This window comes from Methylobacterium sp. WL7, from assembly GCF_008040085.1.
GTDB lineage: Bacteria > Pseudomonadota > Alphaproteobacteria > Rhizobiales > Beijerinckiaceae > Methylobacterium > Methylobacterium mesophilicum.
Map to the genome: position 1 here is coordinate 1 of NZ_VRVG01000017.1, position 53623 is coordinate 53623.

At 70.3% G+C, this 53623-nt stretch carries 61 protein-coding genes, 1 tRNA gene and 1 pseudogene (1 of these 63 cut by a window edge); 28 read left to right on the forward strand and 35 right to left on the reverse strand.

The features are described from left to right. Positions 1-116 precede the first annotated feature (116 nt). Positions 117-455, reverse strand: a complete 339-nt coding sequence (locus tag FV233_RS07035; protein ID WP_147897040.1) for a DUF1491 family protein — start codon at positions 453-455, stop codon at positions 117-119. A gap of 277 nt (positions 456-732) precedes the next feature. On the opposite strand from FV233_RS07035, the gene FV233_RS07040 reads away from it, so the two are divergent. Beyond that, positions 733-1023: a hypothetical protein gene (locus FV233_RS07040; protein ID WP_147897041.1), complete on the forward strand. Its 291-nt coding sequence runs from the start codon at positions 733-735 to the stop codon at positions 1021-1023. Between the two features lie 75 nt (positions 1024-1098). Here FV233_RS07040 and FV233_RS07045 read toward each other — a convergent pair whose 3' ends face one another. After that, entirely contained in the window at positions 1099-1797 is a 699-nt protein-coding gene (locus tag FV233_RS07045; protein ID WP_147897042.1) for a peptidoglycan-binding domain-containing protein, read from the reverse strand. Positions 1798-1824: 27 nt separating this feature from the next. Then, positions 1825-3702 carry a PAS domain-containing sensor histidine kinase gene (locus tag FV233_RS07050; RefSeq protein ID WP_147897043.1) on the reverse strand — a complete coding sequence of 626 codons (1878 nt, stop codon included), beginning with the start codon at positions 3700-3702 and terminating at the stop codon, positions 1825-1827. 273 nt (positions 3703-3975) lie between these two features. Here FV233_RS07050 and FV233_RS07055 point away from each other — a divergent pair, with 273 nt between their 5' ends. Then, on the forward strand, positions 3976-4296 hold the full coding sequence (locus FV233_RS07055) for a hypothetical protein (protein WP_147897044.1): 321 nt from the start codon (positions 3976-3978) through the stop codon (positions 4294-4296). 121 nt (positions 4297-4417) lie between these two features. Here FV233_RS07055 and FV233_RS07060 read toward each other — a convergent pair whose 3' ends face one another. The 3 genes from FV233_RS07060 to FV233_RS07070 form a co-directional block, all read right to left on the reverse strand. After that, positions 4418-5548, reverse strand: coding sequence for a DUF2336 domain-containing protein (locus FV233_RS07060; RefSeq protein ID WP_147897045.1), 1131 nt, complete (start codon positions 5546-5548; stop codon positions 4418-4420). A gap of 123 nt (positions 5549-5671) precedes the next feature. Next, positions 5672-6028 (reverse strand): hypothetical protein, encoded by a 357-nt coding sequence (locus FV233_RS07065; protein ID WP_147857782.1) that lies wholly within the window; start codon positions 6026-6028, stop codon positions 5672-5674. A 71-nt stretch (positions 6029-6099) separates the two neighbouring features. Next, positions 6100-6561, reverse strand: coding sequence for a GNAT family N-acetyltransferase (locus tag FV233_RS07070; protein ID WP_147897046.1), 462 nt, complete (start codon positions 6559-6561; stop codon positions 6100-6102). Between the two features lie 268 nt (positions 6562-6829). Here FV233_RS07070 and FV233_RS07075 point away from each other — a divergent pair, with 268 nt between their 5' ends. Beyond that, positions 6830-7030: a hypothetical protein gene (locus tag FV233_RS07075; protein ID WP_246689926.1), complete on the forward strand. Its 201-nt coding sequence runs from the start codon at positions 6830-6832 to the stop codon at positions 7028-7030. A gap of 147 nt (positions 7031-7177) precedes the next feature. On the opposite strand, the gene FV233_RS07080 is transcribed toward FV233_RS07075, so the two are convergent. Then, positions 7178-7681 (reverse strand): MucR family transcriptional regulator, encoded by a 504-nt coding sequence (locus FV233_RS07080; protein ID WP_147855615.1) that lies wholly within the window; start codon positions 7679-7681, stop codon positions 7178-7180. A 381-nt stretch (positions 7682-8062) separates the two neighbouring features. Here FV233_RS07080 and FV233_RS07085 point away from each other — a divergent pair, with 381 nt between their 5' ends. The 6 genes from FV233_RS07085 (at position 8063) to FV233_RS07110 (ending at position 12507) form a co-directional block, all read left to right on the forward strand. Further along, a complete protein-coding gene (locus tag FV233_RS07085; RefSeq protein ID WP_147897048.1) occupies positions 8063-8473 on the forward strand; it encodes a PaaI family thioesterase in 411 nt (136 codons plus the stop codon). 77 nt (positions 8474-8550) lie between these two features. Continuing rightward, entirely contained in the window at positions 8551-9477 is a 927-nt protein-coding gene (gene hemF / locus FV233_RS07090) for an oxygen-dependent coproporphyrinogen oxidase (RefSeq protein ID WP_187278066.1), read from the forward strand. 10 nt (positions 9478-9487) lie between these two features. Beyond that, positions 9488-10606, forward strand: a complete 1119-nt coding sequence (locus tag FV233_RS07095) for an AAA family ATPase (protein ID WP_147855612.1) — start codon at positions 9488-9490, stop codon at positions 10604-10606. Positions 10607-10678: 72 nt separating this feature from the next. Further along, positions 10679-10768 (forward strand) — tRNA-Ser (locus tag FV233_RS07100). 194 nt (positions 10769-10962) lie between these two features. Continuing rightward, a complete protein-coding gene (locus FV233_RS07105; RefSeq protein ID WP_147897050.1) occupies positions 10963-12135 on the forward strand; it encodes an alpha/beta hydrolase in 1173 nt (390 codons plus the stop codon). Positions 12136-12324: 189 nt separating this feature from the next. Continuing rightward, positions 12325-12507 (forward strand): DUF3606 domain-containing protein, encoded by a 183-nt coding sequence (locus tag FV233_RS07110; RefSeq protein WP_147854284.1) that lies wholly within the window; start codon positions 12325-12327, stop codon positions 12505-12507. 110 nt (positions 12508-12617) lie between these two features. Here the strand turns inward: FV233_RS07110 and FV233_RS07115 are convergent, their stop codons facing one another. The 7 genes from FV233_RS07115 to FV233_RS30185 all read right to left on the reverse strand — a co-directional run bounded on the left by FV233_RS07115 (position 12618) and on the right by FV233_RS30185 (position 17929). Further along, positions 12618-14024: an amidase gene (locus FV233_RS07115; protein ID WP_147897051.1), complete on the reverse strand. Its 1407-nt coding sequence runs from the start codon at positions 14022-14024 to the stop codon at positions 12618-12620. A 149-nt stretch (positions 14025-14173) separates the two neighbouring features. Beyond that, complete coding sequence (locus FV233_RS07120) at positions 14174-14857, reverse strand: type 1 glutamine amidotransferase domain-containing protein (RefSeq protein WP_147897052.1); 684 nt, start codon at positions 14855-14857, stop codon at positions 14174-14176. 102 nt (positions 14858-14959) lie between these two features. Beyond that, complete coding sequence (locus FV233_RS07125) at positions 14960-15202, reverse strand: hypothetical protein (protein WP_147897053.1); 243 nt, start codon at positions 15200-15202, stop codon at positions 14960-14962. Between the two features lie 136 nt (positions 15203-15338). Further along, a complete protein-coding gene (locus FV233_RS07130) occupies positions 15339-15935 on the reverse strand; it encodes a TetR/AcrR family transcriptional regulator (protein WP_147897054.1) in 597 nt (198 codons plus the stop codon). Positions 15936-16578: 643 nt separating this feature from the next. Continuing rightward, a complete protein-coding gene (locus FV233_RS07135; protein WP_147856492.1) occupies positions 16579-16827 on the reverse strand; it encodes a hypothetical protein in 249 nt (82 codons plus the stop codon). Further along, complete coding sequence (locus tag FV233_RS07140) at positions 16824-17540, reverse strand: Crp/Fnr family transcriptional regulator (RefSeq protein ID WP_246689927.1); 717 nt, start codon at positions 17538-17540, stop codon at positions 16824-16826. Before FV233_RS07140 ends, FV233_RS07135 begins: the two co-directional genes overlap by 4 nt. Positions 17541-17755: 215 nt before the next feature. Then, positions 17756-17929, reverse strand: coding sequence for a hypothetical protein (locus FV233_RS30185; protein WP_187277857.1), 174 nt, complete (start codon positions 17927-17929; stop codon positions 17756-17758). A gap of 112 nt (positions 17930-18041) precedes the next feature. On the opposite strand from FV233_RS30185, the gene FV233_RS07145 reads away from it, so the two are divergent. From FV233_RS07145 to FV233_RS07155, 3 genes are read left to right on the forward strand one after another with little or no spacing between them, the layout of a single operon-like run. Then, entirely contained in the window at positions 18042-18767 is a 726-nt protein-coding gene (locus FV233_RS07145; protein ID WP_147897056.1) for an NUDIX domain-containing protein, read from the forward strand. A gap of 17 nt (positions 18768-18784) precedes the next feature. Further along, positions 18785-19771, forward strand: a complete 987-nt coding sequence (locus FV233_RS07150) for an SPFH domain-containing protein (RefSeq protein ID WP_147897057.1) — start codon at positions 18785-18787, stop codon at positions 19769-19771. A gap of 11 nt (positions 19772-19782) precedes the next feature. Next, entirely contained in the window at positions 19783-20676 is an 894-nt protein-coding gene (locus FV233_RS07155; protein ID WP_147857808.1) for an NAD(+)/NADH kinase, read from the forward strand. Positions 20677-20788: 112 nt separating this feature from the next. Here the strand turns inward: FV233_RS07155 and FV233_RS07160 are convergent, their stop codons facing one another. Next, complete coding sequence (locus tag FV233_RS07160; protein WP_147857258.1) at positions 20789-21166, reverse strand: hypothetical protein; 378 nt, start codon at positions 21164-21166, stop codon at positions 20789-20791. A 134-nt stretch (positions 21167-21300) separates the two neighbouring features. On the opposite strand from FV233_RS07160, the gene FV233_RS07165 reads away from it, so the two are divergent. Further along, positions 21301-21678, forward strand: a complete 378-nt coding sequence (locus FV233_RS07165) for a PH domain-containing protein (RefSeq protein WP_147857259.1) — start codon at positions 21301-21303, stop codon at positions 21676-21678. Positions 21679-21705: 27 nt separating this feature from the next. On the opposite strand, the gene FV233_RS07170 is transcribed toward FV233_RS07165, so the two are convergent. The 3 genes from FV233_RS07170 to serA all read right to left on the reverse strand — a co-directional run bounded on the left by FV233_RS07170 (position 21706) and on the right by serA (position 24780). Further along, positions 21706-22266: a cytochrome b gene (locus FV233_RS07170; protein ID WP_147897058.1), complete on the reverse strand. Its 561-nt coding sequence runs from the start codon at positions 22264-22266 to the stop codon at positions 21706-21708. Continuing rightward, complete coding sequence (locus FV233_RS07175; protein ID WP_147897059.1) at positions 22263-23318, reverse strand: catalase family peroxidase; 1056 nt, start codon at positions 23316-23318, stop codon at positions 22263-22265. Before FV233_RS07175 ends, FV233_RS07170 begins: the two co-directional genes overlap by 4 nt. 229 nt (positions 23319-23547) lie before the next feature. Further along, positions 23548-24780, reverse strand: a complete 1233-nt coding sequence (gene serA / locus FV233_RS07180) for a phosphoglycerate dehydrogenase (protein ID WP_187278067.1) — start codon at positions 24778-24780, stop codon at positions 23548-23550. Positions 24781-25166: 386 nt separating this feature from the next. Between serA and FV233_RS07185 the strand changes: the two genes are divergently transcribed. The 7 genes from FV233_RS07185 to FV233_RS07215 all read left to right on the forward strand — a co-directional run bounded on the left by FV233_RS07185 (position 25167) and on the right by FV233_RS07215 (position 32405). Continuing rightward, positions 25167-25439 (forward strand): aspartate-semialdehyde dehydrogenase, encoded by a 273-nt coding sequence (locus FV233_RS07185; protein WP_147857324.1) that lies wholly within the window; start codon positions 25167-25169, stop codon positions 25437-25439. Between the two features lie 232 nt (positions 25440-25671). Further along, positions 25672-26628: a GlxA family transcriptional regulator gene (locus FV233_RS07190; protein WP_147897060.1), complete on the forward strand. Its 957-nt coding sequence runs from the start codon at positions 25672-25674 to the stop codon at positions 26626-26628. 101 nt (positions 26629-26729) lie between these two features. Continuing rightward, on the forward strand, positions 26730-27176 hold the full coding sequence (locus FV233_RS07195) for a (2Fe-2S)-binding protein (RefSeq protein ID WP_147857322.1): 447 nt from the start codon (positions 26730-26732) through the stop codon (positions 27174-27176). A 10-nt stretch (positions 27177-27186) separates the two neighbouring features. Then, entirely contained in the window at positions 27187-29460 is a 2274-nt protein-coding gene (locus tag FV233_RS07200; protein ID WP_238262557.1) for a xanthine dehydrogenase family protein molybdopterin-binding subunit, read from the forward strand. 72 nt (positions 29461-29532) lie between these two features. Continuing rightward, a complete protein-coding gene (locus FV233_RS07205) occupies positions 29533-30585 on the forward strand; it encodes an SLAC1 anion channel family protein (protein ID WP_246689928.1) in 1053 nt (350 codons plus the stop codon). Between the two features lie 224 nt (positions 30586-30809). Continuing rightward, positions 30810-31859, forward strand: a complete 1050-nt coding sequence (locus FV233_RS07210) for an alpha/beta hydrolase (protein WP_147897061.1) — start codon at positions 30810-30812, stop codon at positions 31857-31859. A 45-nt stretch (positions 31860-31904) separates the two neighbouring features. Further along, complete coding sequence (locus FV233_RS07215; RefSeq protein ID WP_147897062.1) at positions 31905-32405, forward strand: cytochrome P460 family protein; 501 nt, start codon at positions 31905-31907, stop codon at positions 32403-32405. Positions 32406-32444: 39 nt separating this feature from the next. On the opposite strand, the gene FV233_RS07220 is transcribed toward FV233_RS07215, so the two are convergent. The 3 genes and pseudogenes from FV233_RS07220 to FV233_RS07230 form a co-directional block, all read right to left on the reverse strand. Then, positions 32445-33446 carry a 4-hydroxyproline epimerase gene (locus FV233_RS07220; protein WP_147897063.1) on the reverse strand — a complete coding sequence of 334 codons (1002 nt, stop codon included), beginning with the start codon at positions 33444-33446 and terminating at the stop codon, positions 32445-32447. 10 nt (positions 33447-33456) lie between these two features. Then, a pseudogene (locus tag FV233_RS07225) lies at positions 33457-34761 on the reverse strand (FAD-dependent oxidoreductase); the annotation flags it as partial. A gap of 371 nt (positions 34762-35132) precedes the next feature. After that, on the reverse strand, positions 35133-36155 hold the full coding sequence (locus tag FV233_RS07230) for a glycosyltransferase (protein WP_147897065.1): 1023 nt from the start codon (positions 36153-36155) through the stop codon (positions 35133-35135). A 645-nt stretch (positions 36156-36800) separates the two neighbouring features. Here FV233_RS07230 and FV233_RS07235 point away from each other — a divergent pair. After that, positions 36801-37058 carry a hypothetical protein gene (locus FV233_RS07235; protein WP_238262570.1) on the forward strand — a complete coding sequence of 86 codons (258 nt, stop codon included), beginning with the start codon at positions 36801-36803 and terminating at the stop codon, positions 37056-37058. Between the two features lie 18 nt (positions 37059-37076). On the opposite strand, the gene FV233_RS07240 is transcribed toward FV233_RS07235, so the two are convergent. The 3 genes from FV233_RS07240 to FV233_RS07250 all read right to left on the reverse strand — a co-directional run bounded on the left by FV233_RS07240 (position 37077) and on the right by FV233_RS07250 (position 38954). Further along, the gene (locus FV233_RS07240) at positions 37077-37481 is read right to left on the reverse strand and encodes a lysozyme inhibitor LprI family protein (protein WP_147853796.1); all 405 of its coding nucleotides are present in this window, start codon (positions 37479-37481) and stop codon (positions 37077-37079) included. 29 nt (positions 37482-37510) lie between these two features. After that, entirely contained in the window at positions 37511-38611 is a 1101-nt protein-coding gene (locus FV233_RS07245; RefSeq protein ID WP_147897067.1) for a hypothetical protein, read from the reverse strand. 157 nt (positions 38612-38768) lie between these two features. Further along, the gene (locus FV233_RS07250) at positions 38769-38954 is read right to left on the reverse strand and encodes a hypothetical protein (RefSeq protein WP_147853798.1); all 186 of its coding nucleotides are present in this window, start codon (positions 38952-38954) and stop codon (positions 38769-38771) included. 457 nt (positions 38955-39411) lie between these two features. Between FV233_RS07250 and FV233_RS07255 the strand changes: the two genes are divergently transcribed. After that, positions 39412-39636, forward strand: coding sequence for a hypothetical protein (locus FV233_RS07255; protein WP_147853799.1), 225 nt, complete (start codon positions 39412-39414; stop codon positions 39634-39636). 13 nt (positions 39637-39649) lie between these two features. Here the strand turns inward: FV233_RS07255 and FV233_RS07260 are convergent, their stop codons facing one another. Continuing rightward, on the reverse strand, positions 39650-41125 hold the full coding sequence (locus FV233_RS07260) for a protein adenylyltransferase SelO (protein WP_147853800.1): 1476 nt from the start codon (positions 41123-41125) through the stop codon (positions 39650-39652). Between the two features lie 469 nt (positions 41126-41594). On the opposite strand from FV233_RS07260, the gene FV233_RS07265 reads away from it, so the two are divergent. Then, a complete protein-coding gene (locus FV233_RS07265) occupies positions 41595-43736 on the forward strand; it encodes an ATP-binding protein (RefSeq protein ID WP_147853801.1) in 2142 nt (713 codons plus the stop codon). Between the two features lie 10 nt (positions 43737-43746). Here FV233_RS07265 and FV233_RS07270 read toward each other — a convergent pair whose 3' ends face one another. The 5 genes from FV233_RS07270 to FV233_RS07290 all read right to left on the reverse strand — a co-directional run bounded on the left by FV233_RS07270 (position 43747) and on the right by FV233_RS07290 (position 48238). Next, on the reverse strand, positions 43747-44802 hold the full coding sequence (locus tag FV233_RS07270) for a zinc ribbon domain-containing protein (protein WP_147853802.1): 1056 nt from the start codon (positions 44800-44802) through the stop codon (positions 43747-43749). Positions 44803-44963: 161 nt separating this feature from the next. Beyond that, positions 44964-46277, reverse strand: a complete 1314-nt coding sequence (locus tag FV233_RS07275; RefSeq protein WP_147897068.1) for an MFS transporter — start codon at positions 46275-46277, stop codon at positions 44964-44966. A gap of 377 nt (positions 46278-46654) precedes the next feature. Further along, positions 46655-47158, reverse strand: a complete 504-nt coding sequence (locus tag FV233_RS07280; protein ID WP_147853804.1) for a MucR family transcriptional regulator — start codon at positions 47156-47158, stop codon at positions 46655-46657. Between the two features lie 348 nt (positions 47159-47506). Further along, positions 47507-47803, reverse strand: coding sequence for a hypothetical protein (locus tag FV233_RS07285; RefSeq protein WP_147853805.1), 297 nt, complete (start codon positions 47801-47803; stop codon positions 47507-47509). A gap of 60 nt (positions 47804-47863) precedes the next feature. Further along, complete coding sequence (locus tag FV233_RS07290; protein WP_187277652.1) at positions 47864-48238, reverse strand: hypothetical protein; 375 nt, start codon at positions 48236-48238, stop codon at positions 47864-47866. 228 nt (positions 48239-48466) lie between these two features. Here FV233_RS07290 and FV233_RS07295 point away from each other — a divergent pair, with 228 nt between their 5' ends. Continuing rightward, positions 48467-48796, forward strand: a complete 330-nt coding sequence (locus tag FV233_RS07295; RefSeq protein WP_147853806.1) for a hypothetical protein — start codon at positions 48467-48469, stop codon at positions 48794-48796. A 21-nt stretch (positions 48797-48817) separates the two neighbouring features. On the opposite strand, the gene FV233_RS07300 is transcribed toward FV233_RS07295, so the two are convergent. Then, positions 48818-49051, reverse strand: a complete 234-nt coding sequence (locus FV233_RS07300; RefSeq protein ID WP_092037671.1) for a DUF2171 domain-containing protein — start codon at positions 49049-49051, stop codon at positions 48818-48820. Between the two features lie 170 nt (positions 49052-49221). Between FV233_RS07300 and FV233_RS07305 the strand changes: the two genes are divergently transcribed. Continuing rightward, positions 49222-49464, forward strand: a complete 243-nt coding sequence (locus tag FV233_RS07305) for a hypothetical protein (RefSeq protein WP_187277653.1) — start codon at positions 49222-49224, stop codon at positions 49462-49464. A gap of 74 nt (positions 49465-49538) precedes the next feature. Here the strand turns inward: FV233_RS07305 and FV233_RS07310 are convergent, their stop codons facing one another. Beyond that, the gene (locus tag FV233_RS07310; RefSeq protein ID WP_147853807.1) at positions 49539-49802 is read right to left on the reverse strand and encodes a hypothetical protein; all 264 of its coding nucleotides are present in this window, start codon (positions 49800-49802) and stop codon (positions 49539-49541) included. 230 nt (positions 49803-50032) lie between these two features. Here FV233_RS07310 and FV233_RS07315 point away from each other — a divergent pair, with 230 nt between their 5' ends. Further along, on the forward strand, positions 50033-50398 hold the full coding sequence (locus FV233_RS07315; RefSeq protein ID WP_147853808.1) for a hypothetical protein: 366 nt from the start codon (positions 50033-50035) through the stop codon (positions 50396-50398). A gap of 364 nt (positions 50399-50762) precedes the next feature. Further along, positions 50763-51026 carry a hypothetical protein gene (locus FV233_RS07320; protein WP_147853809.1) on the forward strand — a complete coding sequence of 88 codons (264 nt, stop codon included), beginning with the start codon at positions 50763-50765 and terminating at the stop codon, positions 51024-51026. A 30-nt stretch (positions 51027-51056) separates the two neighbouring features. Here FV233_RS07320 and FV233_RS07325 read toward each other — a convergent pair whose 3' ends face one another. The 3 genes from FV233_RS07325 to FV233_RS07335 all read right to left on the reverse strand — a co-directional run bounded on the left by FV233_RS07325 (position 51057) and on the right by FV233_RS07335 (position 52834). After that, positions 51057-51797, reverse strand: a complete 741-nt coding sequence (locus FV233_RS07325) for a DUF4336 domain-containing protein (protein ID WP_147853810.1) — start codon at positions 51795-51797, stop codon at positions 51057-51059. A gap of 104 nt (positions 51798-51901) precedes the next feature. Next, on the reverse strand, positions 51902-52480 hold the full coding sequence (locus tag FV233_RS07330) for a YgjV family protein (RefSeq protein WP_147853811.1): 579 nt from the start codon (positions 52478-52480) through the stop codon (positions 51902-51904). A 45-nt stretch (positions 52481-52525) separates the two neighbouring features. Then, positions 52526-52834 carry a hypothetical protein gene (locus FV233_RS07335; RefSeq protein WP_147853812.1) on the reverse strand — a complete coding sequence of 103 codons (309 nt, stop codon included), beginning with the start codon at positions 52832-52834 and terminating at the stop codon, positions 52526-52528. A 180-nt stretch (positions 52835-53014) separates the two neighbouring features. On the opposite strand from FV233_RS07335, the gene FV233_RS07340 reads away from it, so the two are divergent. Next, positions 53015-53623, forward strand: partial view of a methyltransferase gene (locus tag FV233_RS07340; protein ID WP_147897069.1) — the 5' portion only. Its footprint extends 354 nt past the window's final position; only the first 609 of its 963 coding nucleotides appear in the window; its start codon is at positions 53015-53017; its stop codon lies beyond the right edge, outside the window.

Genomic DNA, 53623 nt, shown 5'->3' on the forward strand with positions numbered 1-53623 from the left:
GGGGCGGGGCGATCGCTCTCCGCTTCGCCCTGAATCCGGTGGGCAGTATTGAACCGAGTAATACGAATATTATTCGAATTTTTTATTGGCGAAATCCTGGCTCGTGAACGGCCAAGCTACTCCGCCAACTCCAGAAAATGCCGCCCCTCCCGATCGTCGATCTCGATGATCCAGAGATCGGAATCGAACCGGATCTCCTTGGTCAGCCGCTCCTCGACGTCGAGCGGCGTGCCGCCCGTGACGAGCGCCGTGAAGCGGCGGTCGCCGCTCTCCTCGGCCTCGAACAGGGCCTGGGGGGCAGGGCTGTAGAGGTCGGCGGTGCCGTCGAGGCGGTCGACCTTGACGAAGATCGCGCCGGCCTCCGGAGAGCCGCGCCGCCGCTGGACCGCCGGGATGCCCTCGATGCCGAGGCGGCGCAGGTGGGCCGAGACCCAGAAATCGGAGCGCAGGCGCATGCGTGTCGGGCCTCCTGGACGAGCGCCCGGGATGCGCGAAAGCGGCCGCCGGAGCAACCGGGGATCGGATCGCTCGCATGACCGCAGACCCGGCCTTCGCCCGACCGGATGCGCAACGATCAAGTCGGCCGAGTAATCCAGAAAAATATTCTGTCAATCCCGGGATTAAAATAAGATCAATTGATGTGTTGTTCCGCACATAATCGCTGAATTCTGATGATTAACTGAGCATAAGCCGCTCGGATTTGCAGGAGACGGCGCGGAAAGGAGCATCTACATGCCGAGATTCGCTTGGATTGCTGCACTCATCCTGTCCTCCGCATGCGCGGTCAGCGCACCGGCCGACGTCAAGGCGGAAACGCTGATGGATCTGCTGGGCAACCGCGAGTCGAGGTCCTGCCCGCGCTATCAGCGGACCGCCAGCGACCCCTGCAACATCGTGGTCCATCGGTCCGGGGGAAATCCGACCCAGGACATGACCGGGTCGATCGGCCATGCGAAGTCCTGGCAGGGCAACGGCGGCCCGCGCTGCAAGACGATCTGCCGCTTCACCGGCACGCAATACTGAGCGCGCCGGGCCGGCGGATCCGGGCCGCGCCCGGGTCTCGCCGGCTCCGATCGCGCTTCGCCGCGGGCGAGCGCCTCAACCCTGGCCGGCGTGGGACAGCAGCGCGCGCAGGGTTCGGCCCGCAGCCTCGCCGGTCACCGGCAGCTTGGCGCCGCGCTCGAACTTCTCGATCGCCGCCCGGGTGCCCGGCCCCATGGCGCCGTCCGGCTTGACCGGATAGCCGAGCTTCGACAGCGCCTTCTGCGCCCGCAACACCGGATCGGCCTCCTTTTCGGACTTGGCCGTCTTCGTTGCGTCCTTGGCAGCCTCCTTCGGCGCCGGCTTTGCGGCAGCCCGGGTCGGGACCGCCCGGGGCGTCACCGAGGCGGTCGTCTCGTCGGAGCGGATCAACTCGGCGATCGGGTCGCGGGCGGCCTGCTTGGCGGCGGCGCGCTCGGGTTGCACCGGCTCCTTGGCCACATCCCGGATCGCCTCCTTCGGGGCCGCCGCCGCCTCGCGCGGGGCAGGGGCCTTCTGGGCCGCGACCTTGGGCAGGATCGGCGCCGGATGCCGCCCGGATTGATGGCCGAGCGCGTTGAAGCAGATGAAGCCGGCCGCCCCCACGGCCACGAGGCTGCTGACCACCGTGCCGGGGCTGTTCCGGCACGAGGCGCCCGTGGCCTTCATGGCCCCCACGAGCACGCCGCGCCAGTCGCTCGGGGCGGCGCGCCGCTGCGCAGGACGGCGGGCGGAGCGTGCCTCGCCCGGGACGGTGATCTCGCGGTAGCCTGACATCGTGTCTCCTTCTCGCGGATCGCTGGCTCAGCCGGCGCGGCGCAGGGCCGCCTCCGACGCGGCGCCGGGTTCCGCGTCGAACAGGCCGAGCGGCAGGCGCACCACCGCCCGGCGCGGGGCGGCCGCGCCGCGCACGGCCGTGCGGATCGGGGCGGGGCCGGCGACGGCCGCCGGATCCCGGCAGACGAAGGGCAGCGTCACGGTGACGGCGGTCCCGGCATTCGGGGCGCTCTCGATCAGCATGGCGCCGCCATGCAGACCCACAAGGCCCTGCACCACCGAGAGGCCGAGGCCGGTGCCCTCGTGCTGGCGCTTATAGCCGCCGCTCCCGGCCTGGAAGAACGGCGTGCCGAGCTTGGGCAGGTCGCCCTCGCCGACGCCGACGCCGGTATCGGCGACGACGATCTCCAGGCCATCCGGGCCACGGCGCAGGGACAGGTCGATCCGGCCGCCCCGCGGGGTGAACTTCACCGCGTTCGAGATCAGGTTGATCAGCACCTGCCGGCACGCGCTGGGATCGGCCGTGATCTCGATCGGCCCCGGCACGGAGACCGCCAGCGTGACCCCCGCGGTCTCGGCCTTGAGACGCATCAGGTCGCAGCAGGACTGCACCAGCGCGGCGGCGTCGAACGTCTCCGGCGCGTAATCGAAGTTGCCGCTCTGGATCCGGCTCATGTCGAGGAGCGTGTTGACGACGCCGAGGAGGTGGTGGCCGGACGAGCCGATGATCCCGGCATATTCCCGGGCCTGGTCCGGGCTGAGGCTGATCGCGCCTTCGCCAGCCAGCACCTCGGAGAAGCCGATGATCGCGTTGAGCGGCGTGCGCAGTTCGTGCGTGACGTTGGCCAGGAACCGCCCCTTGATCGCGTCGGCGCGCTCGGCCTCGGCGCGGGCGCGCTCCAGCTCCTCGGCGTGGCGGTGATGCTCGGTCATGTCGCGGGTCACCGCCACCACCGTCATGGCCGTGTCGTCGGGGCCGTGCGCGATCCGGTGGGCGCGCATCTCGGCATGGATCAGGCGGGCGCCGTCGGGCCGGCCGGCGGCGGGCTCGACATGGAGGCGCAGCGGCAGGGTGGCGGGCCGCCCGCTCGCGGCGACGTCGCTCACCGCCTTGAGGAAGGCCGGCCGGTCGGCGACGTGGACCCGCTCCAGCAGGCCGTGGCCGCGCAGCCGCGCCGCGTCGCTGCCGACCATCCGGCTCGCCGAGACCGACGCCTCCAGCACGCGGCCGTTGCGGTCGTGCCAGGTCACGAGGTCGTCGATCGCCGACAGCAGCAGCCGGTCGCGGGCCTCGTTGTCGCGCAGCCGCTCGCGCCAGGCGCCCTCGTTGCGCATGTGCTCCAGGGCCTGGGCGGCGACGTGGCCGATCGCCGTGATCGCGAAGACCGGAAGGGCGACGCTGGCGGAGATGTCCACCAGCGGGACGGCGCCGCCCCAGGAGCCGAGGAAGACCACCCCGAGGACGCCGAGCACGGCCAGGAATGCCGCGGCGGCGGTGGCCCGCATCGAGCCGGACACCAGCGCCTCGAGCGGGATCGCCACCAGCCAGACCGCTGCCGGGGATGTGGCGCCGCCGGTGAGGCCCGCGAGGCAGACCACCAGACCGGTCAGGCCGGCCGACGAGATCGCGTGCGCCATCCAGAGGCACCCGGTGCGGGCGAGCAGCACGGCGGCCAGCACCGGCAGCAGCAGGCTGGCGATCGCCACCACCTCGATGCCCGACGGCACCCCGCGCCAGAGCAGGTAAGGCGGCAGCGCCGCCATCATCACCACGCCGGTGGCGAGGCGCGACACCAGGAAGCGCTCATGCCGGAACCGGACGCTCGCATCATCCGCCACGGATTCGTGGACGAGCCCCGCGAGACGGTCGTCGAGCAGAGACGTCAGGGCTTTTTTTACAGGCAAGGCTCACACGCGCCGCGGTGAATGCCAATCGACATGTCCCGCGCCTCCGGCTCGACTTCAAAACGACTACCGGACAGTCGCAGGGGCGGCTTAAACGAGTGTTGCGCGACTTGGCCGAATGCGCGGGATGCTTTCCGTAAGGTAACCAGACTTCCGTGCGCGGGCTTCGTTCACCATGGCGCGCGAAAACCCGAACCGGTTGAGGCGGAGTTCACGAAACCGGACGGATTTTCGCGTTCGATAGCGCGCGACATCCGCCACGGAGCCCGCCCGATGACTTTCCTGCTGCGCGCCGCGCTGGTGATCGGCGCGCTCTCGTACTGCGCGCTGCTGCGAACCGGCGCGGATCCGGCCGCGGAGACCCGCAAGCTCGCCGGCGCGGCCGCCGCCGGCGCCCGGAATGCGGTTCCGGCCGCCCTCGACGCGATCCCGGCGGAGACCCGGGACCGGGCGGTGCGTGCGGTGCTGGCACGGGGCCTGATGGCGGAGTTGAGCCGACGCGCCGGCGTGGACGAGCCCGAGCCGGCCTCGAACGACACGCTGGAAGCCTCCGACCGGCAGCCCGCGTGGCGGGGCCCGTCGGATCCGCGCTGAGATCGGGTTTCCAAAGGGCTGAGCCCTTTGGCGGGGTATCGGGGCGGAGCCTCGATGAAGAAGGGCTCCGCCCTGCACCCGCAAAAGGGCTGAGCCCTTGTGAATCCCTGATTTCGATACCTCAGCCGGCCTCGCCGCCGGTCGCCCGGAAGGCGCGCATCGGCAGGGGCGGGCGCTGTGCCCCGGCGCGCTCGGGGCCCTGGCGCAGCGTCGCCTCGGGACCGTGCAGCGGCTGGTGGGCCTCGCTCCGTCCGCGCTCGGCCAGCGGCGTGTCCAGGATCGCCGCGATCAGGTCCCGGGAGGCCGGACGGCTCACGGTCCGGAACAGGCGCACCAGGCCCGAGACACGCTCGGCCGAGCGCGCCACGCCCTGGTTGAGGGTGAGGAAGATGTAGACCGCCTCCTCCTCGTGCAGGCCGGCGGCGCGCAACCCGAGCGTCAGCAGGTCGTAGCGTGCCCCGGGATCGGTGACGACGGTGAGGAAGTCGTGGGCGATTCCGAGGCTGTCGGCCAGGGCCGCGATGAAGCGCGGGACGTCCTGGGCGGCCGAGAGGCCGGTCAGGGTCTCCCCGAGGCCGCGAGGCGGCGGCGGGCAGGGGCGCAGGGCGGCGGTCGCCTCGACGGTCCGGCCGATCACCTCGCGGCGGATCGGGTCGGCGTGCAGGTAGAGCGGCACGAGGTCGGCGGCCGAGACGTCGGGGCGGGCGAGCAGCCGGTGCGCGAGGTCGGCGACGCCACGGCCGCGGCTCACGAGGCGTGCGAGTGCCGCGCCGCGCAGGGTGACGCCGACATTGGCGGCGAGCGCCAGGTCGATCTCGATGCGACCTTCGCGGGACAACCCATCGACCGCCTCGCGGCTCAGCCCGACCCGGGTGGCGATGCGGGCGGCGACATCGGATCCGTCGGCGAGGGCGGCCTCGATCAGGCTGTGGCTCAGGACCGGGGCGAGCGTCACCACCGTGTCGCGCACGGCGCCGCCGCGGAGGGCGAGCGCCTCCAGGACGGCGGGCGGCGTCTCGGGGAAGGGGGCGAGCTTGCGGGCGACGACCTCGGCGGTCTCGTCGTCCACCGTGGGGATCAGGCCGCAGGCGAGGGATTCGAAGATCTCGATCTCGGCCCGGTCCCGGCCGGGTGCCCGAACGAACAGGTCGGTCTGCACCCGGAGGATCACCGGCTTGAGATCGAGATTCTCGATCCGTGCCAATTCGAGGAGCCCGGACAGGTCCGGCGGAGCGTCGACGGATGGGGGCATGAGGATCGGTTTACGCAAGACTGCAGTAAGCTCACGCTAACCGCATCGACGTGAATCGACCTTTAAGCCGCCTCCAGCGGTGCCGTGTCGTCCTGCATCATCCCGGGACCCCGCGGGGATTGTTCAGTGCGTCAGCCAGAGCGACAGGGTCAGCACCACCGCGATCGCCACGATGGCGCCCGCGAAGGCCGGCGTGATCCAGGGCGTGCGCTTCTGCATGATCCCGGCCGCGGCCTTTTCGGAGGGCGCGCGCTCGTTCTGCCGCGCCAGGCGGACTTCCTGGGACGTCGGCGGTGCGCCGCCGGCCTCCTCGCAGGTGCCGAGCGGGGCGGCGCCGACATCGACATGGGGAATCTTGTCGCCGGTCCGCCCGCTGTCGATATCGCCCTTGAGCTGCGCCGAGGTCGGGTTGTCCGAATCCGGCGGCGGGTCGGCCTGCAGGTTTCCGGGTGACGGCGGGGTTTCGGATCTCAGCAGCATGGGTGGAACTCCAGTATCTCCGGGTCAACGTCCGATATCCGCTGCCGGCTGCGCCCATGGTGTCGCGGATCTCAAGTCTCGCCGGATCCGCGCTTCAGCAACGGCCGCGCGAGGCTGTGCCCGTCCTCAACGAATCCGGCGGCCTGGCAGAAGGCGCGCAGGTCGTCCTGGCCGGGGCCGGCGCTCAGGACCAGCCGGTCGCACCCGGCCTGCCGCGCCGCCCGCCCGGCCGCCTTCAGCAGCACCCGGCCGATGCCCCGGCGCCGGGACTCCGCCGCGACCATCAGGGTGGTGATCAGGCCCGTCGCCCGGGGCGCCTCCAGGGTGCGGACGGGACTGAGCGCGATCAGGCCGCTCGGCGGGCCCCATTCCACCGCCACCAGGGCCGTGCCGCCGCCGCCCTGAAGCGCGTCGAGCCGGGCCGCCAGGTCCGCCGCGCCGACCGCGACGCCCGCCGCACCCAGGAGATCCGCGAGACCCGGAGCGTCGGACCCCGCGGCGGCGCGGATCTCCAACCCGTAGCGATTGCCCAACCCACGCTCCCGTACCGTGTTGCCGGGCGGTCAACGCGAGCCTTCGCGATCGGTCGCATCCGGTGCGTTTCAGATCCGGCCGCGATCCGCCCCGCCTGCGACGCGGCCCTCCATAACGGGCATGCGCGTCGCGGGGTCGAAAAACGGTCGGCCGCCGCGCCGGCCCGCACCGGACAGGATCACGCGGAGCCGGTCCGGCACCGGACGCGCGGTATCGGCTGCGGAACGGGCGTGCCGTTGGCGGCTTTGCACCGCAGCCGAAAGAGTCATGGGAGTGCGCAGCATGTCGAGCCGGGTGCCGGACCGAACCGAAGACGGGCAGGGCGGCGATGCGCCGGACGCGGGCGGGCGGTCGACCGCGCCCGGCCGTCAGCCCGAGGCCGACAAGCCCGAGAAGAGCGAGGCCGAGAAAGCCGAGACGGAGCGCGCCGCGGGGGACGTGGCCGACGATCTCGCCGACTTCGCCTGACCGGTCGCGACGGGGCGATCCCCGGAACGCAGACATGGTTCGGGCGGCGCACGGGGTGTGCGCCGCCCGAATCATCAGTCGGATCGAGGTTCCGTGATCGAGGCCGCCCGAGACCGGGCGGCTTGCAGGATCAGGCGACGTGCAGGATCAGGCGGTTTCCTTGGCCTTGCGCGGACGGCTCGCCTTCTTCGGCTTCTCGGCCGGCTCCTCCTCGGGCTCCTGCACCGGCGCCGCGGACTTGCGGCGCTGCTGGCCGAGGCCGAGGCTGCGGGCGAGTTCGGACCGCTGGGCCGAGTAGCTGGCGGCCGTCGAGGGGTAGTCCCGCGGCAGGCCGAAGCGCTCGCGATACTGCTCGATGGTCAGGCCGTTGCGCGACAGGTGCCGCTTCAGCGTCTTGTAGGGCTTGCCGTCGATGAACGAGATCAGCGCGTCCGGGGTCACCGACTTGCGGATCTGGGCCGGCGTCGGCTTGTCGGCCGTCTCGGTGACGGCCGCCGCCGGAGCGGAGAGCTTCGCCAGAGCCGCGTGAACGCCGGCCAGGAGCGCGGGCAATTCGCTGATCGGGACGGAATTATTCGAGACATACGCGGACACGATGTCCGACGCCTGCTCGATAAAGGTCTGCTGCTGATCTGTGGCGATGTCGTCCATCGATGTCTCCCTCTATCCGACGGTGGGGCACGGTTCTATCGTCTGTGCAACAAAATCAAGTCGTCGTCGAGAGTTTCCTTACATAATGCGTCGGCCATGAACACGCATATTACTCAAGCCGTCGGTGCAGCTGAAATCGTCGCCCGAGCAACGCGATGGCGGCGAACCGCACTTGAACGAGATCCGGTCCTTGTGGTCCGCGGGCGTTACGCCTTCGGGACGCGCCGATCCTGCGGCGTGGTCTGAGAAAAACGTTGCCCGGTCTCGCAACAAACCCGAAACACGTCGCACGCGGCGGGATCCGGGGCGTGCGCGGGGCACGGGATTGTAGACCGTCGGCCCGATGACGATGTCGGCGGAAGCAGATCTGGGGATAGCGGCGTGGATCAACCATCGGAGCGGGGCACGGTCTTCGGCGCCCACATCCCCTTCGTGGATCATTGCGGGATCGAGGCCCTGGACGTGCGAGAGGGCCGCACCCGGCTGCGCCTCGTCCTGCGGCCCGAGCACGCCAACAACCTCGGCATCGCCCATGGCGGCGTGATCTGCACGCTCCTCGATGTCGCCCTCGGCACCGCCGCCCGCCTGAAGGCCGGGCGGCCCGTGGTGACCCTGGACATGCAGACGCGGTTCCTCGCACCGGGGCGCGGAACCCTGATCGCGGAGGGGCGCGTCACCCGGGCCGGACGCTCGGTGACCTTCTGCGAGGCCGAGATCCGCGACGCGCAGGGCGAGCTGGTGGCGAGCGCCACCGGCCTGCTCAAGCCCGTGGGCGAGGGCGCCCCGCGCTGACGCCGGTTCCGGTCCGGCGAATTGTCGCCCGCCGATTGACGCCCCATCGGCACAGTGGGAAAGCCTATCGCATGACCATGCCGGACGCCGCCCGCGCAGCCCTGACTGCCCCCCTGTCCGAGGCCGACGTGACGGCCATGAAATCCGAGGCCGCGGCCTGGTTCGCGACCCTGCGCGACCACATCCTGGCGGCCTTCGAGACCCTGGAGGCCGAGGCCGAGGGGCCGTTCCATCCGGACGCGCCGACGGCACCGGGCACCTTCGAGAAGACCCCCTGGAGCCGCACCGACCATACCGGCCGGCCCGGCGGCGGCGGCGTCATGGCGATGCTCAAGGGCCGGGTGTTCGAGAAGGCCGGGGTGCACATCTCCACGGTCCACGGCGAGTTCGCCCCGGAATTCCGCGCCCAGATGCCCGGCGCCGCCGAGGATCCGCGCTTCTTCGCCACCGGCATCTCGCTGATCGCGCATCCGTGGAACCCGCATGTGCCGACGGTGCACATGAACACCCGCTTCGTGGTGACCACGAAGGCGTGGTTCGGCGGCGGCGCCGACCTCACGCCGGTCCTGGTGCGGCGGCGCAGCCAGGACGATCCGGACAGCCGGCACTTCCACGCCTGCCTGGAGCGCGCCTGCGCAGCCCACGGCGTCGACCATGCGGCCTACAAGGCGTGGTGCGACGAATACTTCCATCTCAAGCACCGCAACGAGCCCCGCGGCATCGGCGGTATCTTTTACGACTATCGCTGGAGCGGAGATCCGCAGGCGGATCTGGCCTTCACGCGCGACGTCGGCCGCGCCTTCCTGGAAGCCTATCCGAAAATCGTCCGCGACAACGTCCGCAACGCCTGGACCGAGGCCGACCGCGAGGAGCAGCAGGTCCGGCGCGGGCGCTACGTCGAGTTCAACCTGCTCTACGACCGGGGCACGATCTTCGGGCTGAAGACCGGCGGCAACGTCGCCTCGATCCTGTCGTCCCTGCCGCCCACCGTGCGCTGGCCATGAGGGCGTTCCGTTGAGCGCCGGGCTGCCGTCGGCTTTCGCGCCCCAGCAGGATGCGGCGCTGAAGGCCATCGCCGCCTGGCGGAAGGCGGGCGGAAGCCAGGTGTTCCGGCTGTTCGGCTATGCCGGCACCGGCAAGACCACGCTGGCCCGCCGGATCGCCGAGGATGTCGACGGCACCGTGGTGTACGGCGCCTTCACCGGCAAGGCGGCCTCGGTGATGCGCCAGAAGGGCTGCTACGACGCCGCCACGATCCACTCGCTGATCTACCGCACCAAGGAGGCGGAGGAGGGCGGCCCGACCTTCACGCTGAACCGCTCGGGCCCGGCCGCGAAGGCCGACCTCATCATCATCGACGAGTGCTCGATGGTCGATTCCGACCTCGGCAACGACCTGCTGTCCTTCGACCGGCCGGTCCTGGTGCTGGGCGACCCCGCGCAGCTGCCCCCCGTGCGCGGCGGCGGCTTCTTCACGGAGGCCGAGCCCGACGTGATGCTCACCGAGGTGCACCGGCAGGCCAAGGACGACCCGATCGTGCGCATGGCCATGACCGTGCGCGAGGGCGGACGGCTGGAACTCGGCACCTACGGGCAGAGCCGGATCGTCTCCCGGCGCACGCTGGACCCGGCCGAGGTGCTGGAATGCGACCAGGTCCTGGTCGGCCTCAACAAGACCCGCCGCCTCTACAACAACCGGCTCCGCGAACTCGCCGGCCACACCGACCCGATGCCGGCGGTGGGCGAGAAGCTGGTGTGTCTCCGCAACGACCGGGTGAAGGGCCTGCTCAACGGCTCGACCTGGACGGTGCAGGCCCTGCGCGCGCCGCCGCGCCCGGACCTGATCCGCCTCGACGTCGTCCCCGAGGACGACCCAGCGCTGCGCCGCCGCGCCACCGACATCAAGGTGCTGCGCGCGATGATCACCGGGAGCGACGAGGAGATCCCGCTGTTCCTGCGCCGCGAGACCGATGAGTTCACCTACGGCTACGCGCTGACCGTCCACAAGGCGCAGGGCTCGCAATGGGACCGGGTGACCCTGTTCGACGAATCCTACGCCTTCCGCGAGCACCGCGCCCGCTGGCTCTACACCGGCCTCACCCGGGCCGCGCAGGCGATCACGATCGTGGTCTGACCGGCCCACGCCGCCGCTTGTGAAGCCCGACCCCGCGTGCTACGCACCGCCCGTCTCATTGAGGCACCTCGCGGAGAGGTGGCAGAGCGGTTGAATGCACCGCACTCGAAATGCGGCATGCCTGCAAGGGCATCGGGGGTTCGAATCCCCCCCTCTCCGCCAGTCGGATTCCATAAGCCGATGCTCTGAACGGAAAGAGCGTCGCGGCAACAATCGCCGCCCCAGGCTGTAATCCAGGTCTTGAAGTAGCGTGTGCCGGCTCGTTTCCGATGTTGCCGGACAACGTGGCAGGTTCCGCGCGAGGGCTGACGCCAAACCGCGTTCGGCGCGGACAGCGGGCAGCAGTGGGCTTGGACATGACTGCACCGGACCTGCCGCCGCTGGACGCGGCCGTCCTCCCCGCGGGCATCCGCGCGCGCTTCGTCGCGGGTGTGAACGGCCTGCGCATGCATGTGCTGGAGGCCGGACACGGGGAGCCCGGCCGGCCCTGTCTTCTGCTGCTGCACGGCTTTCCCGAGTTGGCCTATTCCTGGCGCAAGGTGATGCCGGCCCTCGCGGAGGCCGGGTATCACGTCGTCGCCCCAGACCAGCGTGGCTACGGGCGTACCGCCCCGGGGCCGGTGGCCTACGAGGCCGACCTCGCGCCCTTCCGCATGCACAACCTGCTCCTCGACGTGCTCTGCCTGCTCGGGGCACTCGGCCGGGAGCGGGTCGCGGCGGTGATCGGGCACGATTTCGGCGCCTGGGTCGCGGGCTTCTGCGCCCTGGCCCGGCCCGACGTGTTCGGATCGGTCGTCCTGATGAGCGCGCCGTTCGTGGGGGCACCCACCCGCGACGCCCTGGCGGACAGCCTGACTCCACCCGCACAGGATCCGATCCACGCGGCTCTGGCCGGTCTGCCGCGCCCGCGCGCGCACTACCACCGCTACTTCGCCTCCCCGGCCGCGGCACCCGACATGGACGGCAGCCCGACACAGGTTGCCGCGTTCCTGCGCGCCTACTTCCATCACAAGAGCGCCGACTGGCCGGGCAACCCGCCGCATCCGCTCTCGGGCTGGACGGCCGAGGCCCTCGCCGAGATGCCGACCTACTACGTCATGGACCTCGGCCGGAGCATGCCCGCGACGGTGGCGCCCGAAGGGCCGGAGGACGGGGGCGCCGGCTGCGCGTGGCTCACCGATCGGGAACTCGGCGTCTACGCGACGGAGTATGCGCGCACCGGCTTCCAGGGCCCCCTGCAGGGCTATCGCTGCCGCATGGATGGGAGCCTCGCGCGCGATCTCGGGCGGTTCGCGGGTCGGCGCATCGAGGGGCGGGCGCTTTTCGTGGCCGGGCGTCGCGACTGGGGTCCGTTTCAGGCACCGGGCGCCTTGGAGCGGATGGGCACGCGGGCCTGCGCCGATTTCCTCGGCTGCCATGTCGTGGAGGGGGCCGGACATTGGGTCCAGCAGGAGCAGCCGCAGGCCGTCTCCGACCTGCTGCTCGCGTTCCTCCGGTCTCACGCGGCCGGACCGGCCCTCCGGGCTTGATCGCGCGCCGCGTCGCACTCGAGATAGGCCCGCCGCGCGTTCGCCGCCTCGGTCGCACCCGGCGGCGCACCGAGGGGCGGAATGGGCCTGGGCAGCGCTGCGATTTCCCCGCATGTCTCGCGCCCGCCCCCGGGAGGTCCGTCGCGCGCCGCCTCCCGAACCGCAATCACCGACACGACAGGATTTCCCATGGCCGGCCTCAAGGACAAGCGTGGCTTCATCGATAAGGACCGGCTCGATCTATCGGAACGCAAGGCCATCGAGTTCTGGATGAAGCGCTGGGGCGTCACCCAGGACCAGCTGATCGCGGCGCACCGGAAGGTCGGCCGGATGACGAAGGACATCGCCGTCGAGCTGGGCAAGAAGCGGTAGGCGCACACGCGCCCCGACGGGACAGCTCGTCGGGTCGGGGCGTCGATCGGGAGTCGGAGGCAGCATCCGGCTTCGTGAAGGCCATCCCGCAGGACGCACGCCACGGCGCCCTACAGGCTCGGGCGCAGCCCGCGCACCGGGCTCGCGGCCTCCAGCAGCGTGGCGACGTGCAGGATGGTCGACTCGGCCTGCCAGCTCGCCACGACCTGGACGTTGATCGGCAGGCCCTCGCCGCTCGTCCCGAACCGCATCGACAGGCCGGGCAGGCCGGTGACGTTCAGCGGCACCGTCGCGCCTTGGAGGTAGGTGGCGTCGACGGTCTGCCCGTCGATGACGAACGCGGTGACGCCGTGCTTGTGGGCCGGGATCGGCAGGACCGGGGTGATCAGCGCGTCGTAGCGCCGGAAGTACGCGGCATAGCCGTCCCGCAGCCGCTCCGCCGCCTGCTCGGCCGCGATGTAGTCGTCCATCGACGAGTCCGGGAGCGCCAGCATGGTCTTGGCCATCGTATACATCTGGTCCTCGTGCCCGGCGGTCGCCTCCCGGAAGGCCGGCTTCATCTCCATGACGTGGAGCGTGTTGAACACGTCGAGGGCGAAGTCGCGCTCCAGCGCCGGGATGCGCACGGCCTCCACGACGCAGCCCGCGCCCTTGAGCGCCTCGGCCGCGGCCCGGACGGTGGCGGCGACCTCCGGATCGATCGGGCCGAAGCCCGGCTCGACCAGCCAGCCCACCCGCAGCGGACGGCCGGGCGCGGTGCCGAGGCCGGCATCGGCGGCGACGGTGCGGGACGCGTAGCCGTCCTCGCCGTCGGGCCCGGACAGGAGCGAGAAGGCCAGGGCGAGGTCCCGGATCGAGCGGGCCATCGGGCCGACATGCCAGAAGCGCCGCGGCGCGCGGGGCCAGATCCCGGTCATCGGCACCCGCCCGTGGGTCGCCTTCAGCGAGACGATGCCGGTCTGGGCGGCCGGGCCCCGGACCGAGATGGCGAGGTCGGTGCCGAGGCCGAGCGGCGACATGCCCGCCGCGATGGCCGCCGACTCGCCCCCGCTCGACCCGCCGGGCGTCCGCTCCAGGTCCCAGGGGTTGTTCGAGCGACCGGAGAGCAGGTTGTCGCTCTCGATCCAGTAGGAGAATTCCGGCAGGTTGGTCTTGGCCAGCAGGATCGCCCCGGCGGCCTTGAGGCGGGCGACGCTCGTGGCATCCGTGGCGGGGATGCGGCCCCTGAAGATCGGCGAACCGCGCTGGGTCGGGACGCCGGCGGTGTCGATCGAATCCTTCACGGTGAACGGCACCCCGTGCAGGGGCCCGATCTCACCGCCGGCCAGGATCGCGGCCTCGGCCGCGCGGGCGCCGTCGAGCGCATCCTCCGCCACGGTGACGATGGCGTTGACCTTGGGATCGACGGCCGCGATGCGGTCGAGATGGGCCTGCATGACCTCCACGGGCGAGACCTGGCGGGTGCGGATCAGCGCGGCGAGCTGTGTCGCGTCCGAGAAGACGATGTCGGTTGTCATGAGCCGGTGTCCTTCGCGATGGATGTCGAGGATGGGAGGCGCCTGCCGCGGCGCGGGCCTCTGCCGGGCCGGGGCGCATCGCCCCGGGGCCGGTCGCCGACCGCGCGGATGCGCGGCCGGACGGTGTGCCGCGACGGAAAGCGGTGTCGTCAGCCGTTCGCGAGCTGCGCGAGGAGACGCGCGGCGGCGGGCTCGGACGAGGCCGGGTTCTGGCCGGTGATCAGCAACCCGTCGGCCACCACGTACGGCGCCCAGTCGTCGCCCCTGGAGAACCGGCCGCCGTTGCGCCGGAGTTCGTCCTCGACCAGGAACGGCACCACCCGGGTGAGGCCGACGGCCTCCTCCTCGGTGTTCGTGAACCCGGTCACCGCCTTGCCCTGGACGAGGGGCGTCCCGTCGGGGGCCTTCGCGTGGCGCAGGGCGCCGGGGGCATGGCAGACGAGGGCGACGGGCTTGCCGGCTTCCAGTGTCGTCTCGATCAGCTTGATCGAGGCCGGGTCCTCGGCGAGGTCCCAGAGCGGACCGTGGCCGCCCGGATAGAACACGGTGTCGAACGCCTCATGGGAGACGGCATCGAGCCGGGTCGTGGTCTCCAGCGCCGCCAGCGCGTCCGCGTCCGCCTCGAAGCGGCGCGTCGCGTCCGTCTGCGCGCCCGGCTCGCTGCTCTTGGGGTCCAGCGGCGGCCGTCCCCCCTGGGGCGAGGCCAGCACGATCTCGGCGCCGGCATCCTTGAACACGTAATAGGGCGCGGCGAGCTCTTCCAGCCAGAAGCCGGTCTTGCGGCCGGTGTCGCCGAGCCGATCGTGGGAGGTCAGCACCATCAGGATCTTCATCGTCGTTCTCCGTGATCGTCCAGGTTGGAGGGGGGCGTCCGGCGGCCGATCGACCGATCGGTCGGCCCGGATTTCAAATGGGTCGGGGACGCCGAGGCGGCGTCAGTGCGCCTTCGCCGGGTCGTCCGCGCGCTGCTCTTGTGCCGGTGCCGCCTCCACCGGCCGAAGCTGCGGGTTCACGTGGCGGCCGTCGTCGAGCCTGCTGCTGGCCATGCGGACGGCGCCGATGGTCTCCAGGGTGATCCGCTCCTGCGCCGTGGCCGCGGAGCTGCCGAGGAGGGCGGCGCTGATCAACCCGGCGGTGACGAGGGCGGGGAGGGCCGAAATCTTCGTTCCGTGGGGCATGAGCGCGCTCCTTGCGTGGTGTCCGGACCTCCACGGGTCCGGGGAGGCTTCATCGTTTCTATGAGTAGACCAGTCGTCTTTAATTCGGGCACAGGCACGCGTGGTTCGGCCGCCCGTGTCGATCCTCGGGCTCGCGTCAGGCGAGTCCGAGGATCTGTCGCGTGGTCGTCATCGCGGCCTCGAACGGCGCGTCGGTCCGCACGATCTTCGCCATCAGGCTCGCGCCGAGCCAGACGTGATAGAGCGCCTCGGCGGTGGCGTGCGGCGCGCCCGCGACCTTCAGCGAGCCCTCCGCGGCCCCCGCCTCGATCGCCCGGGCCAGCCGCTCGATGATCCCGGCGGTCCCGCCCTTGAGGGCGAGCCGCATCGCCTCGGACAGGTCCGAGACCTCCGCGGCGAGCTTCACCGCCAGGCACTTGCGCTGATAATCGACGCTGCCCTGCGTCGCCTGCCACTTGCGCCAGTAGTTCATCAGGCGCTCGGCATGGTTGAGCCCCGGCTCCGCGAGGGTCGCATCCAGCGCGGCGAGGTAGCTTTCGAAGTAATCGGCCAGAAGTGCCTCGCCGAACGCCTCCTTCGAGCCGAAGTAATGGTAGAACGAGCCCTTCGGCACCCCGGCCGAAACCAGGATCTCGTTGAGCCCCACCCCGGAAAACCCCTTCGCGCCCACCAGACCGTAGGCGGTGTCGAGGATCTCCTGCCGGGTGTCGGTATGCGCGTTGAGGCGTGCCATGACGCTGAGATAGCCTTGATTAGACCGGTCGTCTAGTGCCGAAGTGCATGTTTTTTCGTTCAGGCTCCGGTTGGCTCCCGGTGAAGCGCATCCGTGGTGGTTGCCGCCGCACGCCAATTCAGGCCGCTGCGGCCCGCCCCTTCGATGGCAAGGTCCGACAGCTGCTCCCCGCCCGACCACGCCCGGCGCGGATCGCATTCAGACGACCAGCCCTTTCAAGGTGTTTGCAGCAGCGGTCGGCATCGGACTGTCCCGCTTGGCTGGTGAGCCCTGGACTTTGCAGAGGCCATTCTGAAAACAGCCTCGTCATCCCGGGGCCGCGAAGCGGAAACCCGGGATCCGTGGAGGAAGGATCGCTTTCTGCGACCCATTTCCTGCTTCCGTGCCACCGTTTCGGCTGTCACCCGAGCAGATCACGCGCCTCCCTTTCCCGGACAGGTGAAGCGAAGCAGAACCTGATTCGGGACCCAGCACACGAAGCGCCGCGCCAGCGGCACGGGTTGATCGAACGGACGCTGCGCGCCGTCGTGTGCTGGGTCCCGGGTCGCATTCCGCTGACGCTGCATGCGCCCGGGAAAAGGGCCGTGCAGACCGGCTCAACGCCCTATCCTGGCTCTCAGCCAAACACCTCGAAGGGGCTGATTCATACGACCTGCAAACCAAGTCGCCCGCAGATCCAGTCCTGCGCCGCATCGATGTCGGCGAAGGTCGGCGGGCACGGATCGTCCACCATGCCGAACCCGGCCTCGAGGAACCACTTGCCGGCATCGGCCTCGTGCATCTCCGAGAGTCGCACCAGGACCGCGACGAGGAAGCCTTCGTGGAAGACGAGCTGGCTCTCCTGATCCTCGCTCCCGGTGCCGACCTGCACGGGTTGAAGGCGTAGGCTCATGCCGCGTCCCTCCCTCCGAGATGCAGGTAGTTCGGCTTGAACTCGGCGAACGCCTCCAGACCCACGAGATCCAAGATCGTCACCTGCTGCCCCGAGAACGCGATCAGGCCGCGCCGCTGCAGGCTGGTCAGGACGCGGTTGACGTGTACGGCGGCCAGCCCGATGGTGTCGGCCATGTCATCCTGGGTGATCGGAAGCGCGTAGCTCTGGCCCTGGCCGGCCGTGCGGCCGACGGCGCGCAGCCGCAACAGCAATTCGCAGAGCAGATGCGCGATGCGCTCGTCCGCGGAGCGGCGGCCGATATTGACCAGCCATTCGCGCAGGGTCGCCTCGTCCACCAGGGTCGCCAGCCGCAGGGCGTGGGTGATGCCGGGATGGCGGTCGAGCAGGCCCTGGATGGTGTCGAGGTCGATCCGCACCACGTGACACGTGGAGAGTGTGCCGATCGCATGGTCCATGGCCTTCAGCAGCGCCACGTCGAGGTCGCAGTAATCGCCCGGAACCAGGTAGGCCATGATCTGGCGCGCGCCGCTCGCCCGGAGCTTGTAGCGGCAGGCGATGCCGTCGAGGATCAGGTAGACGCCGTCCGGTTTGTCGCCCTCCCGGATCAGGGCGGTCCCGGGCTCGACGACCTGCGGGTTCGCGCTGATCCGCCGCAGAACGTCCTTGTCGTCCTCCGAGAGCTTGGCGAGGCTCTCGAGCTTCGCGATCAAAGGATTGTTCGTTGCTCCGGCGGGAGGATTCGCGCCGCCGCCGGCATCCGTCCTGTCGTCGTCCTGCATCGCCTCTCACCTGGGTCACACACGGGGATACGATCCCGTATTCGCCATCCGGCAGGGCTTTTTAGATCAGCGTTTGGTCCATCGATACCCTGTCCAACGGTCGCAATACGAAGTGTCGGATATCGCACACGGGGGGAGCCGCTCGATCAGGCCTGCCCGCCGCGGGTCTCCCGATGCGCGAGCACAGCCTTCGCCGGGTAGAACATCGCGTGGCCGTTCGTGGCGACGATGACCGCCCGATCCGTATCGGAGCTGCCGTCCGGCGCGGCCTCCAGAGCGACCCGCCGCCCTTGGCCGCCGGAGCGAGGCGGACAAGCCACGCTGCGTTCCGCACCGCAGGGCGCAGTCTCTCTTCCAGACTGAATCGGCTCGGTCCTTGACTTATGCGCAATCTGCGTCTTAGTTATGCTCAAGTTGAGCATAGTTGACGCCATGACCGAACCCGAGTTCCTCGCCGGATACGACCCCGCCGCCTACGCGCGGCCGGCGCTCGCCGTCGATCTGGTCCTGCTGGGCCTGTGCGCCGGCCGCCTGACCGCGCTCCTGACGGAGCGCACGCAGCATCCCCATGCCGGCCGCTGGGCGCTGCCGGGCGGTTTCGTCGGCATCGCCGAGACCCTGGACGCGGCGGCCGGGCGGGTCCTGCGGGAGAAGGTCGGGATCCCGCAAGCGCGCCTCGAACAGCTCTACACCTTCGGCGCCCTGGACCGCGATCCGCGCATGCGCATCGTCTCCGTGGCTCATCTGGCGCTGCTGCCGGAGCGGACCTTCGCGGAGGCGCTCGCGGGCGGACGGGGCCTGACGGCCGCGACCGTCGCGGTGCCCTGGGAGGGCGAGGCCGGCGGCCCCGTCTCGGCCCTGCCGGCGGACGGGGAACCGCGCGCGCTGGCCTTCGACCATGCCGACATCCTGGCGCTCGCCGTGCTGCGGCTGCGCGGCAAGCTCGACTATTCGGACGTCGCCTTCGCGCTCCTGCCGGAGACCTTCACCCTCCGGCAGCTCCAGGACGTGCACGCGGCGATCCTGGGTACGCCGCTGAACAAGCCCGCCTTCCGCCGCCGCATGCTCGACCGCGGCTGGCTGGAGCCGACCGGCATGCGCGAGGCCGGCACGGCGTTCCGCCCGGCCGAGCTCTATCGGTTCCGACCGTCGCGTTGACCCGCAAGGAGGACATCATGGCTACGATCCGCAACATCGGCCTGATCGCCCAGCTGAGGAGCGAGGCGAGCCGCCACGTCATCCGCTACAGCAGCGGCGGCGTCCGCCAGAGCGGCCGGGGACTGGTCTTCTGGTTCAGGCCCGAGACCGCCAGCATCAGCGAGGTGCCGGTGGACGACCGCGAGATGACGCTGTTCGTGCGCGGCCGCAGCCGGGACTTCCAGACGGTCGCGGTTCAGGGGACGGTCGGCTGGCACGTCGTCGATCCCGAACTGCTGGCACGCCGGGTCGATTTCTCGATCAACCTCGCCACCGGCCGCCTGCAGGGCGAGCCGATCGAGCAGATCGAGGCGCGCCTCAGCGGCATCGCCGGCCAGGCGGTCCTGCAGTATCTCGGCGCCGCGCCGATCGGCGCCCTGCTCGATGCGGGCCCCGAGCCGCTGCGGGTAATCCTCGAGGCGGTCCTGGCATCGGCCCCGGCGCTCGCCGAGATCGGGGTCGCGGCGGTGTCGGTGCGGCTCACCAACCTCGCACCCACCAGCGAGCTGGAACGCGCCCTGCAGACGCCGACCTACGAGGCGCTGCAGCAGAAGGCCGACGAGGCGACCTTCGCCCGCCGCGCCCTCGCGGTCGAGAAGGAGCGGGCCATCGCGGAGAACGAACTCGCGACCAAGACCGAGCTGGCCCGGCGCGAGACGCTCCTGATCGTGCAGGAGACGCAGAACGCCCGCGACCGGGCGGCCGGCCTCGCCGAGGCCCAGGGGCTCGAGGCGGCGGCCGAGGCCGAGCGGATCCGGCTCGTCGAGGGCGCCCGCGCCGAGGCCGAGCAGCAGCGCGCCGCGATCTACCGCGACATGCCGCCGGCCGTGCTGCTCGGGCTCGCCGCACGGGAATTCGCCGGCAAGCTCGACACGATCGAGCACCTCAACGTCACGCCCGACCTGCTCGCGGCGGCCCTGGGCGAATTCCGCCGGGCCGTGCCGCTGCCGGCCGCGACGCGCTGAGGGGGCGGGCCATGGCAGGGGTCACGCCCCGGGTGGTCTTCGTGATCCGCGACACCGATTACGAGCTGCTGCTGATCCGGCACGCGACCCGCGGCCAGGTCCGGTTCTTCCTGGAGAGCCGCGGGCAGTCGATCGCGGAGATCGAGGACCGCCACGCGCGGGCCCACGCGGTCCTCGCGCAGGCCCGCGCGTGCGTGCCGACGGAGTGGCGCCAGGCGCTGGTGCGGCGCCCCGACCTCGACCGCTTCCTGTTCGCCCCCGAGGACGTCGTGGTCGCGGTGGGCCAGGACGGGCTCGTGGCCAACGTCGCGAAGTATCTCGACGGGCAGCCGGTGGTCGGCGTCAATCCGGCGCCCGACCTCTACGACGGCATCCTGGCGCGCGCCCCGGTGGAGCGGCTGGGGGCGCTGCTGCCGGCCAGCGTCGCCGGAGCCGCGCGGATCGAGCGCCGCACCATGGTGCAGGCGGTGCTCGACGGCGGCGCGCGGCTGCTGGCGCTGAACGAGATCTTCGTCGGCCACCGCAGCCACCAATCCGCGCGCTACCGGATCGCGGATCGCGGCCGGGCGGAGGACCAGTCGTCGAGCGGCCTGATCGTGGCGTCCGGGACCGGCCTGACCGGCTGGGCCCGGTCGATCAGCGACGCGACCCACATCGCCCTCGATGTCGGCGTCGAGGAGGCGGCGGTCGGCTACTGGGTGCGCGAGCCGTTTCCGAGCGTCGCCACCGCGACGGGCCTGCGCGCGGGCAAGCTCGCCGCCGATTCCCTCACCGTGACGTCGCGGATGAACGAGGGCGGCGTCGTGTTCGCCGACGGGATCGAGCAGGATTTCCTCGCCTTCGACTGGGGGCGGCGCGTGGACATCGCCCCCGCCGCCCGGACCCTCAACCTCGTCGTCGCCTGAGACCGCGGGCCGCGTTCGGGGCGGGCGGCGTCACCGGCCCAGCGCACGCGGCCCTCGTCGAGACGCCGGCAACCGGGCGGGGCAACGCGTCGGGGCGCGCGCCGCCGTCGCGTCATGCGGCGACGGGCCTGACCACCACGTCCTCGGCGTCGACAAGGGTCGCCATGACGCCGGACTGGATCCGAGCGAAGACCGCGTCGGGATCGCCCATGCTCTGCATCAGGACGGCGCACGAGAGGGCGATGACGTGCGGGGTGCGGTCAGGCCCTTCGGCGAGGAACGCGCGGATCGCCTCGACCAGGGATGCGTCCGGGTCCTCCTCCGGCAGGGTGCTCAGGACGTGCGCGCAATCCTGCCGCAGCGACGCCAACGCGGTGTCCACCACCGAGACCCAGTGCCGGGCCTGGTCGTGGATGAGCCAGCGCACCGACCCCTCGGCCACCGGGGCCAGTCCCGCGAGATAGCGCCGAGCGGCTGCGTCATCGAACATGGCGTGGGCTTTAGCGCCCGCCCTCCGAAACGCCAACGCGTCGGATGACCGGTTCGGACCGCCGGCCTGTTGCCGGCGCGGGACCCGGGCGGCATGGTGTCGGCCCCGGAACAGGCGAAGCGAGCATTCGAGCCATGGGTCTGCTGGACGGATTGCTGGGACACGGCGCCGAAGTCGACGCCGCCTCCCTCGAGCGGCGGCTCGCGGGCATCCTGATCGACGGCGAGACGGCGCGCCTGGCGTTCAAGATCATCCGGGACGTGTTCGTGTTCACGGAACGCCGGATCATCCTGATCGACGTGCAGGGCGTCACCGGCAGCAAGGTCGAATTCACCTCGATTCCCTACCGGGCGGTGGTCCGCTTCTCGGTGGAGACGGCCGGCACCTTCGATCTCGACGCCGAGCTCAAGATCTGGGTCTCGGGCACGCCGCAGCCGATCGAGCGCACCCTCAAGAAGGGCGCCGACGTGCGCGGCATCCAGCGCGCCCTGGCCGAGGGCGTGCTGCGCTAGAGCGGTGCCCGAGCGCTGGGCGCCGGCTCATCGGGGCGCCGCGCCGCTCCGCGATCCGACCGGGGCCATCGCCTCGAACACGCCGTCCCGGCGCACCAGCGCGTGGAACAGCGCCGCCGCCACATGGGTCAGCACCAGGGCGAAGAACGCGAAGGCGAGGTAGAAATGCGCGTTCCACAGCAGCGTATGGAGCGCGGCGTTCTGCGGTAGGATCGCGGGCAGGCGTAGGCCGCCGTAGAGCACGACCGGGTAGGCCCCGGCCGACAGCATCGCCCAACCCAGAAGCGGCATGGCGAACATGAGCGCGTAGAGCCCGTAATGGGACAGGTGCGCGGCGAGCTTCATCGGCGCCGGCAGGTCGGCCGGCAGGGGCGGGCTCCCGCTTCGCGCCCGCACCGCCAGCCGGATCAGGGCGAGGACGAAGATCGCCACGCCCAGCGTCTTATGGGTCGCGAGCAGCGGCACGTATGTGGGCATGATCGTCGAGACCATGCCGACCCCGATGAAGAACATCGCGACGATGCACGCGGCCATCGACCAGTGCAGCAGCCGCTGGCCGCCCGTGAAGCGCTTGCCGTCTGTCGTCATCGCCGCGCCTCCGCCGTGCGCCCGGGATAGTCCTTCTCCTCCGCGGTGCGGAGGTCGTAGGATCGCGCGTAGGCCGCCGAGCGCGCCGCCGGGAACGGGTCGTCGGAGACCCGGATGCCGTCCGGCAGGATCGTCGGATCGAAGTTGATGTCGCGGCAGGGGCCGTCCGCCTCGGGCTCGATGCGCTGAACCACCAGGGTGCCCGCCTCCACGCTGCGCCGTCCCTCCGGCCAGGCCCGGCTCGGATCGGCGGTCGGGTCGCCGGGCTCGGCGACCGTGAGGACAAGCGTCCAGCGTTGCGGCCCGGCCGCGACCCGGTCCGTGATCTCCTGCTCCAGGTAGGCGGGGCCGCGCTTGGCCAGGTCCTCGGGCGTGATCCGCTCCGCCTGCGCCTCGGGACGGAACGACCAGCGCACCGCCCGCTCGGCGCCGGACGCGTCGGTGACCCGGAAGGCGTTGAGGCTGTTGTAGGGCTCCTGCGCATAGCTCGCGGTCCAGTCGGGGCTCTTGGCCCAGGCGCCGAACGGGGCGAACCCCGGATGCGCGGCGACGAAGGCCGCCATCGCGTTCGGCTCCTTGCTCGCCGGGACCCGCAGCAGGGCGTAGAACGCCTCCGGGGTGGAAACCGGGAAGACCGGCGCGTTGATCATGGCGGTGCGCCACACCGCGCCGTCGTCCGCCGTGATCTGCAGCCCCAGGCCCCGCACCCGGACGGTGGCATCCGGCGCGCCCGGATTGGGGGTGCCGAGGTTGAACCGCCCCAGGGCCGGATGGTGCCCGGTCGCGAAGACGCGTGCCCGCGAGAGCGCGCTGCCCTGGCCGTTGGCCTCGAACGTACCGGTGAAGCAGATGCCCTTGGCGTGGTTGCGGCGATACCCGGGAACCGGGCCGGTCGGCGGCGCGAGCGCGTCGACGAGCTTCGTGGGCGTCAGGCGGTCGGGGGAGAGCCAGCCCGCCGTGTAGGCGAGCGCCCCGGTCGCGCCGACGCAGACGGCCGCGATGACGGCGAGCGAGGTCAGGGTCGAGCGCGGCCCCGATGGTGGAAGCGGCATGCGAGGGTCTCCCTTGGCCATCGCGCGGCGCCGGCCGCGGACGGCCCCGGCGCGGCGACGAACGATCCCGGACGCCGGCGGAGACCGGCTCCGCCCGCGTTCGAGGCCTCACAAGCTGCCAGAGATTTTGAATTCAGGAAAGCAAAGCTTCAGGGCGGCGGCGAATACGGGCTGCGTTCGTGGAATGACGGGTTTCGGCCCGGGACGTACTGCTCCACGCCGGCGCTGCTCACGCGGCCCGGGGAATCAGGCGCCGGGCGCGCACGGTGCCGTCGATGCTCCGCAGCGCCTGGAGCACCGCATCCGCCTCCGTCCGCTCCACCGACGCATCCACGACCACGTAGCCGAAATCGCCGTCGGTCTGCAGATACTGCGCGTCGATGTTGAGCGCGCGGCCCGAGAAGACCGTATTGATCTTGCCCAGGACGCCGGGCACGTTCCGGTGCACGTGGAGGAAGCGTGCGCCGGACAGGCGCGGCGGCAATTGCACCTGCGGGAAGTTGACGGCGCTCAGCGTCGAGCCGGTCTGGGCGTACTCCACCAGCTTGCGGGCGACCTCCGCGCCGATGCGGTCCTGCGCCTCTTCCGTCGATCCGCCGATATGCGGGGTCAGGATCACGTTCGCGAGGCCCTGGAGCGGCGAGACGAAGCGCTCCGCGTTGGAGGTCGGCTCGACCGGGAAGACGTCGATCGCCGCGCCGCCGAGACGGCCCTCCCGCAGCGCCCCGGCCAGGGCCTCCAGGTCCACCACCGTCCCGCGGCTGTTGTTGATCAGGTAGGCGCCGGGCTTCATGGCGCGGATCCGCGCCGCATTCATGAGCCCGTGCGTCGCCGGGGTCTCGGGGACGTGCAGGCTGACCACGTCGCTCACGGCGAGCAGGGTCTCCAGGCTGTCCACCGGCTCGGTGTTGCCGTGGCGCAGCTTGTCGGTCAGGTCGTGGAATACGACGCGCATGCCCATCGCCTCGGCGAGATTGGACAGCTGCGAGCCGATATTGCCGTAGCCGACGATCCCCAGAATCTTGCCGCGGACCTCGAAGGCGCCCGTCGCGGATTTGTCCCATCCGCCCGCATGCGCGGAGGCCGAGCGCGGCAGGATGCGCCGGAGCAGCATCACGATCTCGCCGATCGTGAGTTCGGCGACGCTGCGGGTGTTCGAGAACGGCGCGTTGAAGACGGGCACGCCGCGCGCCCGGGCGCTCTCGAGATCGACCTGGTTGGTCCCGACGCTGAAGCAGCCGATCACGGTCAGGTCGGGCAGCGCGTCGAGCAGCTCCGCCGTGACCGTGGTCCGCGAGCGGATCCCGAGCACGTTGGTGTCGGCGAGGCGCGCCGCCTCGGCGAGGCCGAAGGCGTGGGACAGCGGTTGGACCGCGCCGAATCCCGCCTGCGCGAAGATCGCGTGGGCCGTGGCGGCGATGTTCTCGCTCAGGACGATGCGTTCCGTAGGCAAAACCGGCACCTCTGCGGACGGGATGATGCAGATCTTCACGATCGGCGTGGTGCGGTTCGTCGTCAATCGTCTTCGATCGGCGAACAGGACAAGACGAAAGAATTTTCGTGTTGTTGCCCAATACGATGGGAGGAATGTGTCCGGCGAGGCCGGTCGCCGCCTCCGGCTTCGGCGGCAGCTCGGCGCGCAGGGCCGAGTCTGCCGACGGCCGTCCTGTGGCACGACGCGCCCGGCGCCATCCGCCGGCCCTCGCCCCGCAAGCTTCGTGTTCACGCGGGCGCGGGGTGGCACCAGCTTCCGTCAAACCGCGGGGTCATCGCCAATCGATTCCTTGAGGTGGCAAACCGCCTGGGTTAGCCTGGCGTCTCGGTCAACCGGCTTGCGTGAGTTGGGTGATGGCGACCTCGATAAAGCGACCCTCTTGGATCGACGGATACAGCCTGACGACGGCGGAAATCTTTTACCACCTTCCCGATTATCCGCATCTTCTCCAGACATTCATCTGGCAGCAGCTCGATCTGTTTCCTCAACTGCCCGAATTGAAGAAGTTCCTGGCCTTCTGGCAGGAGAAGCTGGATGGCCCGGTGCATTCGGTGAAGGTCATGCACTGCCAGCTCGTGACGCCCGCCGAACTCCGTACGATCTCCGGGGACGTCCTGCTTCACTGAGGGATCGACCGATCGGTGTTTCCGATGGGCCCGGCGGGCTTCGAGATCTCGCGGCCCGCGCGAAGGATCCGCGGCGCGGGTCTCGGTCATGCGCTCCGTCGGCGCGGCGGTTGATCCGTATCCGGTGCGGAAACCGCGTCGCGCCCGTCGGGATGTGCTTCTACCGTTCGCCCTATGCCGAAAGGAATGCTAATACAAAATCCGATACCGGGGCGGAACGGGACGGTTCATCATGGCAGCGGCGCGTCGCATCGGCCTCGTCCTCTGCCCCGATTTCGACTTCATGGGATTGGCCGTGACCTCGCCGTTCGAGATGGCGAACTGGTATGCGGGCGAGAAGCTCTACGACGTCCGCCTGCATTCCGAGTTGGGCGGTCGGCTCCGGGCCGGCCTGGGCGCCGACGTCGCCACCGAGCCGCTGGCCGAGCCGGACGCCTTCGACACGATCCTGGTCGCGGCCGGCGTCGGCATCCCGACGACCGCGCCGGGGCTCGCCGCCTATATCCGCGCCGCCGCGCAATCGACCCGCCGGCTCGCCGGCCTGTGCCTGGGGGCCTTCATCCTGGCCGATGCGGGTATCCTCGACGGGCGGCGCGCGACCACGCATTGGTACTTCGCGGCCCATTTCCGCGCGCGCTACCCCGCCTGCAAGCTCGACGTCGACAAGATCTACATCGCCGACGACAACATCTGGACCTCGGCCGGCATGTCGGCGGCCATCGACCTCGCGGTCGGCATGGTCGAGCGCGACCACGGCCGGGACCTCGCCACCTCGGTCGCCCGGGGGCTGGTGATGGAGCGGCGCCGGTCCGGCGGCCAGGCGCAGCGCTCGGCCCTGCTCGATGTCGATCCGCCGACCGATCGGATCCAGAGCGTCCTGGCCTACGCCCGCCGCAACCTCCCCAAGTCCCTGACCGCCGAGGACCTGGCGGCGGTGGCCTGCCTGAGCCCGCGCCAGCTGACGCGCCTGTTCCGCGCCGAGACCGGAACCTCGCCGGCCAAGGCGGTCGAGACGATCCGGGTCGAGGCGGCCAAGCTGATGCTGGAGGAGAGCCGGCTGCCGCTGGAGGCGATCGCCCAGGCGGTCGGGTTCGCCAACCGCGAGCGGATGCGCCGGTCGTTCCTCCGGGTCTACGGCGAGGTTCCCCGGCGGATCCGCCAGGCCGCCGGGCCGCTTGCCGTGATGTGACGCGGACCATGTCCGAAAACGAGGCCTTTATGGCGTAGGCGGCGGGCAGGGCCACGCTTAAGCATGGTGCAGGCCCTGCTGATATTCGGACGGACACGATCATGGTGAACCTGTCGATCAATGGTCGCCAACATGCAGTCGATGCCGAGCCCGATACGCCATTACTGTTCGTCCTGCGTGATACGCTCGGCCTGACCGGCACCAAGTACGGGTGCGGCATCGGCCAATGCGGGGCCTGCACGGTGCTGCTCGACGGGCAGGCTACGCGCTCCTGCCAGATCCCGATCGAGAGCGTCGGCACGCAGCCCGTCGCCACGATCGAGGCGGTGGAGCAGGACGCGGTCGGCCGGAAGGTCGTGGCGGCCTGGGTGTCGCTGCAGGTGCCGCAATGCGGCTATTGCCAGTCGGGTCAGGTCATGGCCGCGACCGCCCTGCTCAAGCAGACGCCGCGCCCCACCGATGCCGACATCGCCGACGCGATGACCAACCTGTGCCGCTGCGGAACCTACAACGCCATCGCCGCCGCCGTGCGGCAGGCCGCGGCCTGAGGAGGGCGGCATGGAACAGTTTCTGGAACGGTTCCTCGCTCCGGCCCCGGCGGACGCCGTGACCGTGGTCGAAAAGCTGCCGCGCGCCGCATCGCGGCGCGGCTTCCTCACGGCCGCCGGCAGTGCGCTGGTGCTCAGCGTGGCGCTGCCCGGCCGCAGCGCCCACGCCCAGGCGCAGGGGCCCGCGGAGGGAGCGGGCGCGATCGCGCCCAAGCCCGGCACGCGGGTCGCGGCCTTCCTGGAGATCCACCCGGACGGCACCGTCAAGCTGCTCAGCCCCTTCGTCGAGGGTGGCCAGGGCATCGCCACCGGCATGGCGCAGATCGTCGGCGAGGAGCTCGACGTGCCGCCCGCGCGGTTCGTCGTGGAATGCGCGCCGCCCGGTCCCGACTACGCCGTGGTGAACGGCCTGCGCATGACCGGCGGCAGCTTCTCGACCCGGTCGAGCTACGCGGTGATGCGCCGGCTCGGCGCGACCGCCCGCGACATGCTGATCCGCGCCGCCGCGGCCCGGCTCAAGGTCCAGGAATCAGAACTCACCACCCGCGACGGGGTCGTGCTGCACGCGGCGACCGACCGCTCGCTGCCCTACGGCGACCTGGCGGCCGACGCCCTGCTGCTGAAGCCGAACGAGGCCGTCCAGCTGCGCGACCCGGCGACCTTCCGGTACATCCGCCAGCCGGTCCCGCGGCTCGACGTGCACGACAAGGCGACCGGGCAGGCGGTCTACGCGATCGACCAGAAACTCGACGGCATGCTGTACGCCGCCGTGCAGCACGCGCCGCATCTCGGCACCGAGCCGGAGGCGCTCACCAACGAGGCGGACATCCGCGCCATGCCGGGCGTCCATTCGGTGCATCGCCTGCCGGGCGCCGTCGCGGTCGCGGCCGACAGCTGGTGGCGGGCCCGCAAGGCGGTCGAGGCGCTCACCGTGCGCTGGTCGGCGCCCAAGCCGAGCGGCCTCGACACGGTGGCCGCCGACTTCTCGTCCGACGGGATGGTGGCGGCGCTCAAGGCCTCGGCCGATCCGGGCCTCGCCGCCGAGGCGGTGGGCGACACCGCCGACGCCTTCGCCAAGGCCGCCAAGGTCGTCGAGGCGGAGTACGAGGCGCCCTATCTGGCCCACGCCCAGCTCGAGCCGCCCTCGGCGCTGGCGCGCTTTGCCGAGGACGGGACGCTCGACCTCTGGCTGCCCAACCAGATGCCAGAACTGTTCCAGGCGATCTCCGCCCAGGTCGCGGGCCTGCAGCCGGCGCAGGTGCGGATCCACTCGCCGATGCTCGGCGGCTTCTTCGGCCGCCACTTCGCCTACGGACCCGCCAACCCGTTCCCGCAGGCGATCCGCCTCGCGCAGGCGACCAAGCGTCCTGTGAAGGTGCTGTGGTCGCGCGAGGAGGAGTTCCGCTCCGACGCCCTGCGCCCGCTCAGCTACAGCCGCTTCCGGGCCGCCCTGGACGCAGAGGGCCGGCCGAGCGCCATCGAGGTCCGCACCGTCGGCGAGGGGCCGATCGGGCGCTATTTCGGGGCGCTGTTCAAGAACCCGATCGATTCCTCCGCCGTGGAGGGGATCGTCGAGAAGCCCTACGCCATCCCGAACCGGCGGATGACCTTCACCAAGCTCGCCCACCCGGTGACCATCGCGTTCTGGCGCTCCGTCGGCCACTCGATGAACGACGCGTTCTACGAGAGCTTCCTCGACGAGATCGCGCAAGGGGGCGGGCAGGACCCGTTCGCGCTGCGCCAGGCGCTCCTGAAGGACAGCCCGCGCCACCTGGCGCTGCTCGCCGCGGTGGCCGAGATGTCCGGCGGCTGGCGGCGCGGGCCCTACGCGGCCGAGGGCGGCACGCGCGCCCGCGGCCTCGCCATGGCCTCGCCGTTCGGGTCGGAGACGGCCACGATCGCCGAGGTGTCGGTCACGGGCGGCGAGGCCCGGGTCCACACCCTGTGGATCGCGTTCGACCCGGGCAGCGTCGTCAACCCGGCGATCGTGCGGGCGCAGGTCGAGTCCGCCGCGGCCCTGGGCCTCTCGTCGGTGCTGTTCGAGCAGGTCGTCTACCGCGACGGCGTGCGCCAGGCGCAGAATTACGACACCTACCCGATCCTGCGCCGGGAGCACATGCCGGCGGTCCACGTGCGCATCGTCGAGAGCGGCGCGCCGATGGGCGGCGTCGGCGAGCCGGGGCTTCCGGGGGTGCCGCCCGCCGTGCTGAACGCGGTCGCGGCCCTCACCGGGCAGCGCATCCGCGCCCTCCCGATCGCCAACACCAAGCTCTCCGCGGCCTGACGCCTGTCGGGGACGCGTCCGGCAGGCGGACGACGGGGAACGGGCGTATCGGGTCCATCTTGGAGGCAACCGATGCTGGATGTGGTGGACCGGGTCGCGGATCCGTCCGAGGCCGCGCTGACCGCGCGCAAGGCCCCCGACACGCCGAAAGCCACCCCGGCGGGCTGGCGGCAGGTCGAGGCGCTGCCGGTCGGCCTGTTCGCCGCGGTGATGGGCCTGACCGGCCTCAGCGTCGCCTGGAGCCTGGCCCAGGCCCGCTACGCCGCGCCGGCCTGGATCGCCGACGTCCTGGGCTACGCGGCGCTCGCCGCCTTCGTGGCGATCGCGGCGGGCTACGCCGTGAAGGCCGCCATCGCCCCGCAGGCGGTGCGCGCCGAGTTTGTCCATCCGATCGCCGGCAACCTGTTCGGGACGCCCCTGATCAGCCTTCTCCTGCTGCCGATCCCGCTGGCGCGGGCGAACCTCCTCGTCGCGCAGGTCCTGTGGGTGCTGGGCGCCGTCGGCATGACCCTGTTCGCGTGGCTGATCGTGACCCGGTGGCTGAGCGAGCGCCAGCAGGCGGCGCACGCGACGCCGGCCTGGATCGTCCCGGTGGTGGGCCTCCTCGACGTGCCGCTCGCCCTGCCGGGGCTGGGCCTGCCGCCGATGCACGCGGTCATGATGTTCGGGCTGGCGGTCGGCCTGTTCTTCGCGGTGCCGCTGTTCACCCTGATCCTGTCGCGCCTGCTGTTCGAGGCGCCGCTTCCGGTGGCGCTGCAGCCGGCGCTGCTGATCCTGATCGCCCCGTTCGCGGTCGGGTTCTCGACCTACGTGGCGACCACCGGGACGATCGACCTGTTCGCGCAGGCGCTCTACGCCGTCGCGCTGTTCCTGCTGGCGGTGCTGCTGCCCAAGCTCGCCCGCCTCGTCCAGGCCTGCCCGTTCCGGGTCGCCTGGTGGGCGGTGAGCTTTCCCCTCGCCGCCGCCGCGGTGGCGTCCCTGCGCGTCGCGACCGCGATGCCGGGCGCGCTCGCCGACGGCACCGCCCTGGCGCTCCTGGCCCTGGCGACGCTGGTGATCCTGTGGCTGCTCGGCCGGACCCTGGTCGGCCTCGCCCGCGGCGAGCTGCGCACCCTGTCCCAGTGATGCGATCGTGGCGGGGATGCGAGCGGAGATCGTGTCGCCGACGCCGTGAGTAACACCGGCGTCCCGAAAGTCTTCGGCCACCGTTCGGGACGATGGACGGCCACAGGCACCGCCCTGTAAGACACAAGCGCTTCCGAGAGCTATCTCGAAGCTGTGTTCGAGCGCGATGCCGGCCCGTGATGCAGTCTTCGCGCACTCGAAGATCCGTCAAAGCGGAGGCCTCCATGCCCGCCGACACGCGCCCCGAACCCCCTCCCGAGACCATCGACCGGAGCCGCCGCCGGCTCCTCGGCGCCACGGCCGCGACCGTGGCGGTCGCCGAGCTGGGCCGCATCGGCGTCGCGCGGGCCGAGACGGGAGCCTCCGCGGCCGGAACCATGCCCGGCACGCTGAAGCAGGTCGAGGCCGGAATGCTCGATGTCGGCTATGTCGAGGCCGGCCCCGCCGACGGTCCGGCGGTCATCCTGCTGCACGGCTGGCCCTACGACATCCACGCCTTCGCGGAGGTCGTCCCGATCCTCACCGCGGCCGGCCATCGGGTGATCGTGCCGCATCTGCGCGGCTACGGGACGACCCGCTTCCTCGCGAAGGACGCGATCCGCAACGGCGAGCAGGCGGCTCTGGCGGTGGACGTCATCGCCCTCATGGACGCCCTCGGCATCCCCCGCGCCGTGCTCGGCGGCTTCGACTGGGGCGCCCGGACGGCCTGCATCGTCGCGGCGCTCTGGCCGGACAGGTGCGACGCCCTCGTCTCGGTGAGCGGCTACCTGATCGGCAGCCAGGAGGCCGGCAAGGCGCCGCTGCCGCCGAAGGCCGAGCTGTCCTGGTGGTACCAGTTCTACTTCGCCACCAGCCGGGGCCGGGCCGGCTACGAAGCGTATCGCGACGCCTTCGCCCGGCTGATCTGGCAGAGCGCCTCGCCGCGCTGGGCGTTCGACGACGCGACCTTCGCCCGCAGCGCCCGGTCCTTCGACAACCCCGACCATGTCGCCATCGTCATCCACAATTACCGCTGGCGGCTCGGGCTCGCCGAGGGCGAGCCGCGCTACGAGGCCCTCGAGGAAAGGCTGGCGCGGGCGCCGGAGATCGCCGTGCCGACGATCACGCTCGAAGGCGACGCCAACGGCGCCCCGCATCCGGAGCCCGCGACCTATGCCGGGAAATTCACCGGCCGCTACGCGCACCGGCCGATCACCGGCGGGATCGGCCACAACCTGCCCCAGGAGGCGCCGCACGCCTTCGCGCAGGCCGTCATCGATGCGGCCTCGGCCTGAGGTCCCCCGCGTCCGGATCGGCCTGAGACGGCACAGGAGCCTGCGATGCGTGCCATCACCGTTGCTGCGTCCAGCCTGCTGGCGGCCGCCCTGCTGGGCGCCGCCGCCCTCCGTGCCGGGACCGCGCCCGAAGCGTCGCCGCTTTACGGCGTGACCGTTCCGGACGGTTTTCGCGACTGGCCGCTCATCGGGGTCGCGCAGGAGACCGGCGCCCTCGACGAGCTGCGCGCGGTGGTGGGCAACGCCCCGGCGCTGCAGGCCTACCGGGCGGGTACGCTGCCCTTCCCGGACGGGACGGTCCTGGTGAAGCGCGCCTGGAAACGCACCCCCTCCCGGGAATTCGAGCCCGCCTTCGTCCCCGGGGCGGCGACCACGATCCAGGTCATGGTCAAGGATTCGAAGCGCTACCCGGAAACCGGCGGCTGGGGGTTCGGCCGCTTCATCGACGGCACGCCCACGGACGCGGCCCAGCACGAGACCTGCTTCGCCTGCCATCAGGCCAACGTCCGGAACCACGACTTCGTGTTCACCCGGCTCGCGCCCTGAGGGGGCTGCGCGTATGGCGCTGCCCTGCCTCGCCGGCGGCTACGCCACCACGAAGCCGTGCGCGAACGGATCGCGGTCGTCGATGAAGATCGTGTTGATCCCGGTCTGGCGCGCCCAGCCGGCCACCGAGGGCACGATCGCGGGTTTGCCGGCCACCGTGGTCGCGGCCTCGACCCGGCCGCGGAACAGCGAGCCGATGATCGATTCGTGCACGAAATCGTCGCCGACCTTCAGCCGGCCCTTGGCGGCGAGCTGCGCCATGCGGGCCGAGGTGCCGGTGCCGCAGGGCGAGCGGTCGATCGCCTTGTCGCCGTAGAACACGGCGTTGCGGGCCTGGGCCTCGGGGTGGCGCGGCGCGCCGGTCCACAGGATGTGGGACAGGCCCCGGATCTCCGGATGCTCCGGATGGACGAACGCGTACTTGGCGTTGAGCGCCGCGCGCAGCTTCGGCGACCGGGCGATGAGGTCCCCGGCGGTGTGATCGGCCATGTCCCGGAAGTTTTTTTGGGGCTCGACGATGGCGTAGAAGTTGCCCCCGTAGGCGACGTCCACCACGATCTCGCCGACCCCATCGAGATGCGCGGTCAGCCCTTCGGCGTGGAGATAGCCCGGCACGTTGCGCAACCGTACCTCCTCCACGAAGCGGCCCTCCTGCCGGTAGGTGATGTCCACCTTGCCGGCCGGCGCGTCGATCGAGAGCCGCCCCGGCGCGCGCGGGGTGACCAGGCCGTTCTCGATCGCCATGGTGACCGTGCCGATGGTGCCGTGGCCGCACATCGGCAGGCAGCCGCTGGTCTCGATGAACAGCACCGCCACGTCGCAATCGGGCCGCGTCGGCGGATACAGGATCGCCCCCGACATCATGTCGTGGCCCCGCGGCTCGAACATCAGCCCGGTGCGGATCCAGTCGTAGGTGCGCAGGAAATGAGCGCGCTTCTCCAGCATGGTGCCGCCTTCGAGGATCGGGCCCCCGCCCGAGACGAGGCGGACCGGGTTGCCGCAGGTATGGCCGTCGAGGCACGAGAAGGTGTGGTTGGCCATAGGCGAAGCCCTATCGGAAGCGCTGGGGCGAGAACGGCGCGAGGTCGATCGCCGGCGCCGCGCCGGTGACGAGGTCGGCGACGAGGCGGGCGGTGCCCGCCGACTGGGTCAGCCCGAGATGGCCGTGCCCGAAGGCGTAGACGACCCGTCGCGTGGCCGCGGCATGGCCGATCGCCGGCAGGGAATCGGGCAGCGACGGGCGCAAGCCCATCCAGGGCCGCCCGCCCTCGGTGTTCAGGCCCGGCAGGAAGGTCTTGGCCTTGCGCAGCATCGCCTCCGAGCGCCGGAAATCCGGCGGCCGGTCGAGGCCGCCGAGTTCCACCGCGCCGCCGACCCGGATGCCGGACGACAGCCGCGTCACCACGAAGCCGTGGCCCCCGAAGGTGACCTGCGTGCGCAGGTCGAGGGCGCCCGCGGGCAGCGTCGTGTTGTAGCCCCGCTCCGTCTCCAGCGGGATCCGCTCGCCCAGGGTGCGGGCGATGCGGTGCGAGAAGGCCCCGGCCGCGACCACGACCTGTCCGGCCCTGCGGGTGCCGGCGGATGTCACGACGGCGACGCCGTCGGCCGTGGGGCGCAGCGCCGTGACCTCGGCCCGCGCGATCGCGCCGCCTTCGTCCCGCAGGCGCCCGGCCAGGGCGAGCACGTAGGTTTTCGGGTCGGCGATCGAGTACCAGCCGGGGGTGAAGGTCCCGTGCGTGAACCGGGGCGCCAGGCCGGGCTGCAGCGCCGCCATGCCGGCGGCGTCGAGATGCGTGAAGGCGATGCCGTGATCGGCCCGCACCTGCCAGCCCGGCAGCGCGGCCTCGAACTCCGCCTGCCCCTCGTAGACCTGGAGGTTGCCGTCCTTGCGCAGCATCGCCACCGTGCCGGTGGCCTCGAGGAACGGCTCCAGCGTGTCCCGCGAAAAATCCATGAGCGCGGTCTGCGCGGCTGTCGCCCGGCGGACGCGCTCCGGCGCGCAGGCCCGCCAGAAGCGCAGCATCCAGGGCAGGATCCGGGGCGCGTAGGCCGGCGGCACCGAGAGCGGCCCGAGCGGATCGAGCAGCCAGCGCGGCGCCCTCCGGAGGATGCCGGGCGAGGCCAGCGGCAGGATGTCGGTGAACGCGAAGGCGCCGGCATTGCCGGCGCTCGCCCCGGCCGCCGGGCCCTCCCGGTCGAGCACCGTGACCGACAGGCCGCGCGCGCGCAGGGCCAGGGCGGCGGACAGCCCGATGACGCCCGCTCCGACGACGATCACGTCCGGCGGCTCCGCGTCCGTCATCCTACCGCGCCGCCGCCCGGTGCGGACGCGTCGCGCTCCCGGACGTGACGCTCCTGGAACAGCAAGAGGTGGCGTTTTTCATGCCGGTGGTCAGGCCTCCGAAGATGAGCGGGCCCGGTATCGGGCCGCACGCAGACATCCGGAACCGATGCCCCCGTCGAGACGCGTCGTTCCAGCGCCTGCATCCAAGCACGTTCCGGGCCGGTGGGCAAAAATAGCCCGAACGGACTATCGCGGGCGAGCCTTATGCCTCGGAAATCTCGCTGTTGCCGTCGCCGCGGTCGCTTCGTCTTGCGCGCCCGTTCCGGTGCTCGCCGGCACGGGCACCGGTCGTCCCGAGTCCGGGACGCGTGTGCCGCCCCTCCCTGCCGGGTCCGATGGTCCTTGATCGCTGCCGGATGCGGGCAAAGGCCGGTTGCGGCCCGTCAGCTCGACCGGGCCATGCCCAACGTGCGGATGTTCGACACGACAGGCCTCCAACTCCCGGTCAGACGCGTCTCCAGGAGCGATCGGACCGTCCGGAGCGGCAGGACTCTGCAGGCCAGCAGGAACAGCACGACGGACACGCGCTTGAGCGGGCTGTACCAGGTCGGGAACGATCCGACCGTGACGACGACGCCCGCCCAGCTGATGCGGCGCATCTCCAGTATATCACAGTAATTATTGTACCGAGCATGCATATACATGCGGGTCGGCGAGCCGATCTTGCAGGATCCATCCCTGTCGGTCAGGGCGACTCTGAGATGTTCCAGCCGATCGACGAACCGTTTCTGGTGCTTTCTGATCAGGCCCACCGTCGGCGTCCGATTGGTGCCGGACTTGTTCTTGCTGTGCAATCTGTAGCGGCCGAGCGGTTCGGACAGGCTCACGACGTCACCGTAGAACGGTGCGGCCAGCAGCATCACGCCGTCGACGGCCGAATCGTAATGGGCGTCCTCCAGGAGCGCGCACAGGTCCCTGCGAAACACGTTGCCCGAGGTCGGTGGCGAGATGTAGGTCCCCGCCCTCTCGATGGCCTTGACGAACGTGGCGCGCCCCCGGCCGTTCGCCAGATTCGGAAAAGACGTACCGAGCGGCGTGCCGTTGCTGTCGATGCGAAGCAGAGGGAACTGTAGTTTCGCGATGTCCGCATCGAGATGCCGGATGATCGTCTGTATCGAGCCCGGAACCAGTTCGTCGTCGGCATCCAAGAACAGGATGAACGGGGCATCCGTTTTCGACACGCCGTATCGGCAGGCGCTGACTTGTCCGCCGTTCTTTTTCCTGAACGCGCGAACATTGAACTGCTCGATCACCTCCCACGAACGATCAGTCGATCCGTCATCGACGACGATGACATCGCAGTGGGTCGTATCCTGGGAGAGTACACTCGCGATCGAATTTCGAACGTAATCCTCGTAATTAAAGCAATTTATTATGATCGCAAGCTTTAGTTCTTTGTCTTCCATCTGCTTTGCCCATGTAGAGATCGCGCAATTTATCTTGTATGCATCTTGAATAGATTTTGATGTTGTGATTATCCACGTATTTAGGCTTTCGGTAAATCCCCTGATCCGTAAATAAAGCCTGGATTAAAATCATCGCTCGGAGTTCGACCGCCCGGATCGCAGGAATTCCTCCTCCCGACGCGATCATCACTCCGCCGCACGTCGGCCACCGGGGAGGGGGCGACGGCGCAGTGCAGACGATCGGATGTCGGGCCCTCGCCCGGCATGATCCGCGCCCCGCCTGGGTCACCGAATCCGGACCCATCGACCTGGATCGGGGGCGTCAGGCGGCCGGGGCGCGGACCCGCCTGCCGCGTCCGCTGTTCTTCGCGTTAAGCGAACGTTCCGCGGCCGCGGGTCGTACGCTTCGCATTGACTGCGCGGGATCGCGCGGCCGCGGCCCGTGTTAACGCGAGGTCTGACCGACGATCGGGCTGTCGGACGCCCGGAGCCTTCGCCGGGACTACACCGATGCGCATACCGGTTATCAATCGGTCTCGCGCATACCGGCCAGGATTGGACGCGGCGCGAGGGGGATGATCGGTGAGCCTGCCCGGTGTGAAGGACGGGGAGAAATCCCGTCACATCCTCCCGACCGCCAGCACGATGATTGGTATCAGCACTACGCTGATTGGTCTGGTGAAGCTGCTGGAGCACTATTCGGGCCCCAGCCAGGTCGACGTCTACAGCGGCATCGTCGCCGTCCTGTTCCTGCTGAGCGCGATCCTGTCCTACCTGTCGACGCGGCTCGAGGCCCGGCCGCGCATCAGCCGTTTCGCCGAGCAGGTGGCGGACAACTTCTTCCTGCTCGGCCTCATGGGCATCACCGGCGTCGCGTTCCTGTTCGCCTACGAGGTGATCTGAGGCGGGTCAGTATCCCGTTCAGGGTGCGCAGGCGAGGTCGCCGCCCGGGCACTTGATCTGCGCGGTCAGGTCCCGGATGCGCTGGCGGGTCAGCTCGGTCTTGCAGGTGCCGTCGAGCAGGGGCGCGATCGTTCCGTTGGCATCGGGCGCCGAGGCGTCGTAGCCGGTGCGCAGGTTGCACTCGAGGTCGCGGAAGGCGATCCAGGCCCGCTGCGCCGCCACCAGGTTGTGCCGGCCGTTGCTGTCGAGCTTGTCGCGCAGGGCGGCGTAGCGCCGGTTCAGCTCCGCGTCGGCCTGCGCGAAGTTCTGGGCTGCACAGAGATTCGCCGCCGTCTGATCGGGCGCCTGCGTGCAATCCGCCTCCGCGGCGGAGCCGACGGCAGGCAGGGCGATCAGGAATCCGATGAGGGCGGTTCGCAGCATGGCAGGTTCCAGGGCCGAGGCGACGGGCATCAAGGTTCGCCATCCGTCCGCCGGGCGCGGAAGGCGTAGAAGCCGCCGTCGGCGTCGTACAGGACGTCGAAGCCGTTGAGCAGGCGCAGACCGGTATTGACGAAGGGCAGCGGACGCGTGGTGTTGAGGACGATGCGCTCCGGCGCCAGGGGCGAGGCGGTATCGCCGCTCGTGATCGCGTAGCCGGCCGCGTCGCCGAAGCTAAAGCTAAGCCGCGTCCCGGGGACGAGCGCGTCGCGGCCGGCGCCATCGGTGCGGAGTCTCTCAGTGACTTGCTCGGGCGGGAGCGTCAGGAACATGCCGGTCACGCCGGTGTCGATCAGCGCGCGACCGCAGGCGCCCGGCTCCCGACCGTTCACCACGATACAGACCGGTACGCCAAGCCAGTCGCCCGAGACCCGCGGATGCGGATCGAGCTTCACGAAGCGGAAGCGCCCCCGGGTGTTGGCGCGCGTCAGCCCGACATGCACTCCCGTTCTGGTCACGACGTAGCCGCGATGCACCGGGCCGGGACCCGGCGGCTCTGCGTTAAGCAGCGGATTGGTGTCCGGCGTGCTCTGGGTCTGGCTGTCGTCTTCCCGCCCGAAGCCGATCCCCAGCATGGCCACGTGCCCGGGGGCCTCCTCCCGGGTGCAGGAGCGGGCCTTCTCGGTGCAGTCGATCCGGTCAACCGCCAGCACGGGCATCGGCCGCGTCGAGACCCTGGCGCCGTCGCGGCCCGACAGGGTCACCGGGATGGTCACCCAGCGACCGATCATGATCCGGCCGGAACTCGTGTAGGTCAGGCGACCGGGCCGGCTTGGCAGGGCATCGACATTCGGGATGCGCCCGGCCGACACGACGATGCCGGTGGAGCCGGTGTCGACGAGCACCGGGCTGGCCTCGCCTCCGAATGACAGGCCGAGACGGGGTGAGCGGGCTATCGCATCGCCGGGCCCGGGAGCGTTGAGGAAGCCCAGGAAGATACCGCGCCGGTCGCTCTCGTAATTCGGGCGCGCACCCGCCCTCGCGGCCGGAGCGAGCGCGATCAGCCCGGCTCCGAGCAGCGCCGCCCGGGCAAGCCAGCGCGATCCGACCTGTTGCGTGGTGGGGTGACGCATTGTGGGACCCGGCGATGGGAGGGCTGAGCCTAGCAGCGGGTTGAGGCGCGGGCACGCTGGAGCCTTTCCCGCCGATGTGGAGAGGAGACGGAATCGGCCGGCACGGTGAATCTTGCCGCGCTGGTCCTGTCTGATGGCGGCGCGAGCGAGAGTGGCGCTATCGTCGGGGCTCCGCCCGCTCCTCCAACCCGCCCAGGAGGACCAGGATCCGGCCCAGCAGCGCGCGTGCGTGGAGCGCGGCGCTGGTGCCGGCACGATCGTCGGCCTGTCTGGCACAGGCCTCGTAGGCAGCCCGCAGAGCCGCAAGCTGGCGCGCGCGCAGTTCGGGACCATCGGAGCCCATGGGCCACCCCCGATAGGCTCGTGTCCGCGGTACGTCCCCGCAGACAAGCCTCCTGAACCACCCATAGTCGGGGAGTTGGAAAACCGTGCTCGAACGGTCCCTACGACCTTTAGTGCCGGAACACCTGGACATGCGCCGCAGGCTCCCCGACCCACGCGGCCAAGGATTCGGGTGCCGTCGCGGCCGGCACCAAACCGTCGAGCAAGGGGTTTCCACGCCCCAGGGCGGCACGTACCGCCCTGCGCAGGCAGGTAACCAATTCTAGGAAGCGAATCCAGACCGATAACGCCGCCCGCCGATGCGCTCTGGGGATGGCTTGGCAGCGCAAGCAGGGTAGCATTCGACAGATAAAATGCTCGAATTTGTGTTAAAAACCATTAACCTTGCTGGTCGGTGGTGTTGAACAAACGCCCCGCCTTCGACATCTGCTTTCGTCCAACAGATTGTCTGAGGTGTGATGAAGATGAAATCATATTCCATCTTTCTTCGCGATCGGGCGCAGGTCGGCGCGGATCATCCGCGTCTGCTCGCCTACGAGATTTCGGATCGACACCTGGCCCAGGCGCTCGTCTCGGGGATCGCCGCGTCTCATGAGGATCACGGCTTCAATCCGGCGACGGGCGTGCACTGGTTCAGGCATGGCGGCAGCCTGCATGAGATCTACGCCTGGCCGCAGCGCTGAGCGCCGCGTCGGCTCAGGTGCCGCAGAACGTGCGGTATCCGACGCCGCCGCCCTCGGGTGGCTCGGCATAAGGGGCAGACGCGGGCTGATCGTCGTAGGGGCGCGAGAGCACTGCCAGGAACGCTTCGAAGGGTGCGAAATCGTCACGCTCCACTGCGGCCTCGATCATCTCCTCGACCCGGTGGTTGCGTGGGATGAAGGCGGGGTTGACCTGCCGCATCGCCGTCGCGGCTGCCGCGGGGTCGCGGTCCTCCTGGGCGAGCCGGGCGCGCCAGCGCGACGCCCATGCATCGTACGCCGTCGGATCGACGAACAGGTCACGCAGCGCGGTCTCGGCCTCCGGCCGTTCCGCAGCGGCGCACAGGGACCGGAATGTGCGGGTGAAGTCCGCCTGATTCTCGGCCATCCGTTTCATGAGGTCGCCCGCCAGCGCCGGATCGCCGTCCCGGATGCCGGTCAACCCCAGCTTGGCGTTGAGGCCGCCGTGATAGGCCGCCTCGAAGCACGGGGCGTAGCCGGCCAGCGCCGCCTCGGCCTCCGCGACCGCCTCGGTCTCGTGCGGAGCCAGCAGCGGCAGCAGCGTCTCGGCCAGGCGCGTCAGGTTCCACAGTGCGATGCGCGGCTGCTCGCCATAGGCATAGCGGCCGTTCCGGTCGATGGAGCTGAACACCGTCCGGGGATCGTAGGCGTCCAGGAAGGCGCAGGGGCCGTAATCGATGGTCTCGCCCGCCACCGACATGTTGTCCGTGTTCATCACCCCGTGGACGAAGCCGACCAGGAGCCAGCGCGCCACCAGCGCGGCCTGGCGGGCGACCACGCCTTCGAGCAGCGCCCGGTAAGGTTTCTCCGACCCGGTCGCCTCTGGATAGTGCCGGGCGATCACGTGGTCGGCGAGGGCCCGCAGGCCCTCGACGTCGCCCCGGGTGGCGAAGAACTGGAACGTGCCGACCCGGATATGGCTCGCCGCCACCCGGGTCAGGATCGCGCCGGGTAGGACCGTATCGCGCGCCACCGCCTCGCCGGTCGCGACGGCGGCGAGCGCCCGGGTGGTCGGGATGCCGAGCGCCGCCATGGCTTCGCTGACGAGGTACTCGCGCAGCACGGGGCCCAAAGCCGCGCGGCCGTCGCCCCGGCGGGAGAACGGCGTCGGGCCGGATCCCTTCAACTGGATATCGCGGCGCTGTCCCGCCCGGTCGATCACCTCGCCGAGCAGGATCGCCCGGCCGTCGCCGAGCTGCGGCACGAACTGCCCGAACTGATGACCGGCATAGGCCGCCGCGAGCGGTGTCGCCCCCTCCGGGACACGGTTCCCGGCCAGAGCCGCTACGCCTTCAGGGCCCGCGAGCCAGTCCGGGTCGAGACCGAGGTCCTGGGCCAACGCTCGGTTCAGCCGGATCAGGCGCGGTGCTGCTACCGGCGTCGGCGCGCGGGACGCATAGAAGCGCTCCGGTAGGCGGGCGTAGCTGTTGTCGAAGGGGATCGGGGTCATCGACGCCATCTATGAATGCGCCCGGCGGCCAGCAAGCGCGGCCGAGGCCGGTTCTCATGGGCCGCCGTCGGTCCAAGACCGTTCGCGCGTGCCAGGTTCCGCGCGTCGCAGTCGCGGCGCCGCAGATGCGGCCGGTTTGCGACCGAACCGCCGGGATGCGCGTTCGCTCCGGACGCCGATCTTTCCCGGCCCCGTCGTGAGCCGTCGAGCGGGGTGTGGCGGGCGGGTCTCAGGGCGGCTCCTCTGGACGAAAACATGCGGTGACGGCCGACCGGATGCTTGTAAGCCTTCCCCCCACGGGCGATGCGGCTGCCATGGCTGTGTGCGGACCCGTATCAACCTCGTCGAAGCCCGAACCGCGGGCCGCGATGCACGTGCATCAGGCCGCCAACCGGGCCTGCGCGACCGGTCGCGAGCTCGGTCCGGCGGCGCGCGGGATTGCTGCAGGACCGCTCGGTTCGGGCAAGCCATGAGCGCCACGGCCGCATTTCTGCCTGGAGGCGGCGAACTGGGCGCGATCGTCCGGGCCTACGATTGGGCGACTACGCCGCTGGGCCCGATCGCCCGCTGGTCCCAGAGCCTGCGCTCCGCGGTCAGCACCGTGCTGCTGTCGCCGGTGCCGATCGTGCTGCTTTGGGGCGCGGACGGCATCATGATCTACAACGATGCCTACTCGGTCTTCGCGGGCGGGCGGCACCCGCAACTCCTCGGATCGAAGGTACGCGAGGGTTGGCCCGAGGTCGCCGACTTCAACGACAACGTGATGCGGGTGGGGCTCGCCGGCGGCACGCTGTCCTACAAGGATCAGGAACTCACCCTGCATCGCTACGGCCGGCCCGAGCAGGTCTGGATGAATCTCGACTACTCGCCGGTGCTCGACGAGGCCGGGCAGCCGGCCGGGGTGATCGCGGTCGTGGTCGAGACCACCGAGCGCGTGCTCGCGGAACAGCGGTTGACGGCGAGCCAGGCGCTGGCTCAGCTCTATGCCGACCGCATCCAGCTCGCCCTGTCGGCCGGCGCGATCATCGGCACCTGGGTGTGGGATCTGCCCGCCGATGCGTTCACCGTGGACGAGGCCTTCGCCCGCAGCTTCGGCCTCGATCCGGCCCTCGGCCGGGTCGGGCTAAGCCTGGAGCAGGTGATCGCCACGGTCCATCCCGAAGACCGGCAGGGGCTGATCGCGGCGATCAACGAGGTTATCGCCCGCGGGGGCGCTTACGCGCACCAGTACCGGGTGCGGCGCACCGACGGGAAGTACTACTGGATCGAGGCGAACGGCCGGGTCGACCGCGCGCCGGACGGGACGCCGCTCAGCTTTCCGGGGGTGCTGATCAACGTCGAGGACCGCCGGGCCGTCGAGGCCGAGCGCGACCGCGCCATCATGATGCTGCGCACCCTCACCGACACGCTGGAGCAGCGCGTCGCCGAGCGGACCAGCGAGCTGATGCGGACCGAGGACGCCCTGCGCCAGTCGCAGAAGATGGAGGCGGTCGGCCAGCTCACCGGCGGCGTCGCGCACGATTTCAACAACCTGCTGACGATCATCCGCTCGTCCGTGGACTTCCTGCGCCGGCCCGACCTGCCGGAGGCGCGCAAGGCCCGCTACCTCGATGCCGTCTCCGACACGGTGGACCGCGCCGCCAAGCTCACCGGCCAGCTCCTCGCCTTCGCGCGCCGGCAGGCGCTGAAGCCCGAGGTGTTCCATGTCGGACAGAAGGTCCGCGGGATCGCCGACATGCTCGACACCGTGATCGGCGCCCGGGTCCGGGTGATCGCCGAGGTCCCGGACGAGCCCTGCCATATCCGGGCCGACGTCAGCCAGTTCGAGACCGCGCTGGTGAACATGGCGGTCAACGCCCGGGACGCCATGAACGGGGAGGGTACGTTGACCCTGCGGCTCGCAGGCGGGCGCACCATGCCGGCGATCCACGGGCATGCCGGGGCCGACACCGCCTTCGTGGCGGTGTCGCTGACCGATACCGGCGCGGGTATCTCGGAGGCCGACCTGGGCCGTCTGTTCGAGCCGTTCTTCACCACCAAGGAGGTCGGCAAGGGCACCGGCCTCGGGCTCAGCCAGGTGTTCGGCTTCGCCAAGCAGTCCGGCGGCAACGTCGACGTCACCAGCGCGCCGGGGCAGGGGGCGACCTTCACCCTGTATCTCCCGCAGGTCGAGGTCGATCGCCGGATCGACGAGGCGGAGGGCGTCCCGGCGACGATCTCGCCGCTCGGCACCGGGCAGCGTGTCCTGGTGGTCGAGGACAATGTCGAGGTCGGCCAGTTCGCCACCCAGATCCTGCAGGATTTGGGCTACGAGACCGTCTGGGCGGCCAACGCCGAGGCGGCGCTGGAGCGGCTCGGCCGGGACGGCGGCGGGTTCGAGGTGGTGTTCTCGGACGTGGTCATGCCGGGGATGGGCGGCTTGGCGCTCGCCCAGGAGTTGGCGCGCCGCCTACCCGAGCTGCCGGTTCTGCTGACCTCTGGCTACAGCCACGTCCTGGCCCAGGAGGGGACCCACGGCTTCGAGCTGTTGCACAAGCCTTATTCCGCCGACCAGCTCGGGCGCGTTCTGAGCCAGGTGCTCGGACGGCCGGCGCCGGCTTCGGCGGAGTGACGGCTGCGCCTTACGCCGCCGGCAGAACCGCGCCGGTCCCCGCGGTGCCGCAGGCGTGGCAGAACCGCTCGAAGGTGCTCTTGCGCTGTGTGCAGGCCGGGCAATCCTCGAATAGGCCGAGCCCGCAATGGGGGCAGAAATTCGTATTCGGATCGCCGAGCGCGACCGGCCGCTCGCAGCCCGGGCAAACTTTCTTGGCAAGCCGGGCCAGCGCCTGATCGGTGGCGATCTCGGTGCGGCGCTCTTCGTTGGGCCGTGCCTCGACCAGCGCCTGACGCGCGCGGTAGGCATGAAGGGCGTTGATCGCCGCCCGTCCGCCGACCAGCGTCACGGCCACGCCGACACCGTACTGCACGTAGCCGCCATAGCTCGGCATGTACGGGACCAACTCGACGAAGAACGCGAAGGCGGCGGCGAACGCGAAGCCCCAGACGAACGGCCAGTTGCGCGTTTTCCGCCGTTTCAGCAGCAGCCATCCGGCGAGCACCAGCAGCGGCAGGGTCAGGGCGAGCCGGTAGCCGAACACCCGGAGTTCCTGGCCTCGCTCGGCCGCCTCGAGCTTCTGCTGGGCCGCCGCGCGCAGTTCGCCGTCCACCCGGCTCTGGTCCTGCTCCCGCTCGGACAGCGTGCGTTGGGTCTCGGCAAGCCCGGCCAGCCGCTCCTCGATCGTCCGCTCGGCGTCCTTGAGCGCGTCGAGCTGCCGGGTGCGCGCGACGAGTCCGGGATCCTGGTCGACGCGCTGCGTCGCGTCGCGGGTCTTCAGCCAGTTGGCGAAGGTCTCGCGGGCGCCTTCCGAGGCTGCCTGAGCTGCATCGAGGGCGAGTTGGTCCCGCTCCGTCCGGCGCCGGCTGTCGTCCATCTCCCGGCGGATCTGCTTCAGCGCGTCGGTCGATGCCCGGGCCTGGTCGGATTCGAGGAACTGCTCGAGGGTGTAGTGCTGCTCCACCTGCGGCAGGTCACCGACGATCAGGGAGCCCAGCCCGATCAGAAACCAGGCGAACAGCAGCGCGACGAGCCAGAGGGCGAAGTTGAACCAGCGCTCGGACAATCGGGAACCAGCACGCACGCCGTCGACTCCACAGATCCCGTTACCGCCCGCCGAGCACGCGTCGGACAGACGACCGGGAGCGATGCCCGACCACCTTTCGGCCTGGCATCGCTCCGGTGTCGGCAAGCTCTAGCATAGGTCGGCCTCCGCCCAACCCGGTCGGGTGACGGAGCCGGCGGTCAGCGGGCCGGCGCTGTTCGCGACGCGCCGAGCTCCGCGCGTGCCCGGCCCGGAACGAGCGACAGGCCGGCCGATATCAGGGCGAACAGGATCAGCGGCGTCAGGCTCAGGGTGAAGCTGCCGGTTGCATCCTTGATCGCGCCGATCAGGTAGGGGCCTAGGAATCCGCCGAGGTTGCCCACAGCGTTGATCGCCGCGATGCTGGCAGCCGCCGCAGCCGGCGGCAGCTCCTCGGTCGCCAGGGCCCAGAACGGCCCCTTCAGCATGTAGACGCCGACTGCCGCGACGGTCAGCGCCCCGACCAGCGGAAGGATTCCAGTCAGGACGGTCCCGCCCGCCAACCCTGCGGCCAGGACCAGGAACGGGATGGCGAGGTGCCAGCGCCGCTCGCCAACTTGGTCACTGTGCCGCCCCCACAGGATCATCGCCACTGAGGCGACGCCGTAGGGCACGCTGTTTAGCAGGCCGGTCTCGAAATTGCCGAGGCCGTAGCTCTTGACGATCTGCGGGGTCCAGAAGGTCAGGCCGTAGCTGCTGGCGGTCGAGCCGAAATAGATGGCGGCGAACAGAATCAGCCGCCGATCGCGCAGCATCGTTCCGAGCGACGGCGAGGCGGCACCGCCGCTGCGCGCGGCGTTCCGGGCGGATTCTTCCTTCAGGCGTCCCTCCAGCCAGTCCCGCTCGGCCGGCGGGAGCCATTTCGCGTGGCGCGGCCCGTCGGGCAGGAACCACAGCACGGCCCCGGCCATCAGGATTGCGGGCAGGCCTTCCAGGATGAACAGCCACTGCCAGCCGCGCAGACCCCAGCCGTTCAGGCCGAGCAGCGCCCCGGAGATCGGCGAACCCAGGAACGACGAGATCGGGATCGAGATCATGAAGATGCCGACGATCCGTGCCCGGTAGGCCGAGGGGAACCAGTATGTGAGGTACAGGATCACGCCCGGGAAGAACCCGGCCTCGGCCACGCCCAGCAGGAAGCGCAGGGCAATGAACGACCAGGGCCCCTGAACCAGCGCCATGGCCATTGAGATGACGCCCCAGGTCGCCATGATCCGGGCGATCCAGAGCCGCGCCCCGAACCGCTCGAGCATCAGGTTGCTGGGTACCTCCATCAGGAAGTAGCCAAGGAAGAAAATGCCGGCGCCCCAGCCGAACAGCGTGGCGGTCAACCCGACATCGTGGTTCATCTGGATGGCTGCGAAGCCGACGTTCACGCGGTCCAGGAAGGACACGAAGTAGGCGAGGATCAGGAACGGCACCAGCCGCCACCCGATGCGCCGCATCGCCGACTGTTCGAGTTCAGACTCGGCCATGATGATCCTCCTCGGCGGCGGCTGTCTTCGAACCGCTCACGGGTGCAGACGCAGGCTCCGGGCGCACCGGCTCGGCGCTCCGGCGTCGGAGTTTTCGACATCGAAGAGGCGGGCGGCCGCGCGTGTCCAGTCGAACGGCGCGCCCCGGTCGTCCGGGCCGGAGCAGATGATGGACGGCATCAGGCCGCCGCAACGCAGCGCGTGCGGATCATCTCGGGTTTCCTCGCGGCCCGTCGGTTCGATCGCCGATCTTGGTCAGCCGATCTAACGCGAAAGCCCGATGATCGGAAGTCGTCGCCCGATGAAGACCTCCGATTTGTCGCCGGTTTACCGGATCGCGGCCGACGCCGGGACCCCCCCCCGGATCGGGTGCATCCTCAGGCCGGCTTGCGTGCGCGGGTGGGCTTTGCCGCCGGAGCCTCGACCATCTGCGCGGTCTCGGAGGCGTGCTCGGTCGGCTTGCGGCGCTTGTGGCCGAGACCCGCGGTTCGGGCGAATTCGGCGCGCATGGCCGAGTAGTTGGCGGCGGTGGCCGGGTAGTCGCGCGGCAGCCCGAAACGCTCCCGATAAGCCTCGATGGTAAGGCCATGGCCGCTCAGGTGCCGCTTCAGGGTCTTGTATGGCTTGCCGTCGATGAAACTGATCAGCGCGTCGGGGGTGATCGACTTCCGGATCTGGCCGGGCGTGATCTTCCTGGTGTCCGGCTCGACGGGCGCGCCGGCCTGACCAAGCCCCGTGAGGGCTTCATGGACACGCGACAGAAGGGTCGCCAGTTCGGGCATCGGAACGGAGTTGTTGGATACGTATGCCGACACGATGTCGGCGGTCAGAGCAATGACATCGGTCTGATCGTCTTGCGGTAACGCGGTGTCGTCTTCCATGGGCAGCTCTCGCGAGGGCAATGCGCGATGAACATCGCTGTATCTGTCGGTAGTCAAGCGCTAAATCGCGCAAAACAAATGACGCCACGGGTTATCGACTGTTGTATCGACGGAATACCAACATAGATTTGCAACGCTGTAACTGCGGGATGGCATTCCGCTGACCCAGCCCAACAGCTAGCGCATCGAGCCGACGGGCGCCCGCCGCGTGGCGGCCCGTTCGGGAAGTCTTAACGACCCTATGGTCTTTCGAAGCGTCGCTCCGGCTTCGAGGGGTACGAAGCCGAACGACAGGCGGGCCGAGCCCTGCCCTTCATGCTCGGCCCGCGCCCTTCTGCGCGGCAGCGCTCAGGCGTTGGCCGCGTGCCTAATCGGCGCTGGTTTCGATCCGCGCTTGATCGACGGCGCGGCGGCCGGGAACGTCGCGGCGGATCCGTATTCGGCACGGTAGGTCCGCTCCAGGGTCATCAGCGTACGCATCGGCGCCTCGGCCAGATCAAGCAGCCGTGCGTCTCGCCAGCGTTGCTTGGTCAGCTTCTTGCGGCTGAGCCAGCGCGGCCTCTCTTCCTCGACGAGCAGGACCAGCTTGCCCGTCCACGTTTTCCGAAACCAGAACCGCCCCGTGAGCTTGCCTGCGCCGAACATGGCAGCACCTCGCATGAGAGTCCGGAACGACAACGCCCCCGAAACTCGGCGGTTTCCCTGTCACCCGCTGGTGCGGGCCTGGAGGCGCCGGTCCACCCAGGATGCCAACCCGAGGCCCACAATGCCGCCCACCAGCGCCGCTGCCGCCTTCACGAGGAAGTCGTCAAACCGGCCGTGACGCGTACCCGTGAGGGCCTGCCCGGCTTCCAGCCCGCCGGCCAGCAGCACGGCTCCGAGCAGGATCCACGGCCAGCGCCGCGGGTAGCCCAGGGTCAGAAGAAGGCCGGCCAACGCGTAGGCGGCCGCCCGCTCGAAGCTGGGATTGGCCGTCACCACCGGACGGAGGCCGATCGGCACTAGCGTGATGGCAACGATCGCCGCCACCAGGATCCAGGCCGCGACCCGCACGAGGCCCAGGATCCGCTTCTCCACCATGCGCCGCATATTCCGTAACCCTTTGCCGAGCCTCCGGCTTACAGGGCCTCAGGGCCGGAAACTGTTGCAGTTCGGCGGCCACGACCGGGAAAGCCGATACTGCAAGTCCAGCGGACGGTACGCGCGGCGTCGGAGGCTTGGCGCCTCATCCGAGTGGGTGGCATCTGATGGCGTGGTGTTGCTTGTTCGTTCTAGGCGCCAAGCCATCGAATCAGGCATAGAGGCGTCATGCGCCCGCCCGTGCTCAGCCTCCTCGCGATGCTTGTCCTGATCGACGCGGGGTCGGCCGCCATGGCGGGGGCGCCCGATCCGCGTGTGCTCGAACGGGCGTGGCATCGCTGCCTGCGGGAATCCTACGCCCATCAGCCGCCCGGTCAGAGCCGGGCCGGGGACGAGCGCAACGCCCTCGACGAATGCAAGGTGCAGGAGGACGCGTTCGTGGCGTCGCTCATGGCAGCAGGGCCTGCGCAGGATGGCCGGGCCGGGACCGTCTGGGCCCGGACCTGGGCGGCCTTCGTGGAACCACTCACCGCCTGGATCGGCGGTCTTCGGCGTTGAGCCCGGGCCGATGCGTGCCGGTCAGGAGGTCGACCACTCGCGCTTCACCTCATCGGCCGGCCGATCGAGATGGACCTTGCCGCCCTCGACGGCCCGAACGAAGTCGAGCGGGATGTAGTGGTGGAGGCCACCCGCTGCCGCATCGCGCTTGGTCAGTTTGATCTCGCCTTTGTCGATGTGGTCGACGGTGCCGACATGGGCCCCGTCCGAGCCGACGACCTCGGCGTGTTCCTGGATCTGCGCAGCGTCGACCATCGTCGTCCTCCCTGTAAAGCCGTGAAACGATGCCCTGCTCAGAGCGGTTCCTGACTGCGCTATTCAGGCTCAGGCCGGGCTTTCGCGGAGGCCGCGTTCGGGATGCGTGCCGCAGGGTCGCACCGTGCAGACGTGACCGAACCGGCCTTCGCCTGGACCGTTGGACCGCCATGACCGATCCGACAGCCGCATCACTGGACCAAGTTGCCGACGCCCGGCGACACGAGATGGCCACCGAGCACCTTCTGTTCGGCACGATCCGCTTCCTCGCACAGCGCCACCCGGAACTGCTGGACGAGCTGGACGCGAGCCTGTCGCACCTGTGGGATCGCACAGAAGGTGAGGCGCGCGACGACGAGGCCGTGCGCAAGATCGCCAGCCGCATCATCAAGAGCCTGCGCGCAGAAAGCTAGCCGCGCCAGATCGGCCACCTGCCCGCGGCCGATCTACGCGACGATGCGTTTCGAGAGCACGTGACCGAAGGCTGTCAGCGCGTGCAGCCGATGCAGATGCCGCGGGTGATCGCATCGTTGCGCTGTTCGCCCGGGCCCCTCCGCTCGATGCTGCCCGTCTCGCTGGGACCGAGCGCACTTGGGTTGGGAACCGTCTGCCCGGTGGCCGCCGTGTGCGGGGCCTTGGCGGCGGTGGCCGGGCCGCCACCCGTCCCCGTCTGGCTGATGGATTGTGCCCAGCCTGGCTGAATGCCGAGGGCAAGAACGACGACGGTCGCGATCTTCAAAGGCGCGCGCATGACAACCTCCCTGCGCTTTCTTCTGCGTGGAACTGACGCACTTGTCGGGCGAAAGTTCCGCCATTTCGCGTCTCAGGCGCCCGACTTCAACCGTTCGGAGCGTCTGCCTCGAGGTCGTGCGTGGCCCCCCTCAGGACTTCGCCATCCGGCGTATCGGGTAAGTCCTATTGAGGGTTGCCGACCTCACAAGATTACCCGTCACTGCCACGGTCACGATCCAGGGGCTCACCATGAACCCGACCGTCAAGGCTGTGTTGCTGAACGAGCGGGCGACTGTCCTCTCCGCCATCGCGGCCCGTGAGGGGACCGTCTCCGACCTCCTCGTCCAGTTGAACGGCGTAGAGAACGATATCTGGCGGTTGCGTCACCGCCTCATCGACCTGGAAGCCTATCTGGTCGGCCAGCGGATCGACCTGCCGGCGGATCCGACCGACGCGGAAGCGGCTGCCCCATGCCTCGACGCGGTGGCGACTCCGGCATCCGGCCTGCCGGCGTGCAAGCCCCTCGACGATTTCGTGCGCCACAGGTCCGGCAAGCGGAAGGTCCTCGCCAGCGCCGCACCACGCCGCATCGAGGATGCGAGCCGCTCGGCCTGAGGCTTCCACGCGGATCGGCGCGGCTTGATCGAGGCGGAGCGGCGACAGGGTTCCCGCTGGTCACGGCCTTTTACCGGAAAGCCTGACCCGGTTCCTCGCAACCATCGTGTCGCGTCGCCGCCCGTATGGGCTATCGATCGCAATGGCGATATCCTGGTTGCCGCGGTCGCCCTGGCGATCTTCGCATGGGCCGGAGGACACGGTGTCCCGGCATGCCGAGCTACCTCGGCCCGGGGCAGGGCGTGAGCTTTGTGAAGACCCGGCTCATGGTCGTTCGGATCGCCGATGCAGCTATCGCCGGGATTGCCGAGACCCCCATCCTGGGGCCTATCTGGGCCCTACGAGGATCCGAAAGAGGTGAGGGATGGGCAACCGGGATGGTGCCGGCGCGTCGAATGCACGGATCGCAGAGGTCCAGCGCCTCGCGACCGCCCTGGCTGCCCGGGTGCGATACGCCCAGCTGGTTCAGCGGCCGATCTTCGAGGAGCAGGTCAACGCCCTGGTCGGCGCGGCGCGGCTGCTCGATGAGGAGAGGGTGCCCTGGCCGCCCATGGTGGAGGAGGTGCTGATGGAGTTGGCCAAGTCGCTGGACAGCTCCGGGGATACCGATACGCCCGCGGAGCCCTGAGGCCGAGACGGCAGGCCGACCGCTCCGCGGTCAGCCGAAATCACCGAGCCAGAGCAGCGAGCGGCGCAGGCGTGCGGTGCCGTCCTGAGCGAACCAGAGCCCGTGCGCGAAGACGACCGCTTCGGGCTTGAGGGCCACGAGATCCGCCGCGGCCCGGGCCGCGTCGCGCCGGCGCAACTTGATCACGAGGCGCAGATAGGGCGGCGGCTTCCCCTCCGGTGCGGTCATGCCGGCCAGCCGCAGCAGCGGGCGCAGGACCGCCGGCATCTTCGCCGGTTCCAGGTTCAGAACGAGGTCGGTGAGCACCAGCGTCCGGCTGCGCCCGTGGAAAAAGGCGACCTCGCGGAAGCCGAGGCCGCCCGGCACCACCTGCTGGCGCAGGTCCGCCTGCCATTCGGGCGGCGCCGCGTCCCCCAGCACGCGGTCGATCCGCAGGCCGGAGCGGCGGACCTGTCCGCGCTGGCGCAAGTTGGGCGCCGCCCAGGTCAGCGCCTCCGGACACTGGTTCTGCCAGTCCTTCAGGAAGGTCCAGTGCGCGATGTTCGGTGCGACGAGGTGGCGGATCGGCCCCACTGCCTCGATCGCCCGATGCAGCGCCGCGTCGTAGCGGGTCGGCGAGTGCAGCCACAGGCTGCCGTCGCCGAGCCGGACCACCGTCATCCGCACCGGCAGCGGGAGTCCCAGGACCCGCAAGGGCCCGCTGTCGACGATCCAGACGCCCTCGGCGACCGGCTTGAGCACGTCGAGGGGTGGATAGGTTGCTTCAGGCAAGGCCCGGTTCTCTCGGCTGCCTCCGGCTGTGCGGCCGGAAAGGGAGGCAACCGCCGCGGCGCATCGGGTTTCCCGGATGGATCGCCGCAGCCCGATATCTCAGGTCAGGCCTGGAGATAGGTGGGCGCCGCGATGGGCCGGGCCGGGAGGGCGCGCCACAGGGCGATGCCGAGGCCCAGGAGGGTCAGGAGATCGCAGGTCAGCCCGAACACGGAGCCGACGAGGAGGTTGTGGCCGGCCCAGCACAGGGACGCGCCCAGGAACAGCAGGCGCATCGTCTGGGGCGCGGCTTGCAGGCGCGCGGCCGTCGCCAGCAGGGTGCCGACCGCCGCGCAGGCGGAGGGCGTCCCGTTCCAGGTGGTGATCGTCAGCCAGGCCGCCAGCAGGGTGGTGGCGGCGAACAGGGGGTGGACCCAGCCGGTCCGGCTCGGTGCGCCGAGGCAGGTCAGGGAGACCAGGCTCTGCACCACCGCGATGGCGCACATCGCGGCGCCGGTGAGCGCGCCGAGCGTCAGGTAGTGGGCGCCGAAGCAGGCGGCGCAGGCCGCCGATCCGGCAAGCATCCATGGACGGCGCGGCATCAGGCCGGCAAGGAATCCCAGGGTCAGGCCCAGGGATCCGAAGATGTCGAGATGGGTCCCGGCAAGGTCATACCAGGCGAATACGGTGTCGGCGGCAATCATCGGTCGCGCTCAGCCGGCGCGGATGCGCCGTTTCCGCCGAATGCGCTAGATTCGCATGGTAATCAGATGGTTAACGAGAAATCGCCCGATGATCACGACCCTGCGAGGGTGGCGAAACAGCCGCAGGGGCCGCTCGCCATGATCGACCAGAGACATCAAGTATTGGTGACTCAATAACCAAAGAATAACATAGGTTATTGCCGAGATGTCCTGGGATAAATCCGGGAACAACGCCGGATGACGCCGGTTGCCGGGGTATTCATCCGGATGCGACCGGTGCCGATCCAGGCCGCGGGGCGTCCGCCCCTGCCGTCCTGCGGCGACCCGACCCGACGTGCCGATGCAGCTTTCCATCCCGGATATCCGTCGCCCGATCGCCGTCCCGGCCCGGCACCGCGCGCCCGGCGGGGCCGGTCCCTTCGCGGTCCCGGCCCACGCGCGCCGCCGGACGATGCGAAGGGCCGACGAAGTCTGGGGCCCCCGGCCGCCCGGGTCACGCCAGACTTCGCGTCGCCGGCAAGCGGGGTCCGGCCGATGACGCGATCCGCAGCGTTTCCCGAAAACCAGGACGCCCTGCTGGCCCTGGGGCGCACCCTGCGCGACAGCGGCTACACCTTTACGACGGTGACCCCGGCCACCCATGCAATCGTCAACGCACGGTCGTGCAACGCCGAGGCACGCAATCTGCGCGACGTGATCGGCTGGAGCCGACAGTTCCGGGCCGAGATCCTGCCCGGAGAGGTCCTGAGCCGGCTTCGGGACGCCGGGGCCGTGGTCGAGGACGGCGCGCTGCTGCGCCCGACCGTGCGGTTCTCCAGCCTCGACGGCGAATTGCTCGCGCATTCCTCCTATCCGCCGACCGCCACCGATGCGGTGTTCTTCGGGCCGGACACGATGCGCTTCGTCGCGGCGGTGGTGGCCCATCTGGAGGCGCGTCCGACGCCCGTGCGCCGGGCGGTCGATCTCGGCTGCGGCTCCGGGGCCGCCGGGATCTGCATCGCCAAGCGGTCGCCCGGGGCTGAGGTGGTGCTGGTGGACATCAACCCCGCCGCGCTGCGGGCCGCCCGGGTCAACGCCCGGCTGGCCGGGGCCGACGGCGTCGACGTCCGGCACGGCGACATGCTGCGCGACGTGGAGGGGACG

Excerpts from the sequence above, each read along its gene's own strand:
- FV233_RS07035 (WP_147897040.1), bottom strand. The coding sequence starts at position 455 with ATGCGCCTGCGCTCCGATTTCTGGGTCTCGGCCCACCTGCGCCGCCTC.
- FV233_RS07040 (WP_147897041.1), top strand. The coding sequence starts at position 733 with ATGCCGAGATTCGCTTGGATTGCTGCACTCATCCTGTCCTCCGCATGC.
- FV233_RS07045 (WP_147897042.1), bottom strand. The coding sequence starts at position 1,797 with ATGTCAGGCTACCGCGAGATCACCGTCCCGGGCGAGGCACGCTCCGCC.
- FV233_RS07055 (WP_147897044.1), top strand. The coding sequence starts at position 3,976 with ATGACTTTCCTGCTGCGCGCCGCGCTGGTGATCGGCGCGCTCTCGTAC.
- FV233_RS07060 (WP_147897045.1), bottom strand. The coding sequence starts at position 5,548 with ATGCCCCCATCCGTCGACGCTCCGCCGGACCTGTCCGGGCTCCTCGAA.
- FV233_RS07065 (WP_147857782.1), bottom strand. The coding sequence starts at position 6,028 with ATGCTGCTGAGATCCGAAACCCCGCCGTCACCCGGAAACCTGCAGGCC.
- FV233_RS07075 (WP_246689926.1), top strand. The coding sequence starts at position 6,830 with ATGGGAGTGCGCAGCATGTCGAGCCGGGTGCCGGACCGAACCGAAGAC.
- FV233_RS07080 (WP_147855615.1), bottom strand. The coding sequence starts at position 7,681 with ATGGACGACATCGCCACAGATCAGCAGCAGACCTTTATCGAGCAGGCG.
- hemF (WP_187278066.1), top strand. The coding sequence starts at position 8,551 with ATGCCGGACGCCGCCCGCGCAGCCCTGACTGCCCCCCTGTCCGAGGCC.
- FV233_RS07105 (WP_147897050.1), top strand. The coding sequence starts at position 10,963 with ATGACTGCACCGGACCTGCCGCCGCTGGACGCGGCCGTCCTCCCCGCG.
- FV233_RS07110 (WP_147854284.1), top strand. The coding sequence starts at position 12,325 with ATGGCCGGCCTCAAGGACAAGCGTGGCTTCATCGATAAGGACCGGCTC.
- FV233_RS07115 (WP_147897051.1), bottom strand. The coding sequence starts at position 14,024 with ATGACAACCGACATCGTCTTCTCGGACGCGACACAGCTCGCCGCGCTG.
- FV233_RS07120 (WP_147897052.1), bottom strand. The coding sequence starts at position 14,857 with ATGAAGATCCTGATGGTGCTGACCTCCCACGATCGGCTCGGCGACACC.
- FV233_RS07125 (WP_147897053.1), bottom strand. The coding sequence starts at position 15,202 with ATGCCCCACGGAACGAAGATTTCGGCCCTCCCCGCCCTCGTCACCGCC.
- FV233_RS07130 (WP_147897054.1), bottom strand. The coding sequence starts at position 15,935 with ATGGCACGCCTCAACGCGCATACCGACACCCGGCAGGAGATCCTCGAC.
- FV233_RS07135 (WP_147856492.1), bottom strand. The coding sequence starts at position 16,827 with ATGAGCCTACGCCTTCAACCCGTGCAGGTCGGCACCGGGAGCGAGGAT.
- FV233_RS07145 (WP_147897056.1), top strand. The coding sequence starts at position 18,042 with ATGACCGAACCCGAGTTCCTCGCCGGATACGACCCCGCCGCCTACGCG.
- FV233_RS07150 (WP_147897057.1), top strand. The coding sequence starts at position 18,785 with ATGGCTACGATCCGCAACATCGGCCTGATCGCCCAGCTGAGGAGCGAG.
- FV233_RS07155 (WP_147857808.1), top strand. The coding sequence starts at position 19,783 with ATGGCAGGGGTCACGCCCCGGGTGGTCTTCGTGATCCGCGACACCGAT.
- FV233_RS07160 (WP_147857258.1), bottom strand. The coding sequence starts at position 21,166 with ATGTTCGATGACGCAGCCGCTCGGCGCTATCTCGCGGGACTGGCCCCG.
- FV233_RS07165 (WP_147857259.1), top strand. The coding sequence starts at position 21,301 with ATGGGTCTGCTGGACGGATTGCTGGGACACGGCGCCGAAGTCGACGCC.
- FV233_RS07170 (WP_147897058.1), bottom strand. The coding sequence starts at position 22,266 with ATGACGACAGACGGCAAGCGCTTCACGGGCGGCCAGCGGCTGCTGCAC.
- FV233_RS07175 (WP_147897059.1), bottom strand. The coding sequence starts at position 23,318 with ATGCCGCTTCCACCATCGGGGCCGCGCTCGACCCTGACCTCGCTCGCC.
- FV233_RS07185 (WP_147857324.1), top strand. The coding sequence starts at position 25,167 with ATGGCGACCTCGATAAAGCGACCCTCTTGGATCGACGGATACAGCCTG.
- FV233_RS07190 (WP_147897060.1), top strand. The coding sequence starts at position 25,672 with ATGGCAGCGGCGCGTCGCATCGGCCTCGTCCTCTGCCCCGATTTCGAC.
- FV233_RS07195 (WP_147857322.1), top strand. The coding sequence starts at position 26,730 with ATGGTGAACCTGTCGATCAATGGTCGCCAACATGCAGTCGATGCCGAG.
- FV233_RS07200 (WP_238262557.1), top strand. The coding sequence starts at position 27,187 with ATGGAACAGTTTCTGGAACGGTTCCTCGCTCCGGCCCCGGCGGACGCC.
- FV233_RS07205 (WP_246689928.1), top strand. The coding sequence starts at position 29,533 with ATGCTGGATGTGGTGGACCGGGTCGCGGATCCGTCCGAGGCCGCGCTG.
- FV233_RS07210 (WP_147897061.1), top strand. The coding sequence starts at position 30,810 with ATGCCCGCCGACACGCGCCCCGAACCCCCTCCCGAGACCATCGACCGG.
- FV233_RS07215 (WP_147897062.1), top strand. The coding sequence starts at position 31,905 with ATGCGTGCCATCACCGTTGCTGCGTCCAGCCTGCTGGCGGCCGCCCTG.
- FV233_RS07220 (WP_147897063.1), bottom strand. The coding sequence starts at position 33,446 with ATGGCCAACCACACCTTCTCGTGCCTCGACGGCCATACCTGCGGCAAC.
- FV233_RS07230 (WP_147897065.1), bottom strand. The coding sequence starts at position 36,155 with ATGGAAGACAAAGAACTAAAGCTTGCGATCATAATAAATTGCTTTAAT.
- FV233_RS07235 (WP_238262570.1), top strand. The coding sequence starts at position 36,801 with ATGATTGGTATCAGCACTACGCTGATTGGTCTGGTGAAGCTGCTGGAG.
- FV233_RS07240 (WP_147853796.1), bottom strand. The coding sequence starts at position 37,481 with ATGCTGCGAACCGCCCTCATCGGATTCCTGATCGCCCTGCCTGCCGTC.
- FV233_RS07245 (WP_147897067.1), bottom strand. The coding sequence starts at position 38,611 with ATGCGTCACCCCACCACGCAACAGGTCGGATCGCGCTGGCTTGCCCGG.
- FV233_RS07250 (WP_147853798.1), bottom strand. The coding sequence starts at position 38,954 with ATGGGCTCCGATGGTCCCGAACTGCGCGCGCGCCAGCTTGCGGCTCTG.
- FV233_RS07255 (WP_147853799.1), top strand. The coding sequence starts at position 39,412 with ATGAAGATGAAATCATATTCCATCTTTCTTCGCGATCGGGCGCAGGTC.
- FV233_RS07260 (WP_147853800.1), bottom strand. The coding sequence starts at position 41,125 with ATGACCCCGATCCCCTTCGACAACAGCTACGCCCGCCTACCGGAGCGC.
- FV233_RS07265 (WP_147853801.1), top strand. The coding sequence starts at position 41,595 with ATGAGCGCCACGGCCGCATTTCTGCCTGGAGGCGGCGAACTGGGCGCG.
- FV233_RS07275 (WP_147897068.1), bottom strand. The coding sequence starts at position 46,277 with ATGGCCGAGTCTGAACTCGAACAGTCGGCGATGCGGCGCATCGGGTGG.
- FV233_RS07280 (WP_147853804.1), bottom strand. The coding sequence starts at position 47,158 with ATGGAAGACGACACCGCGTTACCGCAAGACGATCAGACCGATGTCATT.
- FV233_RS07285 (WP_147853805.1), bottom strand. The coding sequence starts at position 47,803 with ATGTTCGGCGCAGGCAAGCTCACGGGGCGGTTCTGGTTTCGGAAAACG.
- FV233_RS07290 (WP_187277652.1), bottom strand. The coding sequence starts at position 48,238 with ATGGTGGAGAAGCGGATCCTGGGCCTCGTGCGGGTCGCGGCCTGGATC.
- FV233_RS07295 (WP_147853806.1), top strand. The coding sequence starts at position 48,467 with ATGCGCCCGCCCGTGCTCAGCCTCCTCGCGATGCTTGTCCTGATCGAC.
- FV233_RS07300 (WP_092037671.1), bottom strand. The coding sequence starts at position 49,051 with ATGGTCGACGCTGCGCAGATCCAGGAACACGCCGAGGTCGTCGGCTCG.
- FV233_RS07305 (WP_187277653.1), top strand. The coding sequence starts at position 49,222 with ATGACCGATCCGACAGCCGCATCACTGGACCAAGTTGCCGACGCCCGG.
- FV233_RS07310 (WP_147853807.1), bottom strand. The coding sequence starts at position 49,802 with ATGCGCGCGCCTTTGAAGATCGCGACCGTCGTCGTTCTTGCCCTCGGC.
- FV233_RS07315 (WP_147853808.1), top strand. The coding sequence starts at position 50,033 with ATGAACCCGACCGTCAAGGCTGTGTTGCTGAACGAGCGGGCGACTGTC.
- FV233_RS07320 (WP_147853809.1), top strand. The coding sequence starts at position 50,763 with ATGGGCAACCGGGATGGTGCCGGCGCGTCGAATGCACGGATCGCAGAG.
- FV233_RS07330 (WP_147853811.1), bottom strand. The coding sequence starts at position 52,480 with ATGATTGCCGCCGACACCGTATTCGCCTGGTATGACCTTGCCGGGACC.
- FV233_RS07335 (WP_147853812.1), bottom strand. The coding sequence starts at position 52,834 with ATGGAAAGCTGCATCGGCACGTCGGGTCGGGTCGCCGCAGGACGGCAG.